The sequence below is a fragment of the Streptomyces sp. MK37H genome, from assembly GCF_018035285.1.
Classification (GTDB): Bacteria; Actinomycetota; Actinomycetes; order Streptomycetales; family Streptomycetaceae; genus Streptomyces; species Streptomyces endocoffeicus.
On the sequence record NZ_JAAAYH010000018.1, the window covers coordinates 1 to 51,875 of the forward strand.

Here is a 51,875-nt window from a genome sequence, read left to right on the forward strand (position 1 = left end):
TCCGCAGGAACACTAGCGGCTGGTGCGCCCAGTCGGCCCTGAGAAGCCATTGACATTAACTCGATAAGATGATCTAGTCCCGCGCGATGTTTGCCCGGGTGGCCGACGCTCTGAGGAACGTCGGCCGGTCTGCCGACCGAGGTGCTGATCGGGCCGGGTGGGGGTCACCGGGTCCTGGACGCGGGTGCGGTGTCTTGGCGGCCGTACGGTGAGCGCGTTGGCGCCTGCGGTGCTGTGCCTGCCGCTCGGCCTCGTCCCGGCCGCGCATTCCGCGTGGTCGCTGATGGGCGTGCTGCTGTTGCTCGGCGCCGCCGACGGGTGTACTTCCGTGGCGATGAACACCAAGGCGGTCTCCGTGCGGCGGCGGTACGGGCGCGCGTTGATCAACTCCATGCACGCCATTCGCGGCATCGGTGCCGTCGCCGGCGGGCCGGCCGGAGTGGCCACGGCGTCCCTCGGTATGGCGCTGACGGCGCAGTTGGTGTCCGTGGCCGTCCTGCTTGCCGTCGTGTCCGTGGTGGCGGCCCGCGGGTTGTTGCCGGACGGGGAACCGGCGCGGCAGGCCCGGCTGATCCGGATCGGCACCCTGTGCTGCGCGGCCGTGCTGACCGCGGCCCTGCTGCTGGGACGGCCCGGGGTGACGTTGGCGGCGCTCGTCGTCGCGGGTGCCGGGATCGGCGCGGTCTTCCCCGGCGCGTTCACCACCATGGGCGCGTTCACCACCGTGGGCGCGTTCACCGACTCGGCTCGGGTGATGGGCCATGTCGGTTTCGCCGGAAACCTCGGCTGGCTGCTGGTCTCTCCGGTCATCGGTGGTCTGTCGGCGGTCGTCGGGCTGCCGACCGCTCTCGGCCTGCTGGCGGTCGCGGCGGCGATCATCGCCGGCCTGGCCCCGGTCCTCGGTCGAGTCTCTGAATCTATAAATCAGATCGCCTACCACGGAAACATCTGTTGGACAGAACTACGGCCATGTCCAAGGATCCCTCGTGCGGTGGCCCGGTCCACGCGACACCGGGATGGACCACCGCCTGAGTGGAGGATGAACGTTGAGTGAAGAGACCGAAGTAGTCGTCGTCGGGGCGGGCCAGGCGGGCGTGGCGATGAGCGAGCACCTGGGGGCTCACGGTGTGCCGCACATCGTCCTGGAGCGGCACCGTATCGCCGAGCGGTGGCGGTCGGAGCGGTGGGATTCCCTGGTGGCGAACGGGCCCGCGTGGCACGACCGGTTCCCGGGGCTGGAGTTCTCCGACGTCGACCCCGGCGTCCACCCCGATGCCTTCGCCTCGAAGGACCAGATCGCGGACTACTTCGTCACGTACGCCGAGAAGATCGGTGCCCCGATCCGATGCGGTGTCGAGGTGACCTCGGTGCGCAAGCCCCCCGGTCGGCCCGGCTTCCGGGTCGAGACGTCGGAGGGCTCCATCGACGCGCGCTTCGTCGTGGCCGCGACCGGACCGTTCCAGCGGCCCGTGATCCCGCCCATCGTCCCGGACGGCGCCGTCCCCGTGCAGCTCCACTCCAGCGGGTACCGCAATCCGGGGCAGCTCCCCGAGGGCGCGGTCCTCGTGGTCGGGGCCGGGTCCTCGGGGGTGCAGATCGCCGATGAGCTGCGCCGGTCCGGCCGCCGGGTCTTCCTCTCCGTCGGTCCGCACGACCGCCCCGCCCGCGAGTACCGCGGACGTGACTTCTGCTGGTGGCTCGGTGTGCTCGGGCGCTGGGACGCGGAGACGCCTCCGCAGGGGGCCGAACACGTCACCATCGCGGTCAGTGGCGCGCGCGGCGGCCACACCGTGGACTTCCGTGCCCTGGCCGCCGACGGCATCGAGCTCGTCGGTCTGACCGCGTCCTACGACGGCGGCGTGCTGCGCTTCGCGCCGGATCTCGCCACGAACATCGCGCTCGGCGACGTCAAGTACCTCGAACTCCTCCGGGCGGCCGACGAGTACGTCGAGCGCAATGGGCTCGACCTCCCCGAGGAGCCGGAGGCCCACGTCCTCGGGCCGGACCCGGCAGGCGTGGCCGACCCCCGGCTGGAGCTCGACCTGGCCGGGGCCGGGGTCACCTCGATCGTCTGGGCGACGGGCTTCGCCACCGACTACAGCTGGCTCGAGGTCGACGCGTTCGACGAGCACGGCCGGCCGGACCAGCGGCGCGGCGTGTCGTCCGAGCCCGGCGTCTACTTCCTGGGCCTGCCCTGGCTGTCCCGCCGCGGATCGAGCTTCATCTGGGGCGTCTGGCACGACGCCCGATACGTCGCCGACCACATCGCGACCCAGCGGGGCTACCTCGCGTACGGCGCCGGCGACCGGCCCGGCGCCACGCCGGCCGCCTGGAAGAACTGAGCAGCAACGAGGAGCAGATGATGACCTCCACGAGCGAGGGCCGCCGGGCGAAGGCCGTCAGGGCCCCGATCGTCGCCGGCGGGCACACCCGGATCCGCCCGTTCAACACCCGCGACACCTATCCCGAGCAGAACCTCGACAACGACCTCTGCCAGGCCGTCGTCGCCGGTAACACCGTGTACGTCCGGGGCCAGATCGGCCAGAACCTCGACACCAGCGAGTCCGTGGGCATCGGCGACGCCGAGGCGCAGGCCGAACAGGCCATGGCGAACATCAAGACGCTGCTCGAAGAGGCGGGCAGCCGGATGGAACACCTGGTCAAGCTGACCATCTATCTGATCGACCCGCGCTACCGCGAGGCGGTGTACCGCACCGTGGGCCGCTGGACCAAGGGCGTCCACCCGATCTCAACCGGCCTGGTGGTGTCGGCCCTGGCCCGTCCGGAGTGGCTGTGCGAGATCGACGCCGTCGCCGTGATCCCCGAGGAGGAGCAGGCATGACGTTCTCCCTGGTGGTCCGCGACGGCGAGCGGTTCGGCATCGTGGCCAGCTCGTCCAGTCCGGCGGTCGCCGCCCGGGTCGCCCATCTGCGGCCCGGGGTCGGCGCGGCGGCTTCGCAGAACATCACCGACCCCACGCTCGGCACAAGCCTGCTGGAGGGGCTGGCGGACCACGGCGACGCGGAACGCGCCCTGGCCGGTGTCACCGGCGCGGCGCGGAACGCGGAGTCCATCGCCTACCGTCAGCTGACCGTGGTGGGCCGCTCGGGGCCCGGGTTCGCCTACAGCGGTTCGCACACCCTGGGCACGTACGCCTCGGCCACCGCCGAGGGCGCGGTGGCGGCCGGGAACATGCTGTGCGGCGAGCACATCCCCGGCGTCCTCCTCGACGCGTACTCCGCCGCCCCGGGGGAGCTGGAGGAGCGGCTGGTCATCGCCCTGAAGGCGGCCGTCGCGGCCGGTGGCGAGGAGGGGCCGGTGCACTCCGCGGGCCTCGCGGTCGTCGCGGACGTGGACTGGCGGGTGACCGATCTGCGCGTGGACTGGGCCGACGACCCCGTCGACCGGCTCGCCGAACTCCTCGCCGTCTGGCTGCCGCAACGGGACGACTACGTACGCCGTGGGCTCGATCCCGCCTCCGCCCCCTCGTACGGCGTCCCGGGCGATCGGTGATGGCGGCGATGGCGGCGATGGAGGCGATGGGGACGTTGGGGCCGCTGAAAGAGGCCTCCCGGCATGAGGTCGACCGGCACGCCGAGGAGCTGATCCGGCTCTCCGAGCGGCTGCACGCCGACCCGGAAACCGCCTGGGAGGAACACCGGGCGGCGGCCGCCGTACCCGAGCTGCTGGACCGCGCCGGATTCGAGGTCATCTCGTCCTACCTGGGTCTGGACACCGCCTTCCGCGCCCGGTTCGGCAGCGGGCCGGTCCGGATCGCATTGTGCGCCGAGTACGACGCGCTGCCCGGCCTCGGTCACGCGTGCGGGCACAATCTCATCGCGGCGAGCTCGGTCGGCGCCGCGCTGGGCCTGGCAGCCGTCGCCGACGACGCGGGCCTCACCGTCGAGGTCTACGGCACCCCGGCGGAGGAGGGCGGCGGCGGCAAGATCGAGATGCTCGACCGGGGCGCCTTCGCCGGGGTGGACCTCGCGATGATGGCGCACCCGGCGCCGGTGGACGTCGCCGAGGCCCGTCCGTTCGCGGTCAGCCACTCCAAGATCTCCTACACCGGCAGGTCCGCGCACGCCGCGGCCTACCCCGAGGCCGGGATCAACGCGGCCGACGCCTTCACCGTGGCCCAGGTCGCCATCGGGCTGCTCCGCCAGCAACTGCCGTCCTCCGCCCGGGTGCACGGCGTGGTGACCTACGCCGGGGACGCCCCGAACGCCATCCCGGAGCGGGCCACCGGCCGCTGGTACGTCAGGGCGGAAACCCTCGCCGAACTGGCCGAGCTGGAACCTCGGGTCATGCGGGCCTTCGAGGCGGGCGCCCTCGCCACCGGGTGCGAGCTGGAGACCGAGCCGGAGAGCAAGCCGTACGCGGAGTTCCGTAACGACGAGGCCGCCCTCGGGCACTACCGCGCGAACGCCCTCGCCCTGGGGCGGGAGTTCGCGCCGCCCGGGCAGGCCGCCCGGATGAACCGCGCCTCCACCGACATGGGCAACGTCTCGCAGGTGGTGCCCGCCATCCACCCCTACATCGGTATCGGCTCGCTGCCCGCCACCAACCACCAGCACGAGTTCGCCGCGTTCTGCGTGGGCGGGGCGGCCCAGCGGGCCCTGCTCGACGGGGCGACGGCGCTGGCCTGGACCGGTGTGGACCGGAGCCCGGCCCGATACGCGAGCCACTGACCGAGGCGGCTACCCGCACAGCTGAAGGCTTCTTCCACCCCATCCCCAAGGAGGCGCGCAATGCCCACCACTCACACCGACGTCACCACGACCGAGGTCGAGGTGGCCACCGACGCCGTCGCACTGCGCAGAAGCGTTGCCGCGGGAGCCGTCGGCGTGTTCGTGCACTGGTTCGACTGGGCCGCCTACGCCTATCTCGCCGGTACGGTCGCGACCGTGTTCTTCCCGGACGAGAACGGCACCACCGGACTGCTCGCCGTATTCGCCGTGTTCGCCGTGTCCTTCGGCATCCGGCCCATCGGTGCCATGGTGTTCGGGCCGCTCGGCGACCGGATCGGCCGCAAGCGCACACTGTCGCTGGTCATCTTCATGATGTCCGGCGCGACCCTGACCATCGGCCTGCTCCCCGGCTACGCCGCGATCGGGGTCGGCGCCCCGGTGCTCCTGGTGATCCTGCGCCTGGTCCAGGGATTCGCGGCGGGCGGCGAGTTCGGCAGCGCGGCGGGTTTCCTCGCCGAGAGCGCCCCCCGGCGCCGTCGCGGATTCGGGGTGAGCTGGCTGGAGGTCGGTTCCCTGCTGGGCTTCCTCGCCGGTTCGTGTCTCTACCTGCTGCTGTCGACCGGGCTCGACGAGGCCCAGCTGACCTCGTGGGGCTGGCGCGTCCCCTTCCTCGTCTCCGCGCCGCTCGGCGTCATCGGCTTCATCATCCGCAACAAGATCGAGGACACCCCCGAGTACCGGACGCTCGAGGCCAACGACGCCGTGCCGCGCACCCCCGTACGGGAGCTGCTCCGCCACAACAAGCGGCAGCTGCTCCAGGCGGCGGGCCTGATGGCGGCCATGCACGTGCCCTTCTACGCGGTGCTGACGTACCTGGTCACCTACGAGACCGACCACCTGGGGCACTCGGCCGGCAGCGCCGCCCTGCTGTCCACGGTGATCTCGCTGCTGGGGCTGGTGCTGGTCCCGGTGTTCGGGCTGCTGTCCGACCGGGTGGGACGCAAACCGGTCTTCGTCGGCGCCACCGCGGCCCTTCTGGTCGCCGCCACCCCCGCGTTCCTCCTCATGCGGACCGGGCTCGCCGGAACCTGGATCGCCGGTCTGCTGCTCGGCGTGATCCTCGCCGCGATCCTCGGCACCTACGCGGTGTGGTCGGCGGAGATCTTCCCCACCCGCACCCGCCAGAGCGGCCTGTCCATCGCCTACAACCTCACCGCCGCCCTGTTCGCCGGCACGGTGCCGTACCTGATGACCGTGCTCATCTCCGCGACCGGCAGCACCCTGCTGCCCGGCCCCTACCTGATGGTGTTCGCCGCCGGCGGCCTCATCGCCGCCCTGTCCCTGAAGGAGACCACCGGCTCCGCCCTGCTGCGCCCCGAGGACGTCGCCGACGCGCCCCCTGAGCACCCATAGGCGCCGCCGCATAGGGTCGGCACCGGCACGGGCACCGATCACCAGGCGCGGGGGTCACGTATGACGTCACCGGTGGGTTTCACCCTCCTGCAACTCCGCTACTTCCTCGTCGCCGCCGAGCGCGGTTCGATGACGGAGGCGTCGGGGGCGCTCCACATCGCGCAGTCCGCCGTGTCCGCGGCCATCCACAACCTGGAGCGCGACCTGCGGGTGCAGCTGTTCATCCGCCGCAGGGGCCGGGGACTGACCCTGACGCCCGCGGGGGAGAGGCTTCAGAGCCACGCGCGGGAGCTGCTGGCCCGCGCGCGTGAGGTCGAGCGGGAGGCCCGGGGAGACGGCGAGACGATCTCCGGGCCGGTGGCCGTCGGCTGCTTCGTGACGCTGGCCCCGTACTACCTGCCGCCCCTGTTCAGCGAATGCACCCGCCGCTACCCGGGCATCGAGATCGACGTGGTGGAGGCGGAGACGGATCAGCTCGTCCAGGCCCTGGGCGCGGGGCGCATCGACTTCGCCCTCACCTACGGCCTCGGTCTGTCGGCCGAGCCGGACCTGCGCGGCGAGACGATCGCGCGGGCCCCGGCCTACGTCATCGTCCCGGCCGATCATCCGCTGGCCCGGCAGGGCACCGTGGAGCTGGCCGAACTGTCCGCGGAACCCCTCGTCCTGCTCGACCTGCCGCACAGCCGCGACTACTTCCGCTCGCTGGTGGCCGCCACCGGCACCGCGCCCGATGTCCGCTACCGCACCCGGAGCTACGAAACGGTGCGTTCCCTGGTGGCCCGGGGGCTCGGATACTCCGTGCTGAACCAGCGGCCGGCGACCAGCCAGACCTACGGCGGCGGCGAGATCGCGGAACTGGAACTGCGGGACGGAAGCCCCCCGCTCGAAGTCAAGATCGCCTCGGTGAAGGGCATGACCCAGACCGCCCGCGCCCGGGCCGTGATGGGGCTGCTGCGGGAGATCGCCGCGCCCACGATCCCGTGACGGACGGTGTGCGTCAGGCGGCCGGCCCGCGGTGCTCCCCGTGGGTGGCCGCCCGGCCACCGTCGCCGGCGCGTGTCCGGGCCATGAGGAGAGCGATGTCGTCCTCCGGGGGAGCGTCCGTGGTCATCCTCGCGATGACGCGGGCGCACAGGTCCTCGAGGCTTGCCGAGGGGCGTTGCAGCGCGGCGAGCAGCCGGTCAAGACCGGCGTCGATGTCGCCGTGCCGGGTCTCCACCAGCCCGTCGGTGAAGAAGGCGAGCAGGCTCCCCCCGGGGAGTTCCAGGTCGACGGATTCGTAGCGTCCGGTGCCGATTCCGAGCGGCGGGCCCACCGGTGTGTCGGCGATCCTGGCGTGGCCGTCGGGGGCCACCAGCATCGGTGGCGGATGCCCGGCGCGTGCCAGGGTGCAGATGCGGGTGGCCGGGTCGTAGACGGCGTAGAGGCAGGTTCCGCCGGTGATCGACGAGTACCCCGGGGACCAGGTGCCCGTCTCGGCGAGCCGGGCGGTGACCTTGTCCAGATGGTCGAGCAGTTCCGCGGGGTGCTGGTCGAGGGCGGCGAGGGTGTGGACCGCGGTGCGCATCCTGCCCATGGCGGCGGCGGCGTTGACGCCATGGCCGATGACATCGCCGATGACCAGGGCGATCCGGTCGCCCGGCAGCTCGATGGCGTCCATCCAGTCCCCGCCCACCCCTTCGTGCCGGTCCGACGGCAGATAGCGGCAGGCCAGGTCCACCGCGGCGCCGCCCGACAGCTCCTGCGGCAGGAGACTGCGCTGCAGGGCGAGGGCGGCGGCCCGCTCCCGTGCGTAGCGGCGGGCGTTGTCCAGGCTCAGCGCCGCCTGGACGCAGAGTTCCTCCGCCAGCAGCAGATCGTCCTGGGAGAAGGACACGGCGTTGTCGGTCCGTGTGAACACGGCGATGCCGAGGATAGTGCCGCGGGCCCTGAGCGGGATCATCATCACCGAGTGCATGCCGGTGTCGTGGATGAGCTGTCTGCGCCGGGGGTCACGGTCGAGCCATGTCCCCGGGCCGGTCTTCATGGCCGGCTCGAAGTAGGACTCGTCCCCGTACAGCGCGGTGAGGAACGGCGATCCGGGCGGTACGTACACCACATCCCCCACCAGGAAGGCGGCCTCGGGCATACCGCCGTGGATGGAGGCCTGACCCGCGCGGCGGAAGACGGGGATGCCGGAGGGGGCCTCGGACATCCGCTTCAGTGGCTCCCCGCCCAGCGGGACGGCATCGGCCAGATCCACCGTGACGTAGTCGGCGAGGGCGGGGACGGCCATGTCCGCGAGTTCCTGCGCGGTCGTCATCACATCGAGCGTGGTGCCGATCTGGTTGGCCGCCCTGCCGAGCAGCGCCAGCCGCTCGCGCTCCCCGCTCTTGGTGACCAACGAGACGGTGCACACACCCAGTGGGCCACCGCCCTTGGGAGCGAGGGGAAAGACGGAGGACGAGAAGACGACCTCCCGGCCGTGCTCCGGCGACACCCACCGCAGCACATGGTCGCGGACCGGCTTCCGCGAGGTCAGCACCCGCCGTATCACCGGCTCGATGGTGGTCCGGAAACCGCGCACGGTGCGCCGCGTGGACCGGGTGGGCGGGTCCACCGCGGAGCGCCCCACGATCTCCCGGCAGGCCCGGTTCGACCACAGCAGCCGTGTGCGTGTGTCCCACACGGCCACGGCCAGCGGTGACCGGTCCAGAAGCGCCGCTTCGGCGTCGGCGGTCCGCACTCCGTCCGGTGCCTCCGTGATGGCGACGAACCAGCAGCTCTCACCGTCTCCGCCGGTCAGCGCGATGGTCTCCACCGTCAGACGGAAGCGCTCGCCGTCCCGGTGCCTGACCTTCACGACGGCGTTGGCGGCCCGCCGGCCGCCACGCTTGCCCATGTCTCCTGGAGCCGAGGACCACCGCACCGCTTCGACAGGGGTCTCCAGCAGCTCCCGCACCGGCAGCCCCACGATGTCCTCGGCGCGGTGCCCGAGCAGCCGCCGGCAGCCCTCTCCCCACGCCAGGATGGTGCCGTCGGAGCCCAGGAGAGCGAGGGCCGGAGCGGGTGCCTCGGGCACGCCCGCGAAGCCGGCCGGTATCCGCTTCGCCTCGGGATCGGCCCCGGCTCTACGCGCCATCCCGACACCCTCCGTAGCCACCGATATCGGTCGATACTCTGCCAAAAGGGTAACGCGCCTGGGCGGTGGCCGGGGCTTCGCCGATCGGAGTGGCCGACCACCGATGAGTTCGACGACCGAGCGGGGTCTACACCTACACATCGCACACCACACACCTGATCAGGAAGGGACCCTGGCATGACCACCAACGCACTGCCGTCCGTCGTGGACGCCGACACCTGGCAGCGTGAGCTGGAAGCGCTGCGTGTCCGGGAGAAGGCCGCGACCCGGGAACTCGACGCGATCGCCGCCCAGCGCCGCCGCCTGCCGATGGTCGAGATGCCCGGCTACACCCTCGAGGGCGAGGACGGACCGGTTCGGCTGGTGGACCTCTTCGACGGCAGGAAGCAGCTGATCGTCTACAACCACATGTGGTTCCCCGGCGAGCAGTGGCAGTGCCCTGGCTGTACGGGGTTCACCTCGCAGTTCACCAGGCTGGAGTTCCTGGGCGACTACGATGCCCGGTTCGTCATCGTCACCCAGGGCCCGATCGACGAGGCACTCGCCTACAAGCGGCGGGTCGGGAACGCGATGGCCTGGTACTCCACGGCGAACAGCCCGTTCGGTACCGACGTCGGCGCCCCGCCCGGCGGCGGATTCGCCGTCAATGTCTTCCTGCGCGACGGCGACACCGTCTACCGCACCTGGCACACCAACGGCCGTGGCACCGAGCAGCTCAGCCACTCCTTCGCGCTGATCGACCTGTTGCCGTACGGGCGGCAGGAGGAATGGCAGGACTCGCCCGACGGGTGGCCGCAGCAGCCCACTTACAGCCGGTGGGCCGGCGCCGAGGACATCGCCGCGCTCTACGGCCAGGGCACATGAGGGCGAGAACGGGACGCTCGACTACGCGTCCGGCAGTCAGGTTGATGAGGGCGGGGCCTCCTCGTTGAGCTGTCGCAGCAAGTCGAGCAGGGTGGCCCGGTCCGCGGACGGGAGAGGCGAGAAACACTCCTCGAGGACCTTTTCGCTGACCTGGTGGCCGGCGGCCAGAGTCTGTTCGCCGGCGGGTGTGAGGCGATGTTCGATGCGGCGTCCGTGGCCCGGCCTGCGCTCCACCAGTCCCTGGGCGGCCAGGCGGCCCACGAGCGCTCCGAACGCCTGCTCGCTCTGGAACGTCACCGCGGCCAGCTCGCGTGCCGACGCTCCGGGCCGGCCGCTGATGGCGCGCAGCGCGTCCCACTGCGCCAGTGTCGTACCGACCTCGCCCAGCGCACTGTCCAGCGCTCGGTGCTGTCGGTACTGCGCCTGCTTGACCGCGCGCCCCAAAACCTGCAGATCAGCATCCATGCCGTAAGTCTACCCGCAATGAAACTAGCTTAATTAAAGAAGCTTAGTTAGAGTCTGATCCATGACAACGGACATGAACTCCCTTGCCCATGCGGCCGCGTGCGACGACCTGGACCTCACCCTCTCCGAGTCGGGCACCGGCCGCCCGGTGCTCGTCCTGCACGGAGGCGGCGGGCCCGCGACGGTCGCCGGTATCGCCGCGCATCTCTCGCGCACCGCGCACACGCTCGCGCCCGTGCATCCCGGCTGGGAGGGGACGCCTCGCCCCGACTGGCTGACCGGCGTGGACGATCTGGCCCTGACCTACCTGCACCTCCTGCACGACCGCGGCCTGCGTGACGCCTTGGTCATCGGCTCCTCGCTCGGCGGCTGGATCGCGGCCGAGATGGCGGTACGCGACACCGCGGGTGTCATCAGCGGCCTCGTCCTGATCGATGCGGTCGGGGTGCGCATCCCCGGCGAGCCGATCACGGACTTCTTCGCCCTGGACGCCCGCGGTGTGGCGGAGCATTCCTGGCACGACCCGGACCGCTACTACGTGGACCCCGCCGACATACCGGCTGATCAAACTGCCATCCGGCAGGCCAACATGGCCATCATGCGCGTTCTCGCGGGCGAGCCGTACATGCATGACGCGAAACTGCTCCGCCGCCTGCGCCGTGTGGATACACCGGCACTCCTGCTGTGGGGGGAGAGCGACCGCGTGGTCACACCGGCCTACGGCGCCGCCTACGCCGCGGCCTTCGGCAACGCCCACTTCGAAGTCATCCCCGGAGCCGGCCACCTGCCCCAGATCGAACAGCCCGAAGCCACGCTCGCGCTGATCGACGCCCACGCCCACCGCACGGCCGACTCCAGCGCCACCTGAAGTCCGGGCGGACGAGCTCTGGTGGACGAGTTCCAGTGGACGAGCTCTAGCCGAGTGCGACCAGCGCGGCGCGGAGTTCGTCGAGGGTGTGACGGGTGAGTGCGGTGAGCGTCTGCTTGCTCGCCGGATCGGCCCACTGGTCGAAGGCGTCGTAGAAGGCGCGGATGCCGAGTTCGGCGGCGAGGCTCGCGGTCGGTTCCGATACGCCGCGCTTGTGGAGTGCGTCCGTCACGGCCTCGGCGAGTTTGGCGCGCTTCAGGGCGGAGCGCTCCTGCAGTTCGGTGTGACCGGCGATGACCGGGCGGAGCCTGGCGCCGACCTCGCGGCGGTCGTCGGTGAAAGTGGCCGTGAGGGCGTCGAGGGCCGCGCGGACCGCTTCGAGCGGTGTGGCCGGGCCGGGCGCCGCGTCGATCGCGTCGGCGAGGAGTCGAGTGTGCGTGTCCTGGCCGGCGAAGAGCACCTCCCGCTTGTCGCGGAAGTGCCGGAAGAAGGTGGTCTTGGTCAGACCGGCTCGATCGGCGATCTCGTTGACGGTGGTGGCGTCGTAGCCCTGCTCGGTGAACAGCTCCAGTGCGGCGCGCACCAGCCGTTCCTGCGCGTTCGGTTCCCATCGAGCCATGCGCACAGCATAAGTGATGTGACTTGGTACCGTCACTTCGGCTATGGTGACGGTACCAAGTCACATCACTTCGCTCCGCCCGGCGGAGCATCCCTCCAGGAGAGCTACGCATGCGTGTTTTCGTCACCGGTGCCAGCGGCCACATCGCATCGGCCGTGGTACCCGAACTGATCCGGGCCGGACACGAAGTCGTCGGCCTGGCCCGGTCCGACGCCTCGGCCGAGGCCGTCAAAGCCCTGGGCGCCGAGGTGCGCCGCGGCGACCTCGACGACCTGGACGGTCTGCGCGAGGCCGCGACCGACGCGGACGCGGTCGTCCACCTCGCGTTCAATCACGACGCCATCCCCGCCGGGAAGTTCGCGGACGCGGTGGCAGTCGACCTGGCCGTGGTGCGGACACTCGGCGACGCGCTGGCCGGCACGGGCAAGACCCTCATCGGCGTCGGCTTTACGCACACCGGCGACGCGCAGCGCGACGCGGTGATAGACGCCAACCCCCGCTCCGCCGTCGGGCGCGTGATCAAAGACCTCACCGAACGCGGTGTGCGGACCGTGCTCGTCGCGATCCCGCCGGTGACGCACAGCGCGCGGGACAGGGCCGGCTTCATTCCGATGCTGATCAAGATCGCCCGCGACACGGGCGTGTCCGGCTACGTCGGCGACGGCACCAACCGCTGGCCCGCCGGTCACACCCTGGACGTCGGCCGCCTCTACCGGCTGGCGCTGGAGAAGGCCCCGGCCGGCTCGCAGCTGTACGCCGCGGCCGAAGAAGGCATCACGGTGCGCGAGATCGCCGAGACCATCGGCCGCCACCTGAACGTCCCGGCCGTGAGCATCCCGGCCGAACGGGCCGCGGACCACTTCACGGGCTTCCCGTTCATCACGATGGACATCACCATGCCCAACGCGGACACCAGGCGGCTGCTGGACTGGGAGCCGGTCCACCCCGGCCTGATCGCCGACCTCGACGACGGCCATTACTTCACCACCGACTGACGCCGACGGGCGTGGCCGGGGCGGGGGCCGGGCGGCCGGGCGCGGCGCCGTGTGCCGGCCGCCCGCTCAGCGCCGGCCCGGGGCCACTCCCGCCCGGTAGGCGAGGACGACGGCCTGGACGCGGTCGCGCAGGTCCAGCTTGGTCAGGATGCGGGACACATACGTCTTGACGGTCTCCCCGCCGAGCACCAGCTCCGCCGCGATCTCCGCGTTCGCGAGGCCCGTGCTGATCAGCCTCAGCACCTCGTACTCGCGCGGGGTGAGGACCTTCGGCCGTTCCCGCTCGCGCGCCGCGTCCGGCCCGGGGCCCGGGGTGGGGGCCGGGTCGTCCGCCGCGCGCACCCGGCCCGCGAACTCGCCGATGAGCGCGCGCGTCACGGCGGGCGCGAGCGGTGATTCGCCGCGTGCGACGGTCCGTACGCCGTTGACCAGTTCCGCCGGCGGTGCGTCCTTCAGCGGGAAGCCGCTGGCACCGGCGCGCAGCGCCTCGTACACCAGCGCGTCCACGTTGAACGTGGTGACCACGAGTATCCGTGTGCTGGGCGTCGTGCCGGGGCCGGCCAGCTGCCGGGTGGCCTCGATCCCGTCGAGCAGCGGCATCCGGATGCCCATCACGGCGACATCGGGCCGCAGCGCCTTTGCCGCCTCGACCGCGGCCTGCCCGTTGCCCGCCTCGCCCACCACCTCGATGTCCGGCCGGGCCGAGAAGATCGTGGCGTAACCGGCCCGCTGGCCATCGCGGTCGAGGCGGGCCTGTTGTTCGGCTCGGTCTACGCGGCGCCCCGCTCCCCGTGGCTGCCGATCGGGCTGCACCTGGGGTGGAACATGGCAGAGGGCGGCGTCTTCGGCACCACCGTATCCGGCTCCGACGCGAGCCATGGCAGCCTGCTCACCGCCTCGGTGAGTGCTTCCACGCCCGGGCCGGCCGGTAGCCGGCACAGCCTGGGCGCGGTCGCGTCAGCTGAAGAGCACCATGTAGGACGAGGTGAGGCCCGAGACCAGCCAGAACGATCCGCCGGCGATACCGACGATGATCAGTACTGCCAGCGCGCTGTCTATCTTTTCCACCAGCGGGGACGGAGGCCGGGGCTCCAGGTCATGTGAACTCATCGGTCCAACATATGCCAAGAAGTAGGTGTGTGCGGCGGCCTGTTGAGGTTTCTGTGACCACCGGTCGTCCCGAGAGTCGCCCGCGCGCCTGTCGAACGGGATCATTGCGCTGGAAGCTCGTCGAAGACCATGCGGTGCCCGCGCGCCGTGTCCATGTACTCGCGGACCCGGTGGATCAGCCCGTCCCGGAGCTCGAAGACGAAGCAGTAGTCATTGGCGTAGTGGTCGCCGTTCGCGAGCGTCGCCGTCATGGTCTCCTCCACGATCGCCCGGTCACCATCGGCGTGGAAACCGTGGAAGGTGACGGCGACGTCGCGCACGAAGAAGCGGGGGCTGTTCACCGAGATCGAGCTCCCCGAACCCGTCGAGATGTGTGTCTCGGAGATCATCGGCACGCTCGGCGGCTCCGAGGGGGGCGGGCTCGGTGCTGCGGGACGCCCGGGAGCGGCTGGTGAAGCCCGGCGGGGTGTTCGTCCCGCACCGCAGCGCCACCACCGCCGTCGCATGTAGCGGAAGCCCGGTTCTGGAAGGGCTGCGGCCGGAGGGCGTGGACGCCACCGAGCTGGCGTTCACCCGGCCGGGAAGGCACGGGGACGGTTTCCGCGCGACGCCCTTCTACCGGTGGCTGTTCCCGCGGGGGAGTTTGAGCCACGTGCCCCGACCCTGAACTCGTGCATGCGGCGACGCGGCACGCATGGGTCCAGGATCCGCAGGGCACTCACGGGTGCGACGCGGTCAGGCGTCCGTCGACGTGGTGGTGGTCGTGCCGATGCGCGGCAGGACGACGAGGAGCACGGCTGCCGCCGCGAGCAGATGCAGCACTTCGAGAGCCACGACGGTCAGGGCCTGGTCGGCGCCCACCAGCGGCCCGACGAGTAACAGCACCACGGCGATGGTCACGATCGCGGCGAAGGTACGCGTCGGCTGGGCCGTGCGCCGCGCGATGAGCAGCGCGGCGGTGCCGCCGACCAGGCTCACCAGGAAGGCCGCGAGGCACGCCTGGACCGCGGTGACGGTGCTCTCGGTGCCGGACATGGTGACGTCGAAGTCGGCTCCGGCGGCGTCGAAGATCAGGTAGCCCACGAGGACGGCGACCGCCGCGGCCAGGGCCGCGGGTATGACGAGGCGGGCGATGGCGGCGGTGGGGCGGGTGGATGCGGTGTCGGTCATGGAACTTCTTCCGTCGATGGGGAAAGTGCGTGGTGAGCAGCCCCGCGGGCCGGGTGGGGCAGGAGTGCGGGGCCGTTTAGGGCCACGTCATTCTGCTCGTTGATCGTTTCGGAGGGCGCGCTTCCGGCCACGGGCCGGCCACCGGCAGACATGGCGAAGCCCCCGAGGTCTTGGGGAGTGTCCCGGGGGCTTCGAATGCGCCTACGACTCCGATCGCGGCAAGGACCCGTACAGCACCACCGCTGCTGCCGCCGTGTCGCCTACCGGACGAAGCGCACGTCGGGGTGGGACGGGGAAGGCCCGTCCAGCAGGTGTTGTGGTCGGCCGCGCAGGTGCTGGTGGAAGAACGCGGTGAGGTAGGCGCGCTGGGCGGCGGTGCTGCGGGTGGGGTCCACGGTTCCGATGTACTGCTCGCGCTTCTGGGCCGGGATGTCCAGGCGTCCGTCGAGTGCGGGCACGATCGTCTGGGCGTCGGTGTAGCTGAAATGGGCGCCCCGTTCGAGGCTCAGGTCGCGCTTCCAGCCGGTCGAGTGGTCCCAGAGCGACTGCCAGGACGGCTCGTTCAGGTGGGTCTGATTGGCCTTGCCCATGAGCATGAACGGACGGTCCAGCCCTTCCAGCGCGACCGGCAGGAATTCGGTGCTGTTGTACTTGAGCGTGCCGTCCATGTCGATGCCCGCGTCGATGCGGTCGTCCGTGCGCATGGCCTCGGCCGCGGTGATTCCGCCGGCCGAGTGGCCGTACATGCCGACCCGGGTCAGGTCGAGCGCCCTGCCCAGGCCGCGGGGCAGACGGCGCCCCTCGGCATCGGGATTTCCGCCGTCCCGCAGGACGGCCAACTGGTCGAGGACGAAGCGGGTGTCGCGGACACGGGTCTCGATGGCCTGCTTGCGTTTCGCGGGATCGGTCAAGGGGTCCTTTTGCAGCTCCACGCGGCCGCCGGGGAACTCGACCGGGGATGTCTCATGCGTGTGGTCCATGGTGACCACCACATAGCCACGGCTGGCGAGTTCCTCAGCGGTGGAGGTTCCCAGCGTGCGGGTGACCCCGAGGCCGGGCGAGTACAGCACGACCGGCCGAGGTGCGTGGCCGTCCGCCGGGGCGGCGGTGGCGGCGTCCGTGCGTGTGGCGGCCCAGTCCACCTCGCCGGGACGTGCCAGGCCGAACGAGCCCGACTCGTCCACGGCACGGGCGGTGCCGGGCGGCATGTGGGGCTGGCGGGGGGACCCGCTCGCCGAACGCGCCGGATACCAGACGCTGACCATCAATTCCCGGTGCGTGCCGGTGACCCAGGGGTCGGTTCTGGCGTGGTCGACGAGATGGAGTTCGGTCACTCCGACCGGCTGCCGTCCCGTCGGTGAGGGCAGTTCGAAGCGCACGGGCTCGCGTACACGATCGTGTACGGGCTCGGGTAAGGGATCAGATGGGCCGGTGGCGGGTGCGGCCGTACCCGCGCCGACGAGCAGCGAGAGGGCAAGGGCCGCCACTGCGGTGGTGATACCTGCGTGGATTCGCATGCGGCCAACTCTGTCCCGGCACCCGCGAGGACACCTCCGTCCGGAGGCGGAGGTGTCCCCTGGAATTCCACCGAGTGGTCACACCGGTGTCGCGGCACTAGCCGAGGTTCCACTTGCCCACGCGTTCCTCGTCGAGCCCGGTCGCGTCCATCTGGTACGTCACGGCCGTGATCTTCGCGTTCTCCGGCACTTCGAAGATCACCCAACCGCTGGCCCGCTCGCCCGGCTGGAGGATCAAGGAGAGGTCCAGGGACTCGCCGACGGTGGGGGACCCGGGCTTGCCGAAGTACCCCTGCCCGGTCGAGTCGATGACCTTGGCCCCGTTGTACCCGCTGTCGTGGTAGGTGCCCGTCCCGGTGCTGACGATCGTGAACTCCGTTGCGACCAGGCGCTTCCCGGCGGGAGCCTTGAAGTAGTCGACCGCCGCCCGCGCGTGGTCCATGTACTTCTTCAACGTGAAGTCGGCCCGGACCGTGCCCTTGGTGTCCAGGTTGCCGGCCAGTCCCTCCAGAGCGAGGGTGTCGCCCAGCTTGCCGACCGGCGGCCCCGCGCTGCTGGGCACGGCGTCGGGCGTCTGCTCACCGCCGGGTTCGGCGGCGCTGCTGGAGCCGGTGTTCTTCGTGGGCCCGGCCTTGTCGCTGTCCCCGTCCGAACCGCCGCATGCCACAAGGGTGGCGGTGAGTGTGACGACCGCCGCGGCGGTCGCGATGGCACGATGCATGGAATTCCCCCGTACCTTCCGTTGAGCCAGCTCAGCGTGGCGACGGCTGGAATCCTTGTATAGAACGGTGCGCATGGCATGCATGTTCTGTAACCGAACGGTTCCAAGGGAATGACGCCCCGCGTCGTTCATCGCTCCGTCGGCGCGGCCAGTGCCGGGTTCTGTCCGGACCGGCTGAGCGCCTCGGCGACGAACCCGGAGGCCGTCAGGTGGGCCACGGTCTCGCTCAGGAAGCGCACGGTCTCCGGACGGCGTGTTCTCGTTGTCCCGACGGCCTGCCCGATGGTCATGAACGCGGGCTCGATCAGGCGCATTTCGGGTCGTTCGGCGAGGTGTGCGGTCAGCGGCTGCCGGATTCCCGCCGCGGCCTCCAGCTTCTCGGCGTGGAAGACGTCCACGCCCTCCGGGCCCCGGACCACGGTGGCGTGGCGCAGGGTGCGGGTGAGGTACAGGTCGTAGGCGGAGCCTTGCTTCACCCCGATACGGATGCCCGGACGGTCCACGTCTTCCGGTGTGCGCGGTGCGGACTCGGCCGGGACGGCGTACACCCCCTCGATATGCACATACGGAGGGGTGAACGCGATCTCCGCCTCGCGGGCCGGTTCGATGGCGAGGAAGCACAGATCGGCGTGGCCGGTGGCCATGGCCTCGTAGGACTTGCGCGCCGCGTCGAAGCAGACGAACTCCACGGGCAGGTCGAGGCGCCGGGCCAGCTCATGGGCGAGATCGACGGTGACACCGCCGGGCGCCTCCGGGGTGCCCTGGGCGAGGACGGGGTTGCCGAGGTTGATGGAGGCGCGGAGCACTCCGGTGGGGGCGAGGTCGCGGGCGAGGGCGGTGCTGTCGGTGATCTCCATGGGCCGAGTCTAGGAACGGTCGGCGCTCCTCGGCCTCGCCGAGAGGGGGCCAGGAGCGTCAGCGGATTCCGGGCGACCAAGAGGCCCAGAGGATTCTGGGGACCCGTATCGGCCCGATCCGTCGCGTGGTGGAGGCCCGGCCGCAACCCCGGCCCTCCGCGCCCCGCAACGCCCGGCGGCAGAGCAGTTCGCCGGGGATGTGCGCCGCGCGACCGGCCAGGACGACGGGGGAGGCGAGCGGCGCGTGTGCGGGCCAGGCCGCGGCGGCGAACAGCATGCAGCAGACCCCCAGGGCGGCCGCGGCCTTCCGGGTCGAGCGGACGGCGCCGCGCAGACTCTCCCCCTGCCGGGTGACGCGTACCTGGTACAGGGCGATGAACCGGGAGCTGACGACCACGGTCACCGGCGCCAGCCACACCGGGGCGGCGGTCCGGTACTGCAGCCACAGGGGCAGTCCGCTGGACAGGAGTGGCCGGCACAGGGAGAGCAGCGCCGTGGTGCTCATCAGGGCCAGGAAGGGGACATCGCGTACGGCGCGGGTCCCGGGGCCGCGCCGGGCCACGGGCACGGGCCGACGCATGACCAGGCTGGATCTCACAGACGGACGACGATCAGGGCGATGTCGTCGCGTCCGCCGTCGGCCACGCCGAGGCGGGTGAGCAGGGTGTCGGCCAGCTGGTCGGGGCCGAGAGAGGTGTGGCGGGCGAGGGTGTCGGTGAGGCGGCGCAGCCCGACGTCGATGTCCTCGTCACGGCGTTCGATGAGTCCGTCGGTGTAGAGCACGAGGGTGTCGCCCGGGGCGTAGGACACCGTGGCCTGCGGGCGGGGGAGGTGGTCGGTGACAAGGCCCAGCGGGGGGTTGGTGGCCTGGTCGAGCAGGTCGACGGTGCCGTCCGGGCGGGCCAGGACGGGTGGCGGGTGGCCGGCGCTGGTGTAGGTGATGCGCTGGTGGCGGGTGTCGACGACGGCCTTGGCCGCGGTCGTGGCCAGCGCGCCCTCGAAGGTGCGGGCGTAGAGGCTCAGGACGTCCATCGCTCTGCCGGGCTCGCTGATGGCACGGACGGCGGCGGACAGGGCGCTGCGGAGCATGCCCATGACGGCGGCGGCCTCCAGGCCGTGGCCGACCACATCGCCGACCGCGACGGTGAAGGTGTCCGCGGACAGGTCCACCACGTCGTACCAGTCTCCGCACACGTTGAGCGACCGGGCGGCGGGCATGTAGCGCACGGCGATTTCGCGGTGTCCAGCCAGGTCCGGGGAGTGCAGCATGGCCTCCTGGAGGGTGAGGGCGGTCCGGCGCTCCCGGTCGTGGGCCTCGCGGAGTTCCTCGTTGAGGCGCTGGAGTTCCCGCGCCCGCGTGTACAGCTCGGCCTCCATCGCCTCGCGCTCCCCGCCCGTCTCCTCGGGCCTCGGGCGCAGCGAGCGGGTCAGCACGAACTCCGTCATGTCCTCCACCCGGTGGATGATCCACCGCACCTCTCCTTCGGGCCCGAGGACGGGTGTGTTGATGGGCGACCACCACTTGGCCCGGAACACTCCCGGACGCCCGGAGACGGGGATGTCGTACTTCTGCACCGCCATCGTGTCGGTCCTCTTCAAGCGCAGGACCCGCTGGAGAGAGGCGTCCAGATTGCGCACCCCGTCGGCGTCCGGGTCCGCCGGATTGTCGGGGTGGACCTCGAAGAGGTAGTGGCCGATCAGCTCCTCCCTGGTCCGGCCCGTGGCCCGCAGATAGGCCTCGTTGACCTCGACGATCACCAGGTCCGGGGCCAGCACCAGGTATGGGCTCGGCGTGACGGCGAACACCGCCCGGTAGTCGATCCGCGGTGTGCTCACAACCTTCTCCTGTCCGGCCCGGCCCCTGCCTCATCTCCGATTCTCGACTATGCGGCCCGCCCTGAGCGACGGACTGTCGGCTCGCCGATCACCGAGGGCGCCAACCGGGCGGCTCGCGGGCCGGTCCGGCATGGCGTCGGGCGCAAGGGTGCGTTCCGCGCGAACACTGGTGGCCTCGGACGAGGAGGAGAGGCCGTGGACGACCTCCACGCTCAAGGGGCCCGGAGGACCACATCGATCGCGCCGCGATCGCCCTGGCCCCGGTGCTGCAGCGCTCGGCGTGGCTCTTTCCGATGCCGGGCACCCGCGGCCACTGCCGGGCGCTGGGCACGTACGAGAGTCTCCGCACGGAGGCGTCGCTGGCGAACCTCGCCGGTCGGGACAGCGCCGCCCTGGCGTACGCGCGGGCCGGCCACCGTCATGAGCCCGTCGCCCACTGCCTGGCGTCCACCACGACCCGGTGGCTGCCGCTGTACGGACTCGGAGCGGCCGTGCTGGCGGGCCTGGGCGCGTGGTCCTTCGACCGCGTCCGGGCGCGGAGGCGAGCGGACGCCTAGCGCCGGGCGGGGGCGGATTGTCTGGTGTGCCGACCGCTCCCGCCGCACCGTGTCGGCAGCCGGGGTGCTGTGCCGGTTGTGGAGCGATCTTGTGAGATTCGGACACGTTTTTGAACCTCACCCCTTGCTTGTTCGTCCTCCAGTGCTGGAGCACCGGGATGCCTCGCGACGGAGCGGAGGCCCCGCGTGATGAACCGGCCCACGAGCGAAAGGACAAGCACACATGGGGCGACACCGACGAATATCCCGGCTTCCCCGGACCACGCTGGCGTCACGAGCGGCGCTGGCAGCCGGGGCACTCGTGCCGACGATCGCCTCGGTGGGATCAGCTCACGCTGCCACCCCGCAGGCGGCGATCTGCACCTCGGACCAGCCGGGGCTGGCCGACAAGCTCTCCGAGGACATCAACGCGGCACTGGACGGCTCCACCGCCACGACGGCTATCAGCCTCCACGACCGCACCACGAACACCACCTGCACTCTCGATGCGGACCGGACGTTCGACTCCGCGAGCACGGTCAAGGTGACCGTGCTCGCCACGCTGCTGTGGGACGCGCAGAAGGACGATCGCGCCCTGACGCAGGAGGAGAAGGACCGTGCCACCGCCATGATCACGAAGTCCGACAACGATGCCACTACCGCGCTGTGGAAGCAGCTCGGGGCGGCCAAGATCAACGGATTTCTGCAGGCCGCGGGGATGACCAACACCGTCCTCGACAGCGAGGGGCACTGGGGGCTCACCCAGATCACCGCCAACGACGAGGAAAAGCTCCTCAACCTGGTGACCCACGCGAACCCGGTGCTCGACGAGGACTCCCGCGGCTACATCCTGAAGCTGATGAGCGAGGTCATCCCCTCGCAGCGCTGGGGGACCCCGGCCGGCGCGCCGGGGGACGCACAGGTGCATGTGAAGAACGGCTGGCTGGAGCGGGCCACGAACGGCTGGCGGGTGCACAGCCTCGGCGCCTTCACCGGCGGCGACCACGACTACACGATCACGGTGCTCTCGCAGGACAACGCCACGATGGACGATGGCGTCGCCAACATCGAGGGCATCGCCCGCGCGGTACACCAGGACCTCAACGCGCCCGCGTCCAGCACTCGGCCCTAGCCTGGTCAGTCCGGGGAGCTCCTCCCACGCCGTGCCGGAAGAGGCAGGCCGCACCGGGCCGAGCCCATCGGGGTCAGGAGGTCCGGGTGTGGTGGTCGAGCAAGCGGGTGAGCAGCCCCACGAATTGGTCGCGCTCGACAGGGCTCAGCGGCGCGAGCAATTCGTCGTGGAGTTCGTCCAGGACCTTGTCGAGGCGGCGTAGTCGGCGGCGGCCTCGGGGGGAGATCGTGATGGTGTTGCGGCGCCGGTCGTCCGGGTCCGGCGCCCGCTCGACGAGGCCACGCTCGGTCAGTTCGTTGAGCACGCCGACCATGTCGCTGCGGTAGATACCGGTGCGCCTGCTCAGCGTCGCCTGGCTGCCCGGGCCGTATTCCTGCAGCGAGGCGAGCACGGCGTAGTGCCACTTGCGGGCGTCGGCCTGGGCCAGGCCCTCGTTGATCAGCCGGTCCGACCGCGTGGTCAGCTGCGACAGCAGTCGGCTCGCCAGTCGACGCAGCCGGTCCGGCGTCTGGGGCCCGCCGTCGTCGGGGACGTCCGCGGCTTCGGCTCTGGTCATGGCGCTCATCTTAGCGATTGCGTTAGTCCGACTAACGATATACGTTCATTCGCGCCGGCAACGTTAGTGCGACAAACGTTTGTTGAGCGAACTCCACGGAAGGAACACCTTGCCCACCACAACACTGCGGATTCCCACCCCGGACGGTCAGGCCGACGCTTTCGCCGCCTTCCCCGACGGTGGCGAGCGGCACCCGGGGGTGCTGCTGTACCCGGACGCCTTCGGCATCCGGCCCGTGCTGCGGGAGATGGCCCGCGAACTGGCCGGGCACGGGTACTACGTGCTCGTCCCCAACTTCGTCTACCGGCACGGCCCGGCACCGGTGATCGAACTTCCCGAGCACATCGGGGAGGAGATCCGGCCCGCGATCATCGGCCGGCTGATGCCCCTGATCGAGGCGCACACCACCGAACGGATCCTGCGCGACGCCGATGCCTACCTGAGGTTCCTCACCGCCCGGCCAGAGGTCGGCGCCGGACCGGTCGGTGTGATCGGCTACTGCATAGGCGCCGCCCTGGCGATGCGCACCGCGACGGCCCACCCCGACCAGGTGGCCGCCGTCGCCGGATTCCACCCGGGCTTCCTGGTGACCGACGCGCCCGACAGCCCGCACCGCCTCGTCCCCAACCTCACCGCACACGTCCACATCGGCCTCGCCGAAGGCGACATGTCGCCCGACGCCATCGGCGAACTCAACCAGGCACTGGACGCCGCGGGTGTCACCTACACCACCGAGATCTACCCCGGCGCCGTCCACGGCTTCACCATGTCCGACACCGACGCCTTCAACTCCTCGGCACTGCAACGCCACTGGGACCGGCTGCTCCCGCTCCTGGGCCGCGCCCTGGCCGACGGCTGAGGGGGCTCCGGCCCGGAGAGCGGACCTGACGGACGGATTTCCTGCGGTCCGACCCCTTCACACACCCGGTGCATCCACTGTATACACAGTATATGAGCCGAGAAGACAGAGGCCGCCGCGGTGATGCCCAAGGCGCCGACGCCCTCACCGACGAGCTGCGCCGGCTGATCGTCGAGGGCGTCTACCCGCCGGGCCACCGACTGGTCCAGGACGAACTCGCCGACCGTTTCGGGGTGAGCCGCATCCCGCTGCGGGAGGCCATGCGCACCCTCGCGAGCGAGGGTCTGCTGCGCTCGACGCCGGGCCGCGGCACGTTCGTCACGGTGCTGGACCTCGAGGAGATCGACGAGATCTACAACCTGCGGCGGCTCATCGAGCCGAGTTTCGCCGAGCATGTCACCGAGCGGGTCTCCCGGCGCGACATCAGCCGGTTCGAGGAGATGGCGACCGCGATGGAGCGGGCCGCGGGGTCCGGCGCCGATATCTGGTCGCGGACGAACCTCGCCTTCCACCTGGACATGTACCGGCTGTCCCGGCTGCCCATGCGCTACGAGATCATCTCGCAGATGTACCACCGGCTGGAGCCGTACTCCCGGTTCTACGTCCATGGCACCTCGGCGTACGGCCGGGTCCACCATGAGCACGCCGCGATGGTCCAGGCGCTGGCCGACGGGGACGCGGAGGAGCTGGCCCGGCAGATCACGGCGCACATCGACGGCGGCCAGGACGGGCTGCACACGGCCTGGGAGAACAGCAGTGGCGCCCTCCAGGCGTACTGGGCGGAGTCGGCCCGGTGACCGCCCTCGCGCTCAACACCGACGTGGGCGAGGGGTTCGGGGTCTGGGGGCCGGCCGACGAGGGCGAGCTGCTGGATCAGGTCACCGCGGCCAACGTGGCCTGCGGATTCCACGCCGGCGACCCCGACATCCTGCGCCGCACCTGCGAGGCGAGCACCGCCCGGGGCGTGGCCATCGGAGCCCAGGTCTCCTACCGCGACCTGGCCGGTTTCGGCCGCCGCTTCATCGACGTACCGCCGACCACGCTGGTCAACGAACTTCTGTACCAGATAGGCGCGTTGGAGGTGTTCGCCCGGCTCGCGGGCGGTCGCGTCGGCTATGTGAAGGCCCATGGCGCGCTCTACAACGCGGCGGCCCGGCATACCGGGCACGCGGCCGCGATCGTCGAGGCGGTCACCCTGTACGACCGCGCACTACCGCTGCTGTGCCAGCCGCGCACCGCGGTCTGGGAGCGGGCGCTGGAGGCCGGGGTGCGCCCGCTGGCCGAGGGGTTCATCGACCGCGGCTACACCGACGAGGGGCTGCTGGTGCCCAGGTCCGCGCCCGGCGCCCTGATCACCGACCCGGCCGAGGCGGCCGAACGCGCCCTGCGGATGGCGGAGTCGGGGACCGTGGTCTCGGTGAGCGGCAGTGTCGTACGGATCGCCCCGGACGGCGGGGAGCTCGCCGCGCTGTGCGTGCACAGCGACACCCCGGGCGCGGCGGGGCTGGCCGCCGCCGTACGGGAGGCGCTGGCGTCGGGGGGTGTCGCGGTGGGCCCGCCCGGTGCCGTCGCGGACCGGGTCAGGGTGCGGCCGTGACCCCGGCGGACGTGACCCCGGCGAATGTGCCCCCGGCGGACGTGACGTCTGTGAAGGCAACGTCAGGCAAAACGATTCTGCAGAGAGCCGGCGACCGTGGCTGGCTGATCGAGTGCACGGACCGGCACCCCACCGAGGTCGCCACCTCGATCCGCGCCCAGCCCTGGGCGTCGGGGCTGCGGGAGGTCGTGCCCGCCGCCACGACCGTGCTGGTGGTGGCGGAGACCGCCGCCGGGATGGGCAAGCTCGCCGCCGGGCTGCGCAGCGTGCTCGACGGGCCCGGCGCCCACCGCACCGGACCGCCGCCGGGCAGGCGGATCGTGATCCCGGTCCGCTACGACGGACCCGACCTGCCCGAGGTCGCCGAACGCCTCGGCCTGGTCCCGGAGGAGGTCGCGCGGCGGCACGGCGCGGGGGAGTACCGGGTCGGCTTCTTCGGCTTCGCGCCCGGCTTCGCGTATCTGGACGGCGTACCGGAGAGCCTCCGGCTGCCCCGGCTGTCCAGCCCGCGCCCGAGGGTGGCCGCCGGGGTGGTGGCCATCGCCGGGAACCAGACGGTGGTCTACCCCGGCGGAACTCCCGGCGGCTGGCACCAGATCGGCGTCACCACCACCCGGCTGTGGGACGTGACGGCCGATCCGCCGAACCGGCTCGCGGTCGGCGACCGGGTGGTCTTCGAGGCGGTGACGCCATGACGGTCACCTCCGCCGCCCCGGGCCGCCGGGTCCGCACCCGGCACTGGCCACCGGACCCCGGCACCGGCCCGGAACCCGCCGTACTGACGGTCGTCCAGGCGGGGCCGGCGGCCAGCGTGCAGGACCTGGGCCGTCCGGGGATGGCCCATCTGGGTGTGCCCGCCTCCGGTCCGGCCGACCGGCGCAGCTTCCGGCTGGCCAACAGGCTGGCCGGAAACCCGGAGGACACCCCGGCCCTGGAGGTCACCCTCGGCGGCCTCGCGATCACCCTCTCCACCACTCGCCATGTGGCGGTCACCGGGGCCCCGGCGCCGCTGACGGTCGACGGGGTGCCGGTCGACGGCGCGCCACGGCTGCGGCTCCGCGCCGGATCGGTGCTCGCCATCGGCCGCCCCTGGGCGGGCTGCCGTACCTACCTCGCCGTCTCCGGCGGGATCGAGGCGGAGCGGGTGCTGGGGTCGGCCTCGCGCGACTCCCTCACCGGACTCGGACCCGACCCGGTGCGCGCCGGGGCGGAGTACGGACTGGGCCCGGTGCGCCCGGTCCCGGCGATCCCGCTGGAGCTGGCGTTCAGCGTCGTCCCGTGCGGCGGCCCGGCCACCGTCCGGTTCCGCTGGGGCCCGCGGCACGAGCTGTTCGACGCCGCGGACCGGCACCGGCTCACCACCACGCCCTGGCGGGTCTCCGCCCAGTGCGACCGGGTGGGCGCGCGGCTGACCGGACCGCCGCTGGCCATCGGCTCGGTCGACCTGCCCAGCGAGGGGACGGTGCGCGGTGCCATCCAGGTGCCGCCGTCGGGCGAGCCGATCGTCTTCCTCGCCGACCATCCGGTCACCGGCGGCTACCCCGTCATCGGGGTGGTCACCGACGCCGACGTCGATCTCGTCGGCCAGACCCTCCCCGGGGACGAGCTACGGCTCGCCCCCGTCCACTGACCCCCTGAAACACCCTGAGAAACCTCAAGGAGACACGCACATGACCGCTCAGCCCGACTCCCTCGTCCCCTTCCACCTGGCCATCCCGGTGGACGACATCGAGGCCGCCCGGGAGTTCTACGGCAAGGTGCTCGGCTTCGCCGAGGGCCGCTCGGACACCAAGTGGACCGACTGGAACTTCGGTGGCCACCAGGTCGTCACCCACCAGGTCGGCGACGGCCCGTCCGGGACGCCGCGTGACGGCATCGCCGGGACCAACCCGGTCGACGGCCACCAGGTGCCGGTGCCGCACTTCGGCCTGGTGCTGCCGGTGCCGGAGTTCCAGAAGCTGGCCGAGCGGCTCACCGCGGCGGGCACGGAGTTCGTGATCGAGCCGTACGTCCGCTTCCAGGGCGAGCCCGGTGAGCAGTGGACGATGTTCTTCCTCGACCCGGCGGGCAACGCGCTGGAGTTCAAGGCATTCGCCGACCTCGGACAGCTCTTCGCCGTCTGATCCGCCACCCGCCCGGCGGTCCTCATCCGCCCGGCAGTCTTCACCGACCCAGCGACCCACCGACCCACCGGCGCAGCGACCCACCGACCCAGCGACCCACCGACCCACCGGCGCAGCGACCCACCGACCCAGCGACCCACCGACCCACCGGCGCAGCGGCGCCCGGCCCGGCAGGACGACGGTCATCAGCAGGAGGACTGGTCCCGCGGATGACCGTCGTACGGGCCCCCGGCGCCGTACCGGCGGCACTGACAGCACATCCCGGCCAAAGGACATGTCAGACCCGGAGGAACCCATGACGAGCGTATCAACGGCCTCAACGGCACCCGGAGACACCGGGGAGACGGCCACCGCGGCGCGCGGCGGCCCGCGCCGGGCGGCGCTGGCGGCGGCCGCCGGCACCGCCATCGAGTACTACGAGTTCGGCGTCTACAGCTATCTGGCCGTGGTCATCGGCCCGCACTTCTTCCCCGGGGACGACCCCACCGCCGCCCTGCTGGCCACGCTCGCGGTGTTCGGCAGCGCGTTCCTGATGCGGCCGCTGGGCGGCATTGTGCTCGGCCGGCTCGGGGACCGTGTGGGCCGCAAGCCCGTACTGATCCTCACCGTGACCGGGATGGGCGGCGCAACCACGGCCGTCGGGCTGCTGCCCACGGCCGAGGCCGTCGGCGTGGCCGCGCCCGTCGCCCTGCTGGTGGTGCGGCTCGCGCAGGGGTTCTTCGCGGGCGGTGAGGTGACCGGTTCGGCCACGTATCTCGCCGAGTCGGCCCCGGCCGGGCGGCGCGGCTTCTTCGGGGCCTTCACCCCGGTCGGGGTGGCCCTCGGCGGCGGGGCCGCGGCGCTGGTCGCGGGCGTCACCACGACCGCGCTGAGCGAGCGCCAGCTCGACGCCTGGGGGTGGCGGATACCGTTTCTGCTCTCGCTGCCCCTGATCGCCGTCGCCCTGATCGCCCGCAACCGGCTCGCGGATTCCGAGAGCTTCCTCGCGGCGAAGTCGGAGCGGGCCACGGCCAAGGCGCCGCTGACCGAGGTGTTCACCCGCCACCGCGGCCCGGTGCTGAAGGTGACCCTGCTGGCCATCGGCTCCAACTGCGGCTACTGGGTCGGCCTGATCTTCATGAACATCTACCTGACCACCGACCTCGGCTACCCCAAGGACTCCACCTTCTGGATCATGGGCGGGATCAGCCTTTTCGTGGCCGTCCTGATGCCGGTGTGCGGGGCGCTGTCGGACCGGTGGGGACGCAAGCGGCTCATCACGGTCGGCTTCGCCGGGTACGCGGTCCTGGTCGTCCCCGCCATGCTGGTCATGGGGCTGGGCAGCTTCCCGCTCGCCGTCGCGGCCATGGTGGTGCTGGCCCTGCCGATGCCGGTCGTCCAGTCCGTCACGTACCCGACGTACGCCGAGCTGTTCCCGACCCGGGTGCGGTACACCGGGCTCTCGTTCAGCTTCAACATCGGCACCATCGTCGGCGGCGGGCTCAGCCCCTATCTGTCCACCTGGCTGATCTCGGCCACCGGCAGTCTGCTCGCCCCGGGCTTCCTGCTGATGGCGACCGTGGTCGTCGCCCTGCTGACGCTGCGCACCGTCACCGAGTCCAGCCACGGGGAACTGGCGTGACGGCCCCCGCCCCTTCGGGAGACGGCCCTCCCGGGGACACGCCCGCCACCCCGGCGGCGCTGCGGCGCCTGGTGGCGGACGGCCGGTGGACCGGGCCCACGGCCGGTCTGCTGGACGGGTACCAGCAGGCCAACCTCGTGATCGTCCCGCGCGACCTCGCCTTCGACTTCCTGTTGTACTGCACCCGCAACCCCGGGCCCTGCCCCGTCCTCGCCGTCACCGAGCCGGGAGACCCGGTGGTGCGGCTCGGTACGACCGTCGCCGACCTGCGGACGGACCTGCCGCGCTACCGGGTCTGGCACGACGGCGAACTCGCCGCCGAACCACACGACATCACCGCCCACTGGCGCCCGGACGCGGTCGGCTTCCTCCTCGGCTGCAGCCACACCTTCGAGGGCCCGCTGCGCGCGGCGGGCGTCCCGGTCCGGTACGCGCCGGAGTCCGCGGCGCCGCCCGTCTACGTCACCGACGTGGCCACCCGCCCCGCCGGACGGCTGTCCGGACCCCTGGTGGTCAGCATGCGCGCGATACCAGCTCGCCTCGTGGCGCGCGCCGTCGAGATCACCGCCCGCTATCCGGCCGGGCACGGGGCGCCGGTGCACATCGGCGACCCGGCGGCGCTCGGCATCGCCGACCTGGCCCGGCCGGACTTCGGCCCCTCCCCGGTCGTCGAGGACGGTGACGTCCCGGTGTTCTGGGCCTGCGGGGTGACACCCCAACTGGCGCTCCCCGCCACGCGGGCCCCGTACGCCATCACCCACTACCCGGGCCACATGTTCGTCTTCGACCACACCGTCGACGCGGGCCCGGCACCGGGGTGAACGGCCGTCCGCGGTCCGGCGGCGGGTGTTTCAGGGAGCGATGCCCACGCCGTCGATCCGGCTCCAGGCACGCTCCTGGGCGGACGTCATGGCCGGCCAGGTCAGCCCGCCCGGCCGGGGCCGGACATGAGAGGCGTAGGGCTTGGGGCGGAAGGCGGAGTCGTAGAAGCACCCGGTGCCGTAGACGCGGTCGAACGTGGCGCATGCGGACGCGATGGACCGCGGTGTGGGCTTGCTTCCCGTGCGCACCCAGGAGTCCAGCGCGGCGATGGAATCGGCGTATTCCGCGTTGCTCAGCTCGCTGTGTTCGCTCTCCTTGGTGAAGGTCTGCACGACGTTCTTCCCGCGGTGCGCGCCATCGACGGTCGCCCGGTACGCCGACTCGTGCTCGACGAATGCCGTGGGGTCGTCGATGGCGTGCATCGTCAGCACCGGGATGGATACGCGTCCGGTGAGGTCGCTGTCGTAGGAGAGGTCACGCCGGGCGTCGGGGGCGGCGGAGAAGCGCTCGACGCCCGCGTTCAGCGCCGTGTCGTCGTGTGAACCGGAGTACCACACGCCCTGGTTGCTGAACGGATTGCGGTCGCCGAGCCGACTGTGCACGATGTCGCGGAAGGTGAACACCGAGAAGCGCAAGTGGGACTCCAGGGTCCGCTCCGGAAGGCGTGTGACGGCGAGGATGTCGTCGAGGTTGCGCTGCTGCGGCGCGGTGCGTTCCTCGGGGGCGGAGGCGTAGCCGGTGCACTCCTGAAGGCGGGCGCGCAGCCCGGCCGTCGTCAGGGTCGACCCGGGACGCAGCCCCTGCCACAGCGGGTACTGGGGCTCGCTGGGGCGGGGCAGGTTGCGGCAGTAGTACTGGTAGACCACGCGCAGATCGACGCGATAGTCGTAGCCCCGGGAGCCGCCGCCCAGGACGCCGCTGGTGAGGAGGGCGCCGTCGTAGGGGCCGTTCTTCCTGCCGTACGTCTCCACGACCTTGGCGGCGACGTTTCCGCCCCAGGACTGGCCGTGTACATAGGTCCGCTCGGGCTTGCCGAAGTCCGCCACGAACAGGCGGCGCAGATTCTCCGTGTCCGCGGCCGCCATACGCGTTCCGTAGCCACCTCGCCGATAGGACGAGCCCGCCCAGGCATAGCCCTCGGACACCATCACCGACCAGCGGTCCAGGTCGCCGACGCTCCGCTCGGGATCGGACCCGTCGCCCAGGTCGGGCCCGCCGTGGGAGTGGACGATCAGCGACCCGTTCCACTTCTTCGGAATGGCGATCGCGTAGTACGCCCCGTTGCTGTCCTCGCCCGTGTAACACGTGGCCTTGTCGCCCACGTTCGCCGGGCACGTGACCGGCGCGGGGCGCGGCTGGGCCGCCTGGACCGGACCGGCATTGCCCAGCGTCCCCGCGACGATGCCCGCGATGCCGACGGCCGATGCCACGGTACGCCGCACACGCGTACGGCTTCGCGGAAAGGAGGAGGGTACGTTCCGACTCGAGCTGTGCACAGCAACGCTCCTGACCTCAGTGGCGCTCCCTCGCGCCAGGCGTTGCGATGGTAGGGACACCGGTTCCGCCGACACCATTGAGCGGGGAGTTCCGTTCTTAACGTGCACGGCTCATCATGTGCACGGCCATCATGTGCACGGCCGGAGGAAGCCGCGGTGCTGCAATGGACGCATGTCCCTCGACGAGCTCCGCACCCTGCTGGCCCGGCATGCCCGGCCCGACTGGACCACCGCCATCGACGGCGTCCTCGTCTCGAAGGCCGACCGGCCGGATCCGCCGGCGCCCGCCATGTCCGGCATGGTGCTCGCCGTGATCGCCCAAGGGAGCAAACGCCTCGCGCTGGGCGACCGGGTCTCGCTGGTGAAGCGCGAGATCCTGTGGCGCGTGATCACCGGCGAGCAGGGGGTGACGGTTCGGCAGCTCGGTCTGGCCGACAGCGGCCTCAGCCATGTCTCCCGGGCCGTGCGCTGGATCCGCGAGCACTACGCGGCAGGTGCGGGAGGTGTTCCGCGCCCTTCGGTGTGCGGGCGAAGATGGTCGAGCCGGGCGCCTGCCTGACGACGAACTTCGGGGCCAGGGCGACGAACGATGTCCCGCTGGAGGAGCTGGTCCCGGCGCCCTGCGCGGCGTTCGCGAAGAAGTCCATGGACGACTTCGGGGCCAGGACGTGTTCACCAAGGAGAGCGACGTCGCCGAGACGGTGTGGCGAGCCGTGCACGACACCACCGGCCGACTGCGCTTCCCGGCCGGTCCCGACGCGGTCCGGCTCGACCAGGCGAAGTGACCCGCCGGCGGGCACGGTGCTCGTAGCTCCGGCGCGGACGGGGCGGAACCTGCCGGAGGTCCCGCCCCGTCCCCTGTGCGTCAGGTGCCGGCCGTCAGAAGCGGTCCGGGGAGCGCTGCGGAAGCGGGGCCCCGGGACGGGCGTCCCGCTTCCGGTCCTCCTGGGCGCCGCCGTTCGAGTCGCCCGTCGCCTCGCAGGTCACGTCCTTCGCCGGCAGCTTGCCGGTGGTCAGGTAGTCCGCCACCGTGCCGTCCGTGCACGCGTTGCCGCTCGGGTAGACGCCGTGGCCCTCGCCGCCGAGGACCGTCAGCATCCTCGAGCCCTTCAGATCGGCGTGCAGGGCCTGACCGCTCGGCAGCGGGGTCTGGGAGTCCCACTCGTTCTGCACGACCAGCGAGCCGACCTTGTTGTTCACGACGGTGGCCCGCTCGACGGAACTGTCCCAGAACGCGCAGGGTTTGATGCTGGACGCGAAGTCGCCGTAGAGCGGGTAGCGGCCCTTGTCCTCGATGGCGTCCCGCCGGTAGCTCTCGGGGTCGCGGGACCAGGCGGCCGAGTTGTCGTTGCACACCACGGCCCAGAAGCTCGCGGTCATGTTGTCGCTCGGTACATCGGCGGAGCGGGCGGCCAGGCGTGGCGTTCCGGCCGGATCCGGGAGCTTCTTCGCGGAGGCGGGCCGGCCGGCCGCGGCCTTCCTCAGCTCCACGACGAGTTCGGTGCCCTCCCGCACGCTGAAGACCGCGCGGCGCATCATGCTCCGGACGTCGTCACCGGTGTACTTCTCCCCGTCCATCTCGATGGGCTTCTCGTTCGCCCGCTGGACCATGTCCCAGAACGTCCGGTCGACCTTCTTCGGCGTGTCACCGAGACCGTACTTCTCGGAACGCGCGGCGGCCCACTCGGTCCACCGGTCGAACGCGGGCTCGGCACCCTCCGCCCACCACTGGATCATCTTCCGCCAGGCGCGCGCCGGATCGACCGCGCTGTCCACCACGACCCGGTCGGCCCGGCTCGGGAACAGCTGGGTGTAGACGGCGCCGAGGTAGGTCCCGTACGAGTAGCCGAAGTACGAGAGCTTCTTCTCGCCGAGGATCGCCCGGAGCAGATCCATGTCGCGCGCCGTGTTGCGCGTGGTGATGTGCTTGAGCGTGGCGCCCGACTTCTCACGGCACTTGCGCGCGACATTCCGCGCCCAGGCGACGTCCTTGTGGAACGTCGCTTCCTTGTACGGCCGCAGCCAGTTCTCCTCCTCCGGCGTCAAGCCGCAGGTGACGGGCGTGCTCCGGCCCACCCCGCGCGGGTCGAAGCCGATGAGGTCGTAACTCTGCCGCGCGGACTCGGGCAGCATGTTCTTCATCTGCAGCGGCATGTCGAGCCCCGGTCCGCCGGGGCCACCGGGGTTGGCGAGCAGGACGCCGTGCCGCTTGCCCGGTGTGGTGGTCTTGATCCGGGATATGGCCATGTCGATCCGCTTGCCGCCGGGAGCCCGGTAGTCCAGCGGCACCTTGATCGTCGCGCACTGGTACTCCGCCGGTTCGTCGGCCTCGCACCGCTGCCACTTCGGCTTCTGCTTGACGTACGGGTCCAGGGCGCTCGCGGTGGCGGATGCCGGGGCGGCGGCCTGGGCGGTGCCGGTCTGGGCGGCGCCGGCCGTGGAGGTGGCGAGCGCGGGAGCCAGCGTTGCCGTGACACCGACGGCCAACAGCGGCGCGAGACCTCGTCTACGCACGAAATCGTTCCTTCCGGTCGCGTATCGGGACAGGAACGATCATTCAGGTGATGTGCACCGGGGAACATCGGCCGTGCGTCCCCAACTCCCCTCCCTCTTGGGGGGGATGTGACGGCGGTGTGTGGTCCCCTGGTTGTACGGCCCGCCCGCACCGCCCTCAGGGTTGGGGCACCTCCTGGCCGTTGACGAACACCCGTCGGAAGGTCAGGTCGTCGGTGTGGGCGACGCTGTCGGGGTTGCGGATGCCGGTGAACGTGGAGCGGGAGAGGTGCACACCACGCAGATGGTCGGTCTCCAGGCCGACCAGCCGCAGCACGGTCTGGGCGCCGTCGATCTCCATCCGGTCCAGGTGGATGTTCCGCACGGACACCGGCAGTGTCCCGTCCTCGCCACCGTTGTAGTCCATGGTCACGAAGGCGATGTCACGCTCCACGCCCTGCCCGGTGAAGTTCCGGATGTGCACACCGTCGATGGAGCCGCCGCGCTTCTTGTTCGCCTTGACGTACAGCGCGTACTTGACGGGGTAGCGGCCGGGGAAGTCCGGAGGGTTGATCTCGCAGTCCTCGGCGAAGATGTCACGCACCCCGCCGGACATCTCGCTGCCGACCGTCATCCCGCCCCAGCGGCCGGAGAACCGGCAGTCGCGCACGACGATGTTCCTGCTCGGCACGCCGACGCGGTGGCCGTCCTCGTCCCGGCCGGACTTGACGGCCACGCAGTCGTCGTTGGTGTTGAACCGGCAGCCGGTGATGAGCACATCGGAGCAGCACTCCGGGTCGCACCCGTCGGTGTTGTAGAGCGTGCTGTCCACGGTGAGATCGCGCACGGTGACGTTGCTCGACAGCACCGGATGTACCGTCCACATCGGCGGGTCGACGATGGTCAGGCCGCTGACCAGGACGTTGCGGCAGCGGTAGAACTGCACCATCTTCGGCCGCAGATGGTGGCCGTCGCCGAAGACCCGCCGCGCCACCGGCACCCCCGTGGAGCCCATCTCGCGCAGCAGCTTCTGGTCGGCTCCCTGCGGTCCGCTGTCGCGGTACCAGCTCTCCCACGGCCCGAGCCGCGCCTGCCCGTCGAGCGTGCCGCGGCCGGTGACCGCCACGTCCCGCTCGCCGTACGCGTAGATGAAGGGCGAGTAGTTGTAAGCCTCGGTGCCCTCCCAGCGGGTGAGCACCACCGGCAGGAAGTCGCGCGGATCGGGGCTGAAGGCGATGGTGGCGCCCTCGGTGACATGCAGGTCCACCCGGCTGCGCAGATGGATCGCGCCGGTGAGGAACCGGCCCTCGGGGACGACGACATGGCCGCCGCCCGCGCGGTGGCAGGCGGCGATGGCGGCCCGGAACGCCGCGGTGTTCATCGTCCGCCCGTCGCCGACCGCCCCGTAGTCGGTGACCCTGAACGTACGCCGGGGGAAGGCGGGCGGCCTGATCCGGTCCAGGATCCCCGGCACCGCGCGCCACGCCCCGGTGCAGGCGGCGGCCGCGCCGGTGTGCGGAGTGGCCATGCCCGTGTGCGGAGTGGCCGCGTACGCCTGCTCCGCGGACAGGGGCGGGAGCAGCGCGCCTGCCGCCAGCAGACCGCCGGTGCGCAGTGCCGCGCGGCGGGAAGGTCTCGGGTGCATGGCCTGCCTCCTCGGCAACGCTCTAGCTGACGGAGATCCGGTCCAGGTCGGGCGCGGACTCGGTGTCGTTGGAGATCCTGATGGTGTTGGCGCCGGGCTTCAGGGTGACGGGGAGGGCGGTCGTGCGTGGTGTGGTGTTCCCGGTGTCGGTCACCGTCACCTTGGCCGCCGGGCCGCCGTTGACGCTCACCTGGAACGAGCGGGTGCCGTTGACCGTGTAGTCGAGGTGCAGCGTGTGCTCCCCGCCGTTGGGGACGACCACATCGGGGAACACCATGGCCGCCTGCTCGCTGCCTCCGATGTTGCGCACCTTCTCGGCCCCGGAGCAGGGGCCGCAGCCGGTGATGCCCGTGCTGCCGAACTGGTTGGCCGAGTCCTCGGCCTCACGCGCCCATATCCGGCCGGCGGGCAGTGGCCGCACCCGGACCTGGTCCGAGACCGACTTCTGCCGGCCGAGCAGCGCGTAGTCCGCCGTGACGGGGATGTCGGCCGATCCCGCGTCCTGGCCGGGCGGGGAGGTGACGGTCCAGGTGCCCCGCACCGTCTGGCCGAGCCGCAGCGACCGGGCCGTCACCGGCCCGCCGTCCGCGGTCCAGCCGGCCGGCAGCCGGGGGGCGAGGCGGACGTTGCCGAGCTGCTCGTCGTCGTCCAGCCGGAGCGTCGCCGTGACGGTGAAGGATCGTTGCCCGGGGCCGACCCACTGCAGACCGTGGGGCCGTACGGTGAGCGTGGTCTTGGGGGTGTACGAGGCCGGGGGCAGCGGGGCCACCGCGATCCGGTCCAGGCCGGGGCCACGGCGGGCGGTGCTGAACACCTTCACCGTATTGGCACCGGCCTTGAGCGGTACGGACACCGCCGTGCTCTCCGGCACCTCGGGGCTGTCCGCGGCCACGGGCACCTCGACCGGTGCCGCGCCGTTGACACTCACCGACAGGGCGGAGTCGGCCGCGGCGGTGTGGTCCAACTGGAGCCGGTAGTCGCCCTGTTCGGGTGCGCGCACGTCGCGGTACGTCACGGAGTTACGCGGCCCGCCGCCGAGGCCGTCGACGCGCCGGCCGCCCGAGCAGGCGCCGCATGCCACGGAGTGGACCGCGCCCGACGGCCGGTTCTGCCGTGCCTCGGCCTCCAGCGGCAGCGCGGTGCGGGTGGTCTTCGAGCGGCCGTACGCCACCTGGATCTCGTCGATGCGCAGCTGGTTGTAGAACTCGGGTGCCTGCGGACCGCCCCACAGGCTGCGTACCTCCAGCTTCAGATAGCGGGCGGTCCGGTCGCCGATGTCGATGGTGCGCACCCCGCGCGCACTGGGCAGTGTGCCCGAGCGCACCTGGGTCCAGCGCTTGCCGTCGCCGCTGGCGTAGACGCGGTAGTCCTTGATGCGCGCGGAGTCCTCGGGGCGGCCGAAGGACGACCTGGCGTGCGTCGGGGACCACTCGCGCTGGTTCACCGCCAGCGCCGTGGCGTGCTTGCGCGCGCCGAGGTCGAGGGTGACGGAGACGGGCAGCTTGCCGTCGCTGTCCCAGTAGGTCTCGTAGTCGCCGTCGGCGAGGTCCGCCGCCGGGTGGCCGGTGCGCTCGGACGTGGCGGTGGCGCCGATCCCCGACTGCGGATAGAGCGGCCGTCGGCCGTCGGTCTCGACCTTGAAGACGGTGTCGTACGGATCCCAGTCGTGGATGCCGAGGATCGACAGATGGCCACCGGACTGGCTGAAGCGCATCGCCTCGCCGGTGCGCTGATCGGTGACCCGGCGCACGGTGTAGCCGTTGTCGCCCAGCCGCACCATGTCGGTGCGGGGCCGGGTGACCACGTGCACATACTGGGTGCGGTCGCCGTTCTCGCCCCGGCCCACGGTGACCACGCCATGGGCGCCGTCGTTCCAGAAGCCGGGCTGCATACCGCCGTACATGTAGCCGCCGCCCTCGACGCCGTACACCGACTCCCGGACGGGCTCGACCCACTTGCCCATGAAGTCGTTGAACTCCTCCTGCTGGGGCGGGAGTTTGCCGTTCACCATGGGTGTTTCGGCCATGAGCGACTTGATGGAGGAGCCCGCGTTGGTGATGTAACGGCCGGTGCTGAGCCGGGCGTCGACCTCGTGGTCGCCGCCGTCGTACCACCAGTCGCCGGTGGTCGGCAGCTTGTAGTCGGCCTCGGTCAGCCGGGGCATGGGAACGGTCACGGCGGCGGGGTAGTCGTACGCCGGGGTCATGCCGGTCTTCTGCTCATTGCTGACCGTGTCCATGATCGGCGTGTCTTCGTTGTTGTTGCTCAGCAGCCAGTCCGGCCGGCGCTCGCGGATTTTCTCGTAGAGACCGTTCTCCTCCCAGTACTCGTTGTCGTTGTCGATCCAGAACCCCGACAGATCCGGGTACTTGTCCATGACCTCGAGGAACAGGTCGTAGCTGTACATGCCGAAGCCACGGCGCGTGGTCAGGTCCACCTGTTGGCCCCTGTACTTCGAGTAGGCGGCCGAATCCAGCGTCTCGGTGCCCGACTCGTTGTGCCACTGCGGGTCGTCGGTCATGTAGAGGATGATGTGCACGCCCTTGGCCTTGGCCGCGGCCACGAGCTCGCCGAGCAGATCGCGCTCGGTGGCGCAGCTGCCGGGGATCTTCGAGGGCCAGGGGCGGGCGTAGCCCAGCCGGCTGTGGAAGGTCGCGAGCACGATGTACGAGGCGCCGAGCTTGCGCGCCTCGTCCACCCAGTAGTCGGCGTTCCAGCCGCCCTCGGTGACATCGCGCTCCCAGGTGGCGCAGTCGCGGTGCTGGGGGTGGGTGAACATGCCCCAGTGCAGGAAGAGACCGGCGGTGGACTGGCGCAGCCACTCCTGCCGGGGGTGCTGGACCTCGGCCTTGGCGGGGGTGGCCAAAAGGCCGATGGCCAGGGCGAGTACGACCGCCGCGCACAGCGCGCGCCACCGGGAGCGGGCGGCGCGGGCGGCGCGTGCGGTGCGGGCAGCACCGGCGGTGCGCGTTGCGGGGATGTGGATGGGGCGGAGCGGGATCCTCGGCGTGGGCATGTCCTGTCCTCCGTGAACGTTCCCGTGAGCGTTCACGGAGCACTGTCCGGCCCACCCGGCCGCCGTGTCAATATGTGTGCGAGGCTGGGGTGTTCCGCTGTGGGGTTCCGTTGACGCCCGTCGTCGCCGCGGTGATTATCGAGGAGGAGCGCTTCGGGGATCACCCCGTGCGCGGTCCCGAGTGCCACGTCGTACCACGTCCGAGGGTGGGGAGAGGGGTGGGGCCCGTGCCCACGAGCGCCAGGCCGCGCCGCATCACCATCGAGGATGTGGCGCGCTCGGCCGGAGTGTCCCGGCAGACGGTCTCCCGCGCGGTCAACGACAAACCGGAGATCGACCCCGCCACGCGGCAGCGGGTGCTGCGGGTGGCCCAGTCGATGGGGTACCGGCCCAGCCGGTTCGCCCGTGGCATGGTCGGCCCGCGGCTCACCACGCTGGGCCTGGTCATCGCGGATGTGCTCAACCCCTTCTTCCCCGAGGTGGTTTCCGGTGTGCTGGCGGCGGCCGACGAGCGCGGCTGGCAGGTCGCCATCTACAGCACCGGGTCCGCCCTGGAACGCGAGACCGCGGTGGCGCGGACCGTGGTGGACCACGTGGACGCGTGTGTCGCCTTCCTGCTCGACCCCGGCGCCATCGAGCTCATCCACCGCTCCGGCATGCCCTTCGTCCTGCTCGACAACGAGCACCGGCCGCCGAGCGTGAGCGGCGGGCGGATCGACTTCGCCACCGGTATGCGGCATGCGGTCGGCCACCTCGTCGAGCGCGGCCACCGGCGGATCGCGATGCTCGACGACCGCGGCCGCCCGGACGCCGGCGGCCACGGCACCCGCCACGCGCTGTTCCTCGGCGCGGCCGCCGAACACGGGCTGCCCGCCGACGAGGAGTGGGTGTTCCCGGCGGCCAACTCCCTCGAGGGCGGGGCGGCGGCCATGGACGACGTGCTGGCCGGCGGCTTCGGGGCGACGGCGGTGCTCGCGTACAACGACCTGATCGCCATCGGCGCCATGCGCCGCGCCCGCGACCGCGGAATGCGGGTGCCGGAGGACTGCGCGTTCGTCGGGTGCGACGGGCTGACGCTGAGCCGGCTCGTGGACCCGCCGCTGACCACCCTGACGGTCGACAAGGAACTCCTCGGCCGGGCCGCGGTGCGGCAGGTCGCCGCGCAGATGACCGGCGCCGGAACGGGGGAGACGGTGATCGTGCCACGCCTGGTGGTACGCGCGTCTTCCTGATGTGGTTGGCCTCGGGTGACATGGCCGTCCTCGGGCCGGTCGTCGACCCACGTCACCCTGTGCGGCGGCCCCGCCCCCGTGCGGCGCAGGCCCCGGGGCTCAGGCCCCCTTTAGTTGTGTCTATATAATGATTATGACAACACAATTAAACGGAGGCCCCTTCATGCCGGATCCCGCTCCTCGGCAACGATGGCTCGTGCTGGCCATCTGCTGCATGAGCCTGCTGATCGTCAGTCTCGACAACACGATCCTGAACGTCGCCCTGCCCTCCATCCAGCGCGACCTGCACACATCGGTGTCCGGGCTGCAATGGACGGTCGACGCGTACACGCTGGTGCTGGCGAGCCTGTTGATGCTCTCCGGCTCGACCGCCGACCGGGTGGGCCGTCGTCGCACGTTTCAGGCCGGGCTGGTGATCTTCACCGCGGCCTCGCTGCTGTGCAGCCTGGCTCCTGGGCTCGGCTGGCTGGTCGTCGCGCGGATGCTCCAGGCGGTCGGGGGGTCGATGCTGAATCCCGTCGCCATGTCGATCATCAGCAACACCTTCACGGACCCCCGGGAACGCGCCCGTGCCATCGGTGTGTGGAGTGGCGTCGTGGGCATCAGCATGGCCGCCGGTCCGATCATCGGGGGTGCGCTGGTGGAGTCGGCCGGTTGGCGGGCGATCTTCTGGCTCAACGTGCCCATCGGACTTGCCGCACTCTTCCTGACCCGCAGGTATGTGCCGGAGTCCCGGGCGCCGCGGGCTCGCCGAGTGGACCCGGTCGGGCAGGCGCTCGTCATCGTGCTGCTCATCGCGCTGACGTACGCGATCATCGAGTCGCCGAACCTGGGCTGGACCTCTCCCGTGGTCGCCGGGTGCGCGGCCGCGGCGCTGTGCGCGCTGCTGGGGCTGCTGTGGTACGAACCGAGGCGCACCGACCCGCTCATCGACCTGCGGTTCTTCCGTTCCGCGCCGTTCTCGGGCGCCACCGTGATCGCGGTCGCCGCGTTCGCCGGTCTGGGTGGTTTCCTGTTCGTCAGCTCTCTGTACCTGCAGGATGTGCGGCGGCTCGATCCGTTGCACGCCGGATTGTTCATGCTGCCCATGGCGGTCATGGCGCTGCTGACCGCACCCGTGTCGGGCCGCATGGTGGCCTCGCGGGGGCCGCGTACTCCGCTGCTGCTCGCCGGGGCGGCGTTGTGCGCGAGCGCCGTGCTCCAGGCGCTCACCTATTCCGAGCACCTTCCGGTGACCCTGCTGGTCGTCGCGTATCTGCTCTTCGGCACCGGCTTCGGGCTGGTCAACGCGCCCATCACCAACACCGCCGTCTCGGGGATGCCCCGTTCGCAGGCCGGTGTCGCGGCCGCGGTGGCCTCCACCAGCCGGCAGACCGGCCAGTCCCTCGGCGTGGCCGTCATCGGTGCTCTGATGGCCGGGGGAGTGCACGCTGACGCGGCGGCCTTCACGGACGCGGCACGCACGGCATGGTGGATCATCGCCGGCTGCGGCGCCGCGGTGCTGGTCATGGGTACGCTCACTTCCGGCCGCTGGGCGCGGGCAACGGCCCAGCGCACGGCGAAGCGGCTCGCCACCGAGGAGACCAAGGAGACAGTGACCGTCTGATGGAGCGCCCACATGACAACGAGCCGCACGAGGGGGACGACGAGACCGCCAGGACGGCGACCCGAGCCTGGCAGGGGCTGAACACCCTCCTGATGGAGCGTTACGACCGCCGCAAGGCGGTCGCGGAGAGCCTCGGCATGAGCTTCAGCCGCGTCAGAGCGTTGCGCCGCCTCGCCGCCGGTCCGATCACCCTTCGCGAACTGGCCGAGCGGCTGGGCGCGGACCCGCCCTACACCTCCGTCATCGTCGACGATCTCGTACGGCGCGGCCTCGCCGACCGCATCACCAACCCGGCCGACCGCCGGTCCAAGCTGGTCCATCTCACCAAGGACGGCCAGGAGTTGGCCGCCCGCGCCACCGCGATCCTCACCACCCCGCCTGACGATCTGCTCGCCCTGCCGCTCGAGGACATCCAGGCGCTCGACCGCGTGGTGGCCAAGCTTCTGAGCTGAACGGAGAGCGTGGTCCGCGCGGCTGAACTCATCGCACCACATGCTGAGAGGTCGCCAACGATGCTTGTGCCGCCCGCTACAGGAAGCGGTGGGGGGCACGTACTCTGGCGCTGCCGTCGGTGGCGCGGGGATGCCGCTGGAGTGGTGGAGGGCGCCGTGGGCCTATCCGAGTGCGCGGAGGGCTGTTAGGGCTCTGTACTGCTGAAGAAGCACGGCAGCATTGCGGCGTACGGTGGCAGCGTGGCAAACGAACACCTGGGGCGGACACTGCGCCGCTTGCGCCGTCTGGCCGCCCTGACGCAAGAAGAACTGGCCGAGCGTTCCGTCGTGTCCGTCGATGTGATCCGTCAGCTCGAACAGGGGCGGAAGCACTCGGCACGCCTCCCCACGCTGCACGCGCTGGCGAACGGTCTCGGCGTGGAGCTGACCACCCTCCTGGGTGACCCTCCTGCGGTCTCCTCGACAGGCGAGAACGATGGGCCGCGCTTCGTGGCCGTGCGCCGCGCCATCATGCCCGCGCTCTGGGGACCGGAGCCGGAGCCGCCCGGGCCTGACTTCTCGTTGGACCGTCTGCGTGAGCAGATCGCGGACGGTTGGACCCAGTATCATGCCGCAGAGTTCGACACGGTGATGAAGGCATTGCCGGAATTGATCTCGGATGCGCGCACCGCCACGGCCTCGGGCGACGACGCCGACCGCAGGGCGGGTTTCGCGGCTCTGGGCAAGGCGCTTCAGCTCGCAGGGCATGTCGCCGTGCGAATGGGCAAGACGGACCTTGCCCTGACGAGCCTGGAGCGCGCAGTAGACGCTGCGGGACACTCCTCTGATCCGCTGCTTCTGCCGATGATCGTCAACTCCATGGCATGGACATACCAGCGGCAGGGACGACTGGAGGATGCGTTGGGCATCGCGCTCCGTGCCGCCGACGGCATGAAGAACGCTGTCCACACCGGGACGGCTGACGGCCTGAAGGTGTGGGGAGCGTTGACCATGAGTGCCGCCACGTCGGCCGCGAGGAGTGGCGACTACGAGCGCGCGGCGGCGATGATGGAGACGGCAGAGAAGGAAGCCGCCCGGGTCTCGAAGCTGTCCGACAGCGGTGACAACCGCATGGTCAGCGTCTTCAGCCCATCGTCGGTCCGGATCGAACGTGTCCGCCTTGCTGTCCAGTATGGGCACCCCGAAGACGCCTTGAAGCTGGCCAAGGGCATGCGGTTGTCGAAGGATACCCCGCCGTCCTGGCGGACGTGGCTGCTGTTGGACGTGGCCCGAGCCCACACGGACGTAGGGGACGCGGCGGGAGCCGTGAACACCCTGGAGTCCCTGCGCCGGGTGGCGCCGACGTGGATGCAGCACCACACGTTGGCCGTGGCCATCGTGCGCGACCTGTGGGCGTTGCCCAACCACCCGCCAGGGCTGCGCCCACTGGCGGAGTTCCTGGGGGTTGGCGAATAGCGTCCTGAAACTATGACGTTGCGCCCCTGTCACCCTTCTTGGCACGTCGCTTACATGAGTGGTCACTGCCCCGCAGCCTTGTGAACAGCCGGGGCTGCGGTCGACCCGAAAGAGCAACTGACGTGCCAAAATTCACGGACGCGCGGTCACGAAAGCAGCCTCGACAATGTCTGCCGCTCACCATAGCCCGCCCTACTGGGCACCCTGGCTACAGCGAGACCCTGCCGCGTGAACCAGAGAGCGCGGTCACAGCCCGGCGTCTGGTACGTGTCGCCTTCGCAACATGGCGCCTGGAAGAACTGGCCGAGGCCGCGGCTTTAATCGCCTCCGAGCTGGTGACCAACGCCGTGAAGCACGCCCAGAGCAATTACATCCGGGTCACGGTCACCCGGCTCGAGGCAACGCGGGTGCGCATCGGGGTGGTGGACAAATCGAAGAGACGCCCGGTGCCTCGTGAGTCGAGCGCAGGAGGACGAGAGCGGGCGCGGCCTCGCGCTCGTGGCCGCGCTGGCCGAGGACTGGGGCACCGACCCGCTGCCGTGGGGCAAGCGGGTGTGGGCAGAACTGCAGGGGAAGGAAAGCGGGTGACCGGCGAACGGAAGCCTCGGGTGGGTTTCTTGACCCATGACGGGAATGCCGACCGGCGTGGAATCGTCACCGACATGGAGAGCGGTGCTGTGGGGCTGTTGCGGCCGCGGACCGGGCCAGGGCAGTGGACTTCCCGGCAGCCCGAGCGCCTGACGGTGCTGACGCCATACGAGCAGATGCCGGAACGGCTGTAGAGTCGCGGGAAGCCCCGGCTCGGTGGTGTTCACCGGCTGGGGCTCGCGGTCCTGCTCGCCGTCCTGGAGGCGGACCTCGGATCCCACCGCACGATCGGAAAGCCGCGCATCCTGCGGGCCGTTGTTGATGGCCGTGGCGATGACGCTCACCCGCACCATCGGACTCGCCACGCGAGCGGCCACCGTCGGCCGCGGGGCACCCGTAGCCGGGCCCGCGGCCGAGTAGCGGTGGAGTGGGGAATGTCGTCGACAGGACACAATGAGGTTCGCATTGTCTCGTCTCGTCGGATCGGAGAGAAATGCAGCCCGGACAGGATGAAGAAGTGGCCGACGCCGCGGAGCTTGCGGCGCGGCTGCGCCACGTCTTCTGGATCGGCGGCGGGAGTGGCGCGGGCAAGTCGACCATCGCCCGCCGGCTCGTCGACCGCTACGGGTGGCGGCTCTACGCGACCGACGATGTGATGCGGGATCACGCCGGGCGGGCCACCCCCGAGGAGGCGCCGTTTCTGCATCAGTTCATCGCCATGGACATGGACGAGCGATGGGTGAACCGGTCTCCGGAGGTCATGCTCGAGACGTTCCACTGGTTTCGGGGTGAGGGCTTCGGCCTGATCGTCGAAGACCTTCTTCGCCTGCCGCCGGAGCCCTGCGTCATCGTCGAGGGATTCCGGCTGCTCCCGCACCTCGTGAAGCCGCTGCTCGACGCTCCTCAGCACGCGGTCTGGCTTCTTCCCACGCCCGATTTCCGTCAGGCCGCCATCCGGAGTCGGTCGGTACCGGGGGAGGGGTTCGTCTGGAGGACCAGCGATCCGGCGAGGGCCGGCCGCAACCTTGCCGAACGGGATCGCATGTTCACCACACGCCTCGAGGAGGAAGCCGAGCGCCTTCGACTGCACACCATCGATGTCGACACCGCGACGACGGAAGACGAGCTCACTGAGCAGGTGACCAGGGCGTTCCGACTCTGACGCGACGACTCCCGCGGCCGCCCCGCCCCGGCTCATTTGACGAAGCCGGGCTCACTTGGCGAACACCGCCCGCGCGATCTCATCGGGGGCGGCGCTCGTCTCGGCGAGCAGTTCCCCGTCCGCGGACCAGATGCCCGAACGGCCGGACGTACGGTCGAAGCCGCCACCGGTCGGACCCGCGAAGGCCGCCGTGGCGACCCACACACCGTGGTCGGCGGCGGCCCGGCGGGCGCGCTCGCCATGGAGCCCGGCCTCGTGTTCGGCGTGGACAACGCCGGCCACGTAGCCGTCGATGCCCAGCGCCGCCGTCTTCGCGGCGTGTTCGGGGAAACCGGTGTCACGGCAGACGGCGAGCCCCAGCCGCCACTCGTCCACGTCGATCACGGCGGACTGCTCCCCGGGCACGAAGTGGATGGCCTCACTGCGGTGCAGGTGGACCTTGCCGTAGACCACCCGTGCGCCATCTCCGTCCAGAGCCAGGATGCCGATGCGCGGACCCGCCACCGGCGCGCCGACCAGGGCGAGCGTCCCGGTCGCGGCGCACGCGGCGACGATCGGAGCCAGCCGATCATCGTCCGGGGCGACCGGCGTCGCGTCCAGTTCGTATCCCGTCAGCGACATCTCGGGGAAGACCACCACCCGCGCGTCCGCCGCCCGAACGGCCTCCGCGTGGGCCACCGCGTTGGCCGCCACGTCGTGAGCGGCGCACCTCGGCTGCGCCACCGCGATGCTCAACGGCTGTGCCACCACCCTGAACTCCCCTCGCCGAGTCGTGCGAGCAGCCTATCCAAGCCTGTGCAACGGACAACGCCGAGGCCTGGTGGAGGCGCTGCGCCGGCAGTCCGACCCCGTGGTTCGGGCTGCCGGCGCGTGGCCCCGCACCCCGAAGCTCAGGCGGACGTGGCGGGCGAGGAGGTGGTCGACGCCGTGTCGGTGCGGGGCTGCTGGCCGTCGTCCGCCGCGCTCGGGGCCGACGGCTCGCCGTCGCGTTCCTCGGGGAGCTTCAGCATCAGTGTCAGGACGAGTGCGACCAGGTAGAGGGCGAGGAAGACCAGCGTGACTCCGCCGGCGCCGACGACGGGGAGGAAGAGGCTGGCGATGGCCGGGCCGACGAAGGCCGCGCCGCCCGCGCCCAGGTTGAGCAGGGCCATGGAGCCGCCCTTGTTCTCGGGCGCCATCGACGGGATGAGGGCCGAGATGGGCACGAATCCCGCGAGGGTCGCGCCGTAGAACATGCCCGCGAGCACCGCGACCCAGTAGTAGTCCGGGCCGAGCCAGGTCGGTACGAAGTACAGCGTCGTCACGCTGATCGCGCAGCCCAGCGCGCCGAAGCCGGCGATGGTCGTGCGCCAGCCGATGCGGTCGGAGAGGACGCCGAAGATGAGGTTGAAGAAGATGTTCGTGCCGTAGATGATCGCCAGCAGCTGGAGCCACTTGTCCTCGCCGAAGCCGACGTCGTCGGAGAAGATCCGCGGCAGGTACACCAGCATGCCGAACTCCGGGGCTGTGTTGATGATCCGGACCAGGCAGCCCACCAGCACGCGCGGATGGGTCCAGATGATGGAGACGGAGTTGAGCAGGCTCTCGCCGGTGGTGACCTCCGGGGGTGCCATCCGGTCGCCGCCGGGCCTCCGGCGGGCGCCGACCAGGGCGATGGCGCCGCCGATGAGGATGAGGACGAGTGCCGACCACAGCGTGCCCAGGCGGCCGAACGAGGGGATCGTCAGGCTCGACCACAGCGAGCCGAGGGTGGGCAGGCCGCCGGTGAAGGCGAAGTAGAACCAGCCCACCGCGGTGCCCAGCCGGGCCTTCGGTGCCGTGTTGGTGATCCATACGAGGAAGCCGAACGCGAAGAGCGGATAGCCGAAGCCCCGGATGCCGTAGAAGACCAGCATCATCGGGTAGTTCTCGGTGCCCAGCGCGAAGAGCAGGTACGCGGCGTCGAAGACGGCCCAGATCGCCAGGCCCGCCCACATCACCCGGCGCGGCCCCCACACCTGGCAGAGCGCGCCGGAGAACCACGACGCCAGCATGACGGCGATGCCGTAGACCGTGATGACGTACCCGGCCCGTACGTCCGTCGTCGCGCCGTGATCGGCCATGTACGGAGCGATGAAGCCGGATTCGACGCCGTCTCCGATCATGAACAGGAGTACGCCCAGATAGCCCAGGACCAAGGGTTTCGGCATCGCTTCCTCCACTCTGCGGGGATGACGGAGTACGACCGCAGATACTCAAGCGAGCCGAGAGAAATATCAAGAGGTCTGGTAAGACTAACGAAATCTGATGGTAACTACTCGGTCTCGACGACTCTCACATCCGTCAGCTCCCGCATCTCCCGCAGCAGCTCCTCGTCCACCGGGCCGGTCAGCAGAACATGGTCGAAGGAGTCCACGCTCTCCAGCCGGTGCAGCGCGCGACGGCCCACCTTGCTGTGGTCCATGAGCAGCACGCTCGTCGCGCCCGCCTGCCGGGTCGCCCGCTTGATGCTGACGATCTCCTGCTCCTGGTGGAAGGTCATGCCCGCGGTGATCCCGGAGGTGGAGAGCACGCTCAGATCGACGGAGATGCCGCTGATCATGTCCATCGCCGGCAGGCCGATCCATGAGTCGTGGGTGCGCGAGTACTCGCCGCCCACGGAGATCAGCCGGATGCCCTCGGCGCTCCTCAGCTCCTCCGTGATCAGGCGGTAGTTGGTCACCACGGTCAGCGGCCCCACCTCGGGCAACAGCCGCGCCAGGGCCAGCGCCGAGGTCGAGTCGTCCAGCATCACCGACATCCCCGGGGCCACGAACCGCAGGGCGGCGCGGGCCAGCGCCCGCTTCTCGTCGGTGTGTGAGTGCAGCCGGAAGTCCGAACTGGACTCGAAGACCATCGAGGGCTGCGCGGAGACGCCACCGTGGTACTTGCGCAGGATGCCGCGGTCCGCCAGCTCGGCGATGTCCCGGTGGACCGTCATCAGGCTGACGCCGGTCAGTTCGACCAGTTCGGACACGGTGGCGTCCCCCTGGGCCAGAACGTGGTCGACGATCAGTTGCTGCCGCTGTTGCCGCGCACCTCGCGACGACGGGGGAGTAGTCATGCCCTCCATCCTGCCGTGTTTATTTCTCACATAGAACCAGTGACAACTCACGCTGTGACTGTTAATTTCGCTGTAACGGACACCGCCGGGTGCCATCACCTGGCGGACACCGCCGGGCGCACGGACATCCCGTGCCCCCGCCAGCCAGACATCATCAGCCGGGAGATCAGGGGTACGCATGGCCGACGCAGTGGTCTTCGACATGGACGGCGTGCTCGTCGAGAGCGAGCATCTGTGGGAGGAGCTGTGGGCCGCCTACGCCGCCGCACGCGGCCGCACCTGGGGCCCAGAGCAGACGCGCGACGTCCAGGGGATGAGCGCCCCCGAGTGGGCCGCCTACCTGACCCGGTTCTGCGGGTCCGGTGACTCCGCCGCCGGCACCGAGCAGGCCGTCGTCGACGGCATGGTCCAGGCCCTGGCCGACGGCCGCATCGGCCTGCTGCCCGGAGCCCGCGAAATGATCAGCGCCACCGCCGAGCTCGCCCCCGTGGCGCTCGCCTCCTCCGCGCCGCGCCGGGTCATCGACGCCGTTCTCGTCCACCACGGTGTCGACCACCACTTCAAGGCGACCGTCTCCAGCGCCGAGGTGGAGCGCGGAAAGCCGAGCCCGGACGTCTATCTGGCCGCCGCGCGCGCCCTCGGCGTGGCCCCGGAGCGCTGTCTGGCGGTGGAGGACTCCAGCAACGGGCTGCGTGCCGCCGCGGCCGCCGGGATGACCGTCGTGGCCATCCCGAATCCGCAGTACCCACCCGCCGAGGACGCCCTGGCTGCCGCCGCATACCGTTCTGCGGACCATCATGCCGTACGTGACTTCCTGCTCAGCAGGCTCGACCCCCGAGGGGAGTGACCGACATGACCACGGTCCTGGTATCCGGCGACGACTTCATCGCCCCCGAGCTCTTCTCCGCCGCCCTGAGCGAGAGCCTGCCCTCCGCCGGGCTGACCTTCCGCACGCTGCGCACCCGCTGGCCGAACGAACCCTTCGGGCCGGTGGGGGCCGACGGGCAGGGGAACGGCGGGGTCAAGGAGGCCAGCGGCACCGAGGAGCAGGTGCTGGAGGCGCTCGGCGACGCGAGTGTCGCCCTCACCCAGATGGCGCCCTTCACCGCCCGTGTCATCCGCGAGTCACCCGGCCTGAAGTTCATCGGCGTGGCCCGCGGCGGCCCGGTCAACGTGGACCTGGCCGCCGCCACCGCCGCCGGGATCCCCGTCACCCTCACACCCGGCCGCAACGCCGCCGCGGCCGCCGAATTCGCCGTCGGCCTGATCCTCGCCGCCATGCGCCGCATCACCCAGGCCGACGCGGCCCTCAAGGAGGGCACCTGGCGTGGTGACTACTACGCCTACGAGAACGCGGGTCTTGAGCTCGACGGCGCCACCGTCGGGCTCGTCGGGTACGGGGCCATCGGCTCGATCGTGGCCCGCGTGCTGCGTGCCTTCGGCGCACACGTCCTCGTCTCCGACCCGTACGCGGACCAGGCGCGGGCATACGCCGACGGTGTCGAGCTCACCGCCCTGGAGGACCTGCTGCGGCGCAGCTCCGTGGTGAGCCTGCACGCCCGGGTCACCCCCGAGACCCGGCATCTGCTGAACGCCGACAACCTCGCGCTGCTGCCCGAGGGTGCCGTCCTCGTCAACTCGGCCCGCGGCGAGCTGCTCGACTACGCGCCGCTGCCCGGGCTGCTGGAGTCCGGCCGGCTCGGCGCGCTCGCCCTCGACGTCTACGACATCGAGCCGCCCCCGGCCGACTGGCCGCTGCACAAGGCCCCCAACGTCATCACCACACCCCACCTGGCGGGCGCCACCCGGCAGACCGCCGACCGGGCCGCCCTGATCACCGCCGGCGAGGCCGCCCGCTTCCTGCGAGGCGAACCGCTGCGGCACGTGGCCAATCCGGAGGTGCTGACCGGGAGTCGGCCATGATCGTCGGAGTCGACATCGGCACCTCGGTCACCAAGGCCCAGCTGATCTCCCGCGACGGCCGGACCACCCCCGCGCACGAGGCCCGCAGCACCGTCTACACCCTGCCCGGACACCGCGTCGAGCAGGACCTGGACGACGTCGTGGGCACCGTGGAGACCGTCGTACGGGCGGCACTCGCCGACGCCGCGCAGCTGGGCGACGAACCGGCCGAGGCCCTGGCCCTCACCGGGCAGGGCGACGGCCTGTGGCTGCGCGACGCCACGGGCGCCTCCGTCGGCCGCGCGCTGTCCTGGATGGACGGCCGGGCCGCGGACCGGCTCGACCGGTGGACCGCCGACGGCACCCTGCACGCCCTGCACCGGCGCACCGGCGTCGGCCTCTTCCCCGGCTCCGCGGCACCCCTGTTGGCGCATCTGGCCGAGCACGAGCCGGAGCGGCTGGATGCGGCCGAGGTCGCCGGGTACTGCGTGGACGCCGTGGTGCAACGGCTGACCGGCGCCGTGACCGTCGATGTCTCCGACGCCTCGCAGCCGTTCCTCGACGTGGCCACCCGTACGTACGACGAGACCGCGCTCGAGCTGTGCGGGCTCTCCGCGTACCGCCGGCTGCTGCCGGATCCGGCGCCGCCCGGCACCCTGCACCGGCTGCTGCCCGACGCCGCCCGGCGGCTGGGCCTGCCCGCGGGGCTGCCGGTCTCCGCCGGCCCGTTCGACATCCCCGCCTGCGCCTTCGGCTCGGGAGTCGCCGAACCGGGGGAGGGCAACCTCATCATCGGCACCACCCTCGCCGCCCAGGTCCTGGACACCGAGCCGCGCCCGGCCCTCGCCGAGGACCCGGCCGGGATGGTGCTGGCCACCCCGTACGAGGGCCGGTTCCTGCGGGTCATGCCCGCCATGATCGGCACCGCGGGCCTGGACTGGCTGCTGAAGCTGCTCGATGTGAAGATCGAGGCGCTGGACGCGCTGCTCGTCCAGTCCCCGCCCGGCGCCGCGGGCGTCACCGCGCTGCCGTTCCTGTCCACCAGCGGCGAGCGCGCGCCCTTCGTCGACCCGCGGGCCCGTGGCCGGTTCGACGGCCTCTCCCCGCTGGCCGGCCGCGCCGACCTGGTACGGGCGCTGTGCGAGGCGGTCGCCTACTCGGCCCGGCACTGCATGGAAACCCTCGGCGTCACCCGCACCGTCACCGCCTGCGGCGGTGGCGCGCGCTCCGGGGAGTGGGCGCGCATCTTCGCCGGTGTCCTCGGCGGCGACCTGGAGGTCTGCGACGACGCCGTGGGCATCCGCGGCGCGGCCCATGTCGCCTGGCGCTCGCTGGGCACACCGGTCGACCCCGGCGCCTGGCGCGCCCGCCTCCGTACCGTCACCGCCGAGCGCGGGCTGATCGACCACTACACCGAGGGCTACGCCGCCTACCGCCAGACCCTCGACACCGCACGCGAAGGCTGGAGCACACGATGACCAGGCTCTTCAACGACCCCGCCCGGTTCACCGACGACATGATCACGGGCTTCGCCGCCGCCCATCCCGGGCACGTACGGGCCGTGCCCGGCGGTGTGGTGCGCGCCCGCCCCGCCCGCGCGGGCAAGGTGGCCGTGCTCACCGGCGGCGGCTCCGGCCACTACCCCGCCTTCTGCGGTGTCGTCGGCCCCGGATTCGCCGACGGGTCGGTCATCGGCGATGTCTTCACCTCTCCGTCGGCCGCCCGCGCCCGCTCGGTCGCCGAGGCGGCGGAGGCGGGCGGCGGTGTCCTCTTCCTCTTCGGCAACTACGCGGGGGACGTGATGAACTTCGGCCTCGCGGCACGGCAGTTGGAGGGCGACGGGATTCCCGCCCGCTGCTTCGCCGTCACCGATGACATCGCCTCCGCCCCCGCCGACCAGGCGGTGCGGCGGCGTGGCATCGCGGGTGGCTTCGTCGTCTTCAAGACCGCGTCGGCGGCGGCCGAGGAAGGCGCCTCCCTGGAGGAGGTCGTCCGCGTCGCCGAGCACACCAACGCCCGTACCCGCACGCTCGGAGTGGCCTTCGACGGCTGCACCCTGCCGGGCGCCGAAGCGCCCCTCTTCACCGTTCCCGAGGGCCGGTTGGGCCTCGGCCTCGGCATCCACGGCGAACCGGGGGTCAGCGAGGACACCCTGGGCACCGCGGAGGACCTGGCCCGCGCCCTGGTCACGGGGCTGCTCGCGGACCGGCCCGCCGGGGTGGGCGACGACGGGCGGGTCGCGGTCGTCCTCAA

The 51,875-nt window shown here is 71.2% G+C and carries 50 protein-coding genes and 2 pseudogenes; 32 read left to right on the plus strand and 20 right to left on the minus strand.

From position 1 onward, the window contains the following. Positions 1-217 precede the first annotated feature (217 nt). The 7 genes from GWI24_RS04770 to GWI24_RS04800 all read left to right on the plus strand — a co-directional run bounded on the left by GWI24_RS04770 (position 218) and on the right by GWI24_RS04800 (position 7,088). A complete protein-coding gene (locus GWI24_RS04770) occupies positions 218-1,054 on the plus strand; it encodes a hypothetical protein (protein ID WP_210944633.1) in 837 nt (278 codons plus the stop codon). Next, positions 1,047-2,342 (plus strand): NAD(P)/FAD-dependent oxidoreductase, encoded by a 1,296-nt coding sequence (locus tag GWI24_RS04775; protein WP_210944634.1) that lies wholly within the window; start codon positions 1,047-1,049, stop codon positions 2,340-2,342. The genes GWI24_RS04770 and GWI24_RS04775 overlap by 8 nt, the downstream gene beginning before the upstream one ends. Positions 2,343-2,359: 17 nt before the next feature. After that, positions 2,360-2,842, plus strand: a complete 483-nt coding sequence (locus tag GWI24_RS04780) for a RidA family protein (RefSeq protein WP_247615892.1) — start codon at positions 2,360-2,362, stop codon at positions 2,840-2,842. Further along, entirely contained in the window at positions 2,839-3,513 is a 675-nt protein-coding gene (locus GWI24_RS04785) for a DUF1028 domain-containing protein (RefSeq protein ID WP_210944635.1), read from the plus strand. The genes GWI24_RS04780 and GWI24_RS04785 overlap by 4 nt, the downstream gene beginning before the upstream one ends. Positions 3,514-3,521: 8 nt before the next feature. Next, positions 3,522-4,691: a M20 family metallopeptidase gene (locus GWI24_RS04790; RefSeq protein WP_247615893.1), complete on the plus strand. Its 1,170-nt coding sequence runs from the start codon at positions 3,522-3,524 to the stop codon at positions 4,689-4,691. 60 nt (positions 4,692-4,751) lie between these two features. Continuing rightward, positions 4,752-6,104 (plus strand): MFS transporter, encoded by a 1,353-nt coding sequence (locus tag GWI24_RS04795; RefSeq protein WP_210944636.1) that lies wholly within the window; start codon positions 4,752-4,754, stop codon positions 6,102-6,104. A 72-nt stretch (positions 6,105-6,176) separates the two neighbouring features. Beyond that, positions 6,177-7,088: a LysR family transcriptional regulator gene (locus GWI24_RS04800; RefSeq protein WP_210944637.1), complete on the plus strand. Its 912-nt coding sequence runs from the start codon at positions 6,177-6,179 to the stop codon at positions 7,086-7,088. A gap of 13 nt (positions 7,089-7,101) precedes the next feature. Here GWI24_RS04800 and GWI24_RS04805 read toward each other — a convergent pair whose 3' ends face one another. Beyond that, positions 7,102-9,225 (minus strand): SpoIIE family protein phosphatase, encoded by a 2,124-nt coding sequence (locus tag GWI24_RS04805; RefSeq protein ID WP_247615894.1) that lies wholly within the window; start codon positions 9,223-9,225, stop codon positions 7,102-7,104. Between the two features lie 177 nt (positions 9,226-9,402). Between GWI24_RS04805 and GWI24_RS04810 the strand changes: the two genes are divergently transcribed. After that, a complete protein-coding gene (locus GWI24_RS04810) occupies positions 9,403-10,089 on the plus strand; it encodes a DUF899 family protein (protein ID WP_210944638.1) in 687 nt (228 codons plus the stop codon). Positions 10,090-10,125: 36 nt separating this feature from the next. Here GWI24_RS04810 and GWI24_RS04815 read toward each other — a convergent pair whose 3' ends face one another. Then, positions 10,126-10,554, minus strand: a complete 429-nt coding sequence (locus GWI24_RS04815) for a MarR family winged helix-turn-helix transcriptional regulator (protein WP_210944639.1) — start codon at positions 10,552-10,554, stop codon at positions 10,126-10,128. A 61-nt stretch (positions 10,555-10,615) separates the two neighbouring features. Here GWI24_RS04815 and GWI24_RS04820 point away from each other — a divergent pair, with 61 nt between their 5' ends. Next, complete coding sequence (locus GWI24_RS04820; RefSeq protein WP_210944640.1) at positions 10,616-11,422, plus strand: alpha/beta fold hydrolase; 807 nt, start codon at positions 10,616-10,618, stop codon at positions 11,420-11,422. 46 nt (positions 11,423-11,468) lie between these two features. Here GWI24_RS04820 and GWI24_RS04825 read toward each other — a convergent pair whose 3' ends face one another. After that, positions 11,469-12,041, minus strand: coding sequence for a TetR/AcrR family transcriptional regulator (locus GWI24_RS04825; protein ID WP_210944641.1), 573 nt, complete (start codon positions 12,039-12,041; stop codon positions 11,469-11,471). A gap of 110 nt (positions 12,042-12,151) precedes the next feature. Here GWI24_RS04825 and GWI24_RS04830 point away from each other — a divergent pair, with 110 nt between their 5' ends. Continuing rightward, complete coding sequence (locus tag GWI24_RS04830; protein ID WP_210944642.1) at positions 12,152-13,036, plus strand: SDR family oxidoreductase; 885 nt, start codon at positions 12,152-12,154, stop codon at positions 13,034-13,036. 66 nt (positions 13,037-13,102) lie between these two features. On the opposite strand, the gene GWI24_RS04835 is transcribed toward GWI24_RS04830, so the two are convergent. The 3 genes from GWI24_RS04835 to GWI24_RS04845 all read right to left on the minus strand — a co-directional run bounded on the left by GWI24_RS04835 (position 13,103) and on the right by GWI24_RS04845 (position 14,487). Then, the gene (locus GWI24_RS04835; protein ID WP_210944643.1) at positions 13,103-13,915 is read right to left on the minus strand and encodes a response regulator transcription factor; all 813 of its coding nucleotides are present in this window, start codon (positions 13,913-13,915) and stop codon (positions 13,103-13,105) included. Positions 13,916-13,993: 78 nt separating this feature from the next. After that, positions 13,994-14,146 carry a hypothetical protein gene (locus GWI24_RS04840; RefSeq protein ID WP_210944644.1) on the minus strand — a complete coding sequence of 51 codons (153 nt, stop codon included), beginning with the start codon at positions 14,144-14,146 and terminating at the stop codon, positions 13,994-13,996. Between the two features lie 101 nt (positions 14,147-14,247). Further along, positions 14,248-14,487, minus strand: a complete 240-nt coding sequence (locus GWI24_RS04845; RefSeq protein ID WP_308343469.1) for a nuclear transport factor 2 family protein — start codon at positions 14,485-14,487, stop codon at positions 14,248-14,250. Positions 14,488-14,570: 83 nt separating this feature from the next. Between GWI24_RS04845 and GWI24_RS04850 the strand changes: the two genes are divergently transcribed. Continuing rightward, entirely contained in the window at positions 14,571-14,813 is a 243-nt protein-coding gene (locus GWI24_RS04850) for a hypothetical protein (RefSeq protein ID WP_210944681.1), read from the plus strand. 68 nt (positions 14,814-14,881) lie between these two features. Here the strand turns inward: GWI24_RS04850 and GWI24_RS04855 are convergent, their stop codons facing one another. The 6 genes from GWI24_RS04855 to GWI24_RS04880 form a co-directional block, all read right to left on the minus strand. Further along, positions 14,882-15,316 carry a DUF6069 family protein gene (locus GWI24_RS04855; protein ID WP_210944646.1) on the minus strand — a complete coding sequence of 145 codons (435 nt, stop codon included), beginning with the start codon at positions 15,314-15,316 and terminating at the stop codon, positions 14,882-14,884. 260 nt (positions 15,317-15,576) lie between these two features. Then, positions 15,577-16,833 (minus strand): lipase, encoded by a 1,257-nt coding sequence (locus GWI24_RS04860; RefSeq protein WP_247615896.1) that lies wholly within the window; start codon positions 16,831-16,833, stop codon positions 15,577-15,579. 97 nt (positions 16,834-16,930) lie between these two features. Then, positions 16,931-17,554 carry a hypothetical protein gene (locus tag GWI24_RS04865; protein ID WP_210944647.1) on the minus strand — a complete coding sequence of 208 codons (624 nt, stop codon included), beginning with the start codon at positions 17,552-17,554 and terminating at the stop codon, positions 16,931-16,933. 128 nt (positions 17,555-17,682) lie between these two features. Then, positions 17,683-18,411, minus strand: a complete 729-nt coding sequence (locus GWI24_RS04870; protein WP_210944648.1) for a transporter substrate-binding domain-containing protein — start codon at positions 18,409-18,411, stop codon at positions 17,683-17,685. Positions 18,412-18,469: 58 nt separating this feature from the next. Continuing rightward, entirely contained in the window at positions 18,470-18,991 is a 522-nt protein-coding gene (locus GWI24_RS04875) for a hypothetical protein (RefSeq protein ID WP_210944649.1), read from the minus strand. A 14-nt stretch (positions 18,992-19,005) separates the two neighbouring features. Next, a complete protein-coding gene (locus tag GWI24_RS04880) occupies positions 19,006-20,247 on the minus strand; it encodes a PP2C family protein-serine/threonine phosphatase (RefSeq protein ID WP_210944650.1) in 1,242 nt (413 codons plus the stop codon). A gap of 293 nt (positions 20,248-20,540) precedes the next feature. On the opposite strand from GWI24_RS04880, the gene GWI24_RS04885 reads away from it, so the two are divergent. Next, positions 20,541-20,804, plus strand: a complete 264-nt coding sequence (locus GWI24_RS04885; protein ID WP_210944651.1) for a hypothetical protein — start codon at positions 20,541-20,543, stop codon at positions 20,802-20,804. A 223-nt stretch (positions 20,805-21,027) separates the two neighbouring features. Then, positions 21,028-21,915, plus strand: coding sequence for a serine hydrolase (locus GWI24_RS04890; RefSeq protein ID WP_210944652.1), 888 nt, complete (start codon positions 21,028-21,030; stop codon positions 21,913-21,915). A gap of 73 nt (positions 21,916-21,988) precedes the next feature. Here the strand turns inward: GWI24_RS04890 and GWI24_RS04895 are convergent, their stop codons facing one another. Next, positions 21,989-22,471: a MarR family winged helix-turn-helix transcriptional regulator gene (locus GWI24_RS04895; protein ID WP_210944653.1), complete on the minus strand. Its 483-nt coding sequence runs from the start codon at positions 22,469-22,471 to the stop codon at positions 21,989-21,991. A gap of 109 nt (positions 22,472-22,580) precedes the next feature. Between GWI24_RS04895 and GWI24_RS04900 the strand changes: the two genes are divergently transcribed. From GWI24_RS04900 to GWI24_RS04935, 8 genes are all read left to right on the plus strand, one after another. Beyond that, positions 22,581-23,330 (plus strand): dienelactone hydrolase family protein, encoded by a 750-nt coding sequence (locus tag GWI24_RS04900; RefSeq protein WP_210944654.1) that lies wholly within the window; start codon positions 22,581-22,583, stop codon positions 23,328-23,330. A 92-nt stretch (positions 23,331-23,422) separates the two neighbouring features. After that, positions 23,423-24,127 carry a GntR family transcriptional regulator gene (locus tag GWI24_RS04905; protein WP_210944655.1) on the plus strand — a complete coding sequence of 235 codons (705 nt, stop codon included), beginning with the start codon at positions 23,423-23,425 and terminating at the stop codon, positions 24,125-24,127. Continuing rightward, on the plus strand, positions 24,124-24,927 hold the full coding sequence (locus GWI24_RS04910) for a LamB/YcsF family protein (RefSeq protein WP_210944656.1): 804 nt from the start codon (positions 24,124-24,126) through the stop codon (positions 24,925-24,927). Before GWI24_RS04905 ends, GWI24_RS04910 begins: the two co-directional genes overlap by 4 nt. After that, positions 24,924-25,622 (plus strand): allophanate hydrolase subunit 1, encoded by a 699-nt coding sequence (locus tag GWI24_RS04915; RefSeq protein ID WP_210944657.1) that lies wholly within the window; start codon positions 24,924-24,926, stop codon positions 25,620-25,622. The genes GWI24_RS04910 and GWI24_RS04915 overlap by 4 nt, the downstream gene beginning before the upstream one ends. Next, positions 25,619-26,557: a biotin-dependent carboxyltransferase family protein gene (locus tag GWI24_RS04920; RefSeq protein WP_210944658.1), complete on the plus strand. Its 939-nt coding sequence runs from the start codon at positions 25,619-25,621 to the stop codon at positions 26,555-26,557. Before GWI24_RS04915 ends, GWI24_RS04920 begins: the two co-directional genes overlap by 4 nt. Before the next feature lie 40 nt (positions 26,558-26,597). Further along, the gene (locus tag GWI24_RS04925) at positions 26,598-27,050 is read left to right on the plus strand and encodes a VOC family protein (protein ID WP_210944659.1); all 453 of its coding nucleotides are present in this window, start codon (positions 26,598-26,600) and stop codon (positions 27,048-27,050) included. A gap of 295 nt (positions 27,051-27,345) precedes the next feature. Then, the gene (locus GWI24_RS04930; RefSeq protein WP_210944660.1) at positions 27,346-28,671 is read left to right on the plus strand and encodes an MFS transporter; all 1,326 of its coding nucleotides are present in this window, start codon (positions 27,346-27,348) and stop codon (positions 28,669-28,671) included. Continuing rightward, positions 28,668-29,492, plus strand: coding sequence for a putative hydro-lyase (locus GWI24_RS04935; RefSeq protein ID WP_210944661.1), 825 nt, complete (start codon positions 28,668-28,670; stop codon positions 29,490-29,492). Before GWI24_RS04930 ends, GWI24_RS04935 begins: the two co-directional genes overlap by 4 nt. A 30-nt stretch (positions 29,493-29,522) precedes the next feature. On the opposite strand, the gene GWI24_RS04940 is transcribed toward GWI24_RS04935, so the two are convergent. Then, positions 29,523-30,923, minus strand: coding sequence for a hypothetical protein (locus tag GWI24_RS04940; protein ID WP_210944662.1), 1,401 nt, complete (start codon positions 30,921-30,923; stop codon positions 29,523-29,525). 238 nt (positions 30,924-31,161) lie between these two features. Here GWI24_RS04940 and GWI24_RS04945 point away from each other — a divergent pair. Continuing rightward, positions 31,162-31,479, plus strand: a pseudogene (locus tag GWI24_RS04945) (AraC family transcriptional regulator N-terminal domain-containing protein); the annotation flags it as partial. A 389-nt stretch (positions 31,480-31,868) separates the two neighbouring features. Here GWI24_RS04945 and GWI24_RS04955 read toward each other — a convergent pair. The 3 genes from GWI24_RS04955 to GWI24_RS04965 all read right to left on the minus strand — a co-directional run bounded on the left by GWI24_RS04955 (position 31,869) and on the right by GWI24_RS04965 (position 38,143). Next, positions 31,869-33,503, minus strand: coding sequence for an alpha/beta hydrolase (locus GWI24_RS04955; protein ID WP_210944663.1), 1,635 nt, complete (start codon positions 33,501-33,503; stop codon positions 31,869-31,871). A 157-nt stretch (positions 33,504-33,660) separates the two neighbouring features. Beyond that, complete coding sequence (locus GWI24_RS04960) at positions 33,661-35,127, minus strand: glycoside hydrolase family 28 protein (protein WP_210944664.1); 1,467 nt, start codon at positions 35,125-35,127, stop codon at positions 33,661-33,663. Positions 35,128-35,149: 22 nt separating this feature from the next. After that, positions 35,150-38,143, minus strand: a complete 2,994-nt coding sequence (locus tag GWI24_RS04965) for an alpha-L-fucosidase (protein ID WP_210944665.1) — start codon at positions 38,141-38,143, stop codon at positions 35,150-35,152. 227 nt (positions 38,144-38,370) lie between these two features. On the opposite strand from GWI24_RS04965, the gene GWI24_RS04970 reads away from it, so the two are divergent. From GWI24_RS04970 to GWI24_RS04995, 6 genes and pseudogenes are all read left to right on the plus strand, one after another. Next, positions 38,371-39,375 carry a LacI family DNA-binding transcriptional regulator gene (locus GWI24_RS04970; RefSeq protein ID WP_210944666.1) on the plus strand — a complete coding sequence of 335 codons (1,005 nt, stop codon included), beginning with the start codon at positions 38,371-38,373 and terminating at the stop codon, positions 39,373-39,375. A gap of 163 nt (positions 39,376-39,538) precedes the next feature. Further along, a complete protein-coding gene (locus tag GWI24_RS04975; protein WP_210944667.1) occupies positions 39,539-40,981 on the plus strand; it encodes an MFS transporter in 1,443 nt (480 codons plus the stop codon). Beyond that, positions 40,981-41,433 (plus strand): MarR family winged helix-turn-helix transcriptional regulator, encoded by a 453-nt coding sequence (locus tag GWI24_RS04980; protein WP_210944668.1) that lies wholly within the window; start codon positions 40,981-40,983, stop codon positions 41,431-41,433. The genes GWI24_RS04975 and GWI24_RS04980 overlap by 1 nt, the downstream gene beginning before the upstream one ends. Before the next feature lie 240 nt (positions 41,434-41,673). Beyond that, positions 41,674-42,888, plus strand: coding sequence for a helix-turn-helix domain-containing protein (locus GWI24_RS04985; protein WP_210944669.1), 1,215 nt, complete (start codon positions 41,674-41,676; stop codon positions 42,886-42,888). 170 nt (positions 42,889-43,058) lie between these two features. Further along, positions 43,059-43,476 (plus strand): annotated as a pseudogene (locus GWI24_RS04990) (ATP-binding protein). Positions 43,477-43,993: 517 nt separating this feature from the next. Beyond that, on the plus strand, positions 43,994-44,638 hold the full coding sequence (locus tag GWI24_RS04995) for a hypothetical protein (RefSeq protein WP_308343473.1): 645 nt from the start codon (positions 43,994-43,996) through the stop codon (positions 44,636-44,638). A 51-nt stretch (positions 44,639-44,689) separates the two neighbouring features. On the opposite strand, the gene GWI24_RS05000 is transcribed toward GWI24_RS04995, so the two are convergent. From GWI24_RS05000 to GWI24_RS05010, 3 genes are all read right to left on the minus strand, one after another. Further along, positions 44,690-45,385, minus strand: coding sequence for a carbon-nitrogen hydrolase family protein (locus tag GWI24_RS05000; RefSeq protein WP_210944671.1), 696 nt, complete (start codon positions 45,383-45,385; stop codon positions 44,690-44,692). Positions 45,386-45,528: 143 nt separating this feature from the next. Then, positions 45,529-46,827, minus strand: a complete 1,299-nt coding sequence (locus tag GWI24_RS05005; protein WP_247615898.1) for an MFS transporter — start codon at positions 46,825-46,827, stop codon at positions 45,529-45,531. Positions 46,828-46,931: 104 nt separating this feature from the next. Further along, positions 46,932-47,720, minus strand: a complete 789-nt coding sequence (locus GWI24_RS05010) for a DeoR/GlpR family DNA-binding transcription regulator (RefSeq protein WP_210944672.1) — start codon at positions 47,718-47,720, stop codon at positions 46,932-46,934. A 178-nt stretch (positions 47,721-47,898) separates the two neighbouring features. Here GWI24_RS05010 and GWI24_RS05015 point away from each other — a divergent pair, with 178 nt between their 5' ends. The 4 genes from GWI24_RS05015 to GWI24_RS05030 all read left to right on the plus strand — a co-directional run. Further along, a complete protein-coding gene (locus GWI24_RS05015; RefSeq protein ID WP_210944673.1) occupies positions 47,899-48,567 on the plus strand; it encodes an HAD family phosphatase in 669 nt (222 codons plus the stop codon). 5 nt (positions 48,568-48,572) lie between these two features. Next, complete coding sequence (locus GWI24_RS05020; RefSeq protein WP_210944674.1) at positions 48,573-49,643, plus strand: 2-hydroxyacid dehydrogenase; 1,071 nt, start codon at positions 48,573-48,575, stop codon at positions 49,641-49,643. Beyond that, entirely contained in the window at positions 49,640-51,100 is a 1,461-nt protein-coding gene (locus GWI24_RS05025) for an FGGY-family carbohydrate kinase (protein WP_210944675.1), read from the plus strand. The genes GWI24_RS05020 and GWI24_RS05025 overlap by 4 nt, the downstream gene beginning before the upstream one ends. Continuing rightward, positions 51,097-51,875 (plus strand): dihydroxyacetone kinase subunit DhaK (locus GWI24_RS05030; RefSeq protein ID WP_210944676.1); only part of this gene is annotated, 779 nt, incomplete at its 3' end. The genes GWI24_RS05025 and GWI24_RS05030, both read left to right, overlap by 4 nt.

What these genes read in the sequence shown, in the direction of transcription:
- GWI24_RS04885 (WP_210944651.1), top strand. Translation starts at nt 20,541, where the DNA reads ATGCCGGGCACCCGCGGCCACTGCCGGGCGCTGGGCACGTACGAGAGT.
- GWI24_RS04980 (WP_210944668.1), top strand. Translation starts at nt 40,981, where the DNA reads ATGGAGCGCCCACATGACAACGAGCCGCACGAGGGGGACGACGAGACC.
- GWI24_RS04810 (WP_210944638.1), top strand. Translation starts at nt 9,403, where the DNA reads ATGACCACCAACGCACTGCCGTCCGTCGTGGACGCCGACACCTGGCAG.
- GWI24_RS04805 (WP_247615894.1), bottom strand. Translation starts at nt 9,225, where the DNA reads ATGGCGCGTAGAGCCGGGGCCGATCCCGAGGCGAAGCGGATACCGGCC.
- GWI24_RS04790 (WP_247615893.1), top strand. Translation starts at nt 3,522, where the DNA reads ATGGCGGCGATGGAGGCGATGGGGACGTTGGGGCCGCTGAAAGAGGCC.
- GWI24_RS04825 (WP_210944641.1), bottom strand. Translation starts at nt 12,041, where the DNA reads ATGGCTCGATGGGAACCGAACGCGCAGGAACGGCTGGTGCGCGCCGCA.
- GWI24_RS04975 (WP_210944667.1), top strand. Translation starts at nt 39,539, where the DNA reads ATGCCGGATCCCGCTCCTCGGCAACGATGGCTCGTGCTGGCCATCTGC.
- GWI24_RS04920 (WP_210944658.1), top strand. Translation starts at nt 25,619, where the DNA reads ATGACGGTCACCTCCGCCGCCCCGGGCCGCCGGGTCCGCACCCGGCAC.
- GWI24_RS04890 (WP_210944652.1), top strand. Translation starts at nt 21,028, where the DNA reads ATGGGGCGACACCGACGAATATCCCGGCTTCCCCGGACCACGCTGGCG.
- GWI24_RS04855 (WP_210944646.1), bottom strand. Translation starts at nt 15,316, where the DNA reads ATGACCGACACCGCATCCACCCGCCCCACCGCCGCCATCGCCCGCCTC.
- GWI24_RS04795 (WP_210944636.1), top strand. Translation starts at nt 4,752, where the DNA reads ATGCCCACCACTCACACCGACGTCACCACGACCGAGGTCGAGGTGGCC.
- GWI24_RS04960 (WP_210944664.1), bottom strand. Translation starts at nt 35,127, where the DNA reads ATGCACCCGAGACCTTCCCGCCGCGCGGCACTGCGCACCGGCGGTCTG.
- GWI24_RS04865 (WP_210944647.1), bottom strand. Translation starts at nt 17,554, where the DNA reads ATGCATCGTGCCATCGCGACCGCCGCGGCGGTCGTCACACTCACCGCC.
- GWI24_RS04835 (WP_210944643.1), bottom strand. Translation starts at nt 13,915, where the DNA reads ATGGCTCGCGTCGGAGCCGGATACGGTGGTGCCGAAGACGCCGCCCTC.
- GWI24_RS04830 (WP_210944642.1), top strand. Translation starts at nt 12,152, where the DNA reads ATGCGTGTTTTCGTCACCGGTGCCAGCGGCCACATCGCATCGGCCGTG.
- GWI24_RS04875 (WP_210944649.1), bottom strand. Translation starts at nt 18,991, where the DNA reads ATGCGTCGGCCCGTGCCCGTGGCCCGGCGCGGCCCCGGGACCCGCGCC.
- GWI24_RS05010 (WP_210944672.1), bottom strand. Translation starts at nt 47,720, where the DNA reads ATGACTACTCCCCCGTCGTCGCGAGGTGCGCGGCAACAGCGGCAGCAA.
- GWI24_RS04815 (WP_210944639.1), bottom strand. Translation starts at nt 10,554, where the DNA reads ATGGATGCTGATCTGCAGGTTTTGGGGCGCGCGGTCAAGCAGGCGCAG.
- GWI24_RS04925 (WP_210944659.1), top strand. Translation starts at nt 26,598, where the DNA reads ATGACCGCTCAGCCCGACTCCCTCGTCCCCTTCCACCTGGCCATCCCG.
- GWI24_RS04870 (WP_210944648.1), bottom strand. Translation starts at nt 18,411, where the DNA reads ATGGAGATCACCGACAGCACCGCCCTCGCCCGCGACCTCGCCCCCACC.
- GWI24_RS04820 (WP_210944640.1), top strand. Translation starts at nt 10,616, where the DNA reads ATGACAACGGACATGAACTCCCTTGCCCATGCGGCCGCGTGCGACGAC.
- GWI24_RS04860 (WP_247615896.1), bottom strand. Translation starts at nt 16,833, where the DNA reads ATGCGAATCCACGCAGGTATCACCACCGCAGTGGCGGCCCTTGCCCTC.
- GWI24_RS05005 (WP_247615898.1), bottom strand. Translation starts at nt 46,827, where the DNA reads ATGCCGAAACCCTTGGTCCTGGGCTATCTGGGCGTACTCCTGTTCATG.
- GWI24_RS04780 (WP_247615892.1), top strand. Translation starts at nt 2,360, where the DNA reads ATGATGACCTCCACGAGCGAGGGCCGCCGGGCGAAGGCCGTCAGGGCC.
- GWI24_RS04930 (WP_210944660.1), top strand. Translation starts at nt 27,346, where the DNA reads ATGACGAGCGTATCAACGGCCTCAACGGCACCCGGAGACACCGGGGAG.
- GWI24_RS05020 (WP_210944674.1), top strand. Translation starts at nt 48,573, where the DNA reads ATGACCACGGTCCTGGTATCCGGCGACGACTTCATCGCCCCCGAGCTC.
- GWI24_RS04785 (WP_210944635.1), top strand. Translation starts at nt 2,839, where the DNA reads ATGACGTTCTCCCTGGTGGTCCGCGACGGCGAGCGGTTCGGCATCGTG.
- GWI24_RS04905 (WP_210944655.1), top strand. Translation starts at nt 23,423, where the DNA reads ATGAGCCGAGAAGACAGAGGCCGCCGCGGTGATGCCCAAGGCGCCGAC.
- GWI24_RS04840 (WP_210944644.1), bottom strand. Translation starts at nt 14,146, where the DNA reads ATGAGTTCACATGACCTGGAGCCCCGGCCTCCGTCCCCGCTGGTGGAA.
- GWI24_RS05025 (WP_210944675.1), top strand. Translation starts at nt 49,640, where the DNA reads ATGATCGTCGGAGTCGACATCGGCACCTCGGTCACCAAGGCCCAGCTG.
- GWI24_RS04965 (WP_210944665.1), bottom strand. Translation starts at nt 38,143, where the DNA reads ATGCCCACGCCGAGGATCCCGCTCCGCCCCATCCACATCCCCGCAACG.
- GWI24_RS04895 (WP_210944653.1), bottom strand. Translation starts at nt 22,471, where the DNA reads ATGACCAGAGCCGAAGCCGCGGACGTCCCCGACGACGGCGGGCCCCAG.
- GWI24_RS05015 (WP_210944673.1), top strand. Translation starts at nt 47,899, where the DNA reads ATGGCCGACGCAGTGGTCTTCGACATGGACGGCGTGCTCGTCGAGAGC.